A 56,313-nucleotide genomic window follows, 5' to 3' on the forward strand; every position below is an offset into this window, starting at 1 on the left:
ACCACCAGGGCGCGGCATGAACTGGGTACGGTCGTTGGCCGGGGACGGCTGCCCTGCCGAATCGTCGAACGGATGCATCGCGACTTATCCTCGAATGGCCCAGAAGGCCAGGTTCAACCCCGGGAATTCCCCAGCGACGTGAAAGGCGAAGCCACCGGAATGAGCCAGTTGTTTCCAGTGTTCGCTACCACGGTCGAGTTCGTAGTAGGTGGAGCCCGCGTGGTACGGCAGTTGGCGCGGTGCCACCGGCAGTGGCAACAGGCCGATGCCCGGCAGTTGCAGGTTGACCAGGTCGCGGATGTGCTCCACCGAGCCCACCTTGCTCTGCTGGGCAAAGCGCCCGCGCAGGGTCTCGCCGGGCACGTCGGCGCGCACCACCAGGATGAAGCTGGCGTTTTCCAGCAAGGTCCGGTCGGCCAGCATCGCCACATGGACGCCGTAGGCCTTCTCGACGATCGGGATCGGCGTGGCCTTGCTGTCGATCAGCATCGACAGGGCCTCGCGCAGCGCCTGCATGACCGGGGCGTAGCTCAGGGCCAGCTCGTCGTGCTGGTACTGCGGGAAATCCAAGGGGCGTCGGCTGCTGTTGGAAAAGGTCGAGAACTCGCCAGCCAGGCTCACCAGCTCGCTATACAAGCGCTCCGGGTGCAGCGGGCTGATCTGGTTCAGGTGACTGATCAGCGGCTGCGCACGATTGACCAATTGCAGCAGCATGAAGTCGGCGATTTCCGAAGCGCCGCCCGCCCCCGAGGCCACCACGCGACCGGCCAGGGCTTCGCCCCGCTGGTGCAACAGCCCCAGCAGCTCGCTGCGAAAGGCGCTCAACGGCTTGGAAGCCGCGACATCCAGCAACGGCGGGATGTAGCTGTCATCGAGCACCAGGGCACGATCGGCACGCTTCTCCTTGACCCGCACCACACCGATGGCGGCGTAGTCGCTCAGGCCATCCTGGGCCGTAAGCAGGCGCAGGGCCCGGGAGCCAACGGCCACCGGCGCACGGTTTTCAAAGGGGGCATTATCGTCGCGCACCTCACGGACCTGGCTCAGGTAACGCGCACCCCCCAGCTCCTCGCCCTCGTCCACGGTATCCCGGGCCCCGGCGCGCTTGAGCGGCAGGGCCAGGTACACCAGGCCATCGCGCAGTTTGTCGTCGATGCTCAATGGGCTGGGCGCCAGGTCGTCATGGGGAATATTGAACGGCGTACCGTCGGGCAACAGGCCGCGAGCACTGATGATGGCCAGCTTGCCCTGGGCCAGCAGGCCCTGGTCGATGCGCAGTTCGGAGAAACCCCAGGCGCCGGCCGACAGCGGGCGGCTGCGAGCGTCGATTAGGTTTTCCAGGTAACGGTCGTGCTGCTGGAAGTGCTGGGTTCCAATGAACATGCCTTCCGACCAGACCACTCGATTGTTCCAGGACATGGTTGCTCCGATTGCCTATTGGGCGGGGCTGGATGGGGACGCCGCGAGTTCGGCGCTGACCGCGCGAAGATCGAGGCTGATCTGATATGCGTTGTTCAGGCGCGGCGCAGTGTTGACGCTGACCCGCCACAGGGCCCGGTCGATCTCGCGAAAGCCCACCAGCAGGCCGACCTGGCGAGTGGCCGGGTCCAGGGTGCGCTTGAGGGTGAACTGGTCGCCCGGCTGCACCAGCACTTCGTCCTGGTCGATCAGGTCGGGGCCCAGGGTGGCCGAGGCCCGCTCGGCCAGGGCGAAGTAGTCGGCGCGCATGAAGGCGGCCGGATTCTTCAATTCGAAGATCCGTACCCGCACAGGCGTACTACTGCCATCAGGGCTGGGATTGAGCCCGGGGTTGGCCTGGAAGTGCAGCTCCACCGAAGTGGCGCCGGGCCCTTCCTTGGCCGGCTCGGCGGCTGGCGGTGGGGTGTCCTTGGCACAAGCCGCCAGTACCAGCATGGCGACCAATGTCAGCAATCGTTGAATCATCCTGCGTCCTCAATGACGTATCAGCTGTCCGTGTATCCGTGTGTAGGGCTTCCAGGCCGCGCTCAGGAGCGGCGCAACCGATGGGTATGTTCTTCGTAGGCGCGGCTGAACTCGCGGCCGAAGAGGTCCTGGAAATCATCCTGGGCCTCACTGGAAATCTGCTTGTAGAGCGCGGTGAACTGCTGCCAGTTCTGGGCCTGGCGCGAGCCACTGAACAGGTTGCCCAAGCCACCGGGCTTGCTCATGCGCGCTTCCAGCTCGCTGGGTTCGAAACGTCCGAGCAGGTGCTTGATGGCCGCCTCCACCCCTGCCATGACCGCCAGCTGGTGGGCTCGCAAGTCGTCGAAACTGTCCTGAACCGCCTGGTCCGGGGCCATGAACGCCTGGTTGCTGTGGCGCAGCAGCAGGAGCATCGCTTCGTCGACATTGGGAGCGAACTTCAGCGGGTTGTTCTCTACCGGGCGGATCATCGTCTGCTGCATGCGGAACTCGCCCTTGAGGCTGCTGCGCGCGCGCAATACGTCGATCAACCCTTCGACCATCAGGCGGTAGCTGCGACCCAGGCTTTCCATCTGGGCCTGGGCCTGCTGCGGATCGATGCGCAACTGCTCAAGCCCGGCCCCACGCAGGAACGCCTGCAACAAATCGACGGACGGCGCTACCACGGGCTCTGCAACCGGCATCGGCGCCACCGGGGCGACAGGCGCTACCGGGGCAACGGGTGGCACTGGCTCTGGCGCAACAGCCACTTGCGGTTGCGGTTGCGGTTGCGGTTGCGGTTGCGGTTGCGGTTGCGGGGGTTGTGCGTCGAAGTCGCCAATACCGGCAAACGGCGCCACGACCGGCGGCGCCATTGGTACAGTTTCAGGCTGCGGCGCAGGCCGGGCCGGCGTGTCGGCGAACAGATCCCAGTCTTCCGGGATCATCGAGCCGCCCAGGGGCGCTGTTGGCTGCGGCTGTGCCTGGGGCACGGGCTGGGGCACCGCGGTCGGGGTCGGCGGGCGAAAGTCATGCTGTTCGGCAGGAACATGATCGGGCTGCGTAGCCGGAGGCGTGGCACTCGGCGCCAGGAAATCGAACAGGTCGGGAAAGGTGTCCTGGGCCGAGGCCCCCTGGAAGTGCGCCACCGGCGCCAGGGAGATCGGCTCGACAGGGGTTGGCGCCGCCGCTTGGCGCCCCATCAGCGCTTCGAAACTGTTGGCGTTGTCCCCGGAGAAGGCTTGCTCTTGAGCGCGATTGAGACCGAAGTCTATCCGTGCACTGATCTCGTAATCGCCAATACGAATAATCTCGCCGTCTTCCAGAAGCTCGCTGTTACCCCGACGCATACGAATACCGGCATGGACTAACTCCACACCATTAGTACTGTTATCGGTCAAATAATAGCGGCCATCCTTGTATTGGATGACGCAATGTCGCGCCGAGACTAAGCGCTCGGGATCAGGAAGTACCCAGTCATTATCGGAACTACGGCCAATTGCCATCATTCCCTGATCCATTAGTTTCTCAGGGCATTGACCAGGGGTAATCTTGTGATAACTAGTGATAGTCAAACACAGCGACATCGCGCCTCCTTGCTGTACTTCCGCGTGCGAACCGGCGGCGGGGAAAAAGTTCCATGAAAAGATGAAAAGCCCGCAAAAAATCCCTTAAACAGCGCCGTTCACAGCATGTTCGCTCAACTTAAACTACACAGATGACAAAAGCCTTTCTCCCCACCGTGATCTGACTCGCCGGTCAAGGAGCTAATAAGGCGACATAACACTGTCATGCAGGGCGAATAGCTTACCTTGACAAGCCACAACTACTACACCAAAAATGCACAACTTCTTGAACACGGATGATGGCTCACTAGTATCAGCGAGTCTATATAAACCAAGAAATGTGCGCGAGTTCACAATTAACTAGCGCATTAACTGCCTGACTGTCCTGCAGGCTGATAGGGAGATCAAACCAGGTGGATGTACCGATGTTGCTCGCCGCCATTTCAGCAACTTCGCCCTGCGGCGAAGATCTGGAATATGACGCGGATTTCTTGCATTTGGAGCGGGCCGCACAAGGCCAGCCCGAGCGCAGCATGGGCGACTCGATCCTCCCGGCCGAGCCGCCGGAGTGGCGCAGCATCCAGCAGCAGAGCCTGGACTTGCTGGCACGCAGCAAAGACCTGCGCATCACCCATTTCCTGGTGCAGAGCACCCTGGCCCTCGAAGGCCTTCCGGGCCTGGCCACCAGCCTCGAGCTGATCAACGGCCTGCTCCGGGACTACTGGGCAGACCTGCATCCACGCCTGGATGCCGACGACGACAACGACCCCACCGTACGTATCAACGCCCTGGCCGGCCTGGCATCCGACACCACCGTCGGCCTGCTGCGCGAGGCGATCCTCACGCGCTCCCGGACCTTCGGCCCGGTCAGCGTGCGGGCGGCACTCAATGCCGCCGGCTTGCAGCACTTCTCTGGCGAAAGCCTGGGTTCCGACCACTTGGCCGGCGCCCTGCAGGACAGCGACCCCGAGCACCTGGACGCCATTCGCACTGCCTTGAGCAACGCTCGCTCGGCAGCCGAATCCATCGAAAAGCAGGTCAGCGAACAAGTCGGTTCCGCCAGTGGCGTGGACCTCAGCGCTCTCAAGCAGCCACTGCGCCTGGCCCTTCAGGTGCTGGGCCAGCACGCGCCCCAAGGTGCGCAAGACCCCGTCGAAGAAACGAGCGAGGCTCCGGCCCAGGAGGGCTCCAGTGCCCCGGCGGCAGTGGCCCAGCCTCGGGTTTCCGGGGAGATCAACAGCCGTGACGACGTGCTGCGCAGCCTCGACCGCCTGCTGGCCTACTACAGCCGCCACGAGCCTTCGAGTCCGCTACCGGTATTGCTCAACCGAGCCAAGAACCTGGTCAACGCCGACTTCGCGGCCATCGTGCGCAATCTGATCCCCGACGGCATGTCCCAATTTGAAAACCTGCGCGGCCCCGAATCCGACTAACCCCGGGCGGACCGAGCAGTAACGTCAACGGCAATCACCGACCGACGCCAATACCGTCGCAGCAGCGACCAGGAGCACAACGTGGCGAAGCAAAGTTCTCAGAAGTTCATCGCGCGCAACCGCGCGCCCCGGGTACAGATCGAATACGACGTCGAACTCTACGGCGCCGAGAAAAAGGTCCAGCTGCCTTTCGTCATGGGCGTCATGGCCGACCTGGCCGGCAAGCCTGCCGAGCCCCTGGCTCCGGTGGCCGATCGCAAGTTCCTGGAAATCGATGTCGACAACTTCGACTCGCGCCTCAAGGCCATGCAGCCACGGGTGGCGTTCCACGTACCCAACGATCTGACCGGTGAAGGCAACCTGAGCCTGGACATCACCTTCGAGAGCATGGACGACTTCAGCCCGGCGGCAGTGGCGCGCAAGGTCGATTCGCTGAACCAGCTGCTGGAAGCCCGTACCCAGCTGGCCAACCTGCTGACCTACATGGACGGCAAGACCGGCGCCGAAGAAATCATCATGAAAGCCATCAAGGATCCGGCGTTGCTCCAGGCCCTGGCGAGCGCGCCAAAGCCTGTGGACTCCGAGCCGAACGCTTAATCAGGACCAACGATCATGACCGAATTGATGCGTGACAATCAGGCCCAACCCGGCGCCACCGAACAGGCCAGCGAATTTGCCTCGCTGCTGCTGCAAGAATTCAAGCCCAAGACCGAGCGCGCCCGCGAAGCCGTGGAAACCGCGGTCCGCACCCTGGCCGAACAAGCCCTGGCGCAAACCGACCTGGTGTCCAACGACGCGATCAAGTCGATCGAATCGATCATCGCCGCCATCGACGCCAAGCTCACCGCCCAGGTCAACCAGGTGATCCATCACCCGGAATTCCAGCAGCTGGAAAGCGCCTGGCGCGGCCTGCACTACCTGGTGAACAACACCGAGACCGACGAGCAACTGAAGATCCGCGTGCTCAACATCTCCAAGCCGGAGCTGCACAAGACCCTGAAGAAATTCAAGGGCACGGCCTGGGACCAGAGCCCGATGTTCAAGAAGATGTACGAAGAGGAATACGGCCAGTTCGGCGGCGAGCCTTATGGCTGCCTGGTGGGCGACTACTACTTCGACCAGTCGCCACCGGATGTCGAGCTCCTGGGCGAGCTGTCCAAGGTCTGCGCGGCCATGCACTCTCCGTTCATCTCCGCTGCTTCGCCGACGGTGATGGGCATGGGCTCGTGGCAGGAACTGTCCAACCCACGGGACCTGACCAAGATCTTCACCACCCCGGAATACGCCGGCTGGCGCTCCCTGCGTGAATCGGAAGACTCGCGCTATATCGGCCTGACCATGCCGCGTTTCCTGGCGCGCCTGCCCTACGGTGCCAAGACCGATCCGGTGGAGGCCTTCGCCTTCGAAGAGAACACCGACGGCGCCGACAGCTCCAAGTACACCTGGGCCAACGCGGCCTACGCCATGGCGGTGAACATCAACCGCTCATTCAAGCACTTCGGCTGGTGCTCGCGGATCCGCGGCGTGGAGTCCGGTGGCGAGGTGGAGAACCTGCCGGCGCACACCTTCCCCACCGACGACGGTGGCGTGGACATGAAGTGCCCGACCGAGATCGCCATCTCCGACCGTCGCGAGGCGGAACTGGCCAAGAACGGCTTCATGCCACTGCTGCACAAGAAGAACACCGACTTCGCGGCCTTCATCGGCGCCCAGTCGCTGCAGAAGCCGGCCGAATACGACGACCCGGACGCCACCGCCAACGCCAACCTGGCTGCGCGCCTGCCGTACCTGTTCGCCACCTGCCGCTTCGCCCATTACCTGAAGTGCATCGTGCGCGACAAGATCGGCTCCTTCAAAGAGAAGGACGAGATGCAGCGCTGGTTGCAGGACTGGATCCTCAACTACGTCGATGGCGACCCGGCGCACTCCACCGAAACCACCAAGGCCCAGCATCCTCTGGCCGCGGCGGAAGTGGTGGTCGAGGAAGTCGAAGGCAACCCTGGCTACTACAACTCCAAGTTCTTCCTGCGCCCGCACTACCAGCTCGAAGGACTGACCGTTTCGCTGCGCCTGGTATCCAAGCTGCCATCGGCAAAAGGCGCCTGACCCAACCTGTGGCCACCGCCCGCTCCGCGGCGGTGGCCACAAAGCTGAACAAACATCGTGGCAAGTGCCACACAGGGAGAAAACATGGCTGTTGATATTTTCATCAAGATCGGTGACATCAAGGGCGAGTCCATGGACAAAGCCCACAAGGACGAGATCGACGTGCTGAACTGGAGCTGGGGCATGTCCCAGTCCGGCAACATGCACGTAGGCGGTGGCGGCGGCGCGGGCAAGGTCAACATCCAGGACCTGTCGCTGACCAAGTACGTCGACAAGGCTTCGCCGAACCTGATGATGCACTGCTCCAGCGGCAAGCACATCGACAAGGTGCGCCTGACCGTGCGCAAGGCCGGTGGTGAAAGCCAGGTCGAGTACATGATCATCGACCTGGAAGAAGTGCTGATCACTTCCCTGAGCACCGGTGGTTCGGGCAGCGACGATCGCCTGACCGAGAACATCACCCTGAACTTCGCCCAGGTGGCGGTCGAGTACCAACCGCAGAAAGCCGACGGCACCAAGGACGGCGGCCCGATCAAGTACGGCTGGAACATCCGCTCGAACACCAAGCGCTGATCCATTGCGGTCGCGCCGCAGGCAATCCAAGGCCCGGGCAACGTCCCGGGTCTCGTCGCCTGCGGCAGCGGCTACAGGTTTGTGCGTTTTGAGGTTGTATCCATTTTCCTGACGTCCTGCCTGCGCAATCCGATCCTGGAGCGAACCCTTTGGTAACCGACATCGCCGCCCGCGATCGCTTGCAACCTTCCCTGCTGGATCGTCTGACCGACGACGAACCCGGCAACCTGAAAGAAAGCCCGGACAAGCGCGTACTGTCCCTGAGCCAGCTCAAGGCCTCGGTCCTGCGCGACCTCGCCTGGCTGCTCAATACCACCTCATTGCTGGAAGCCGATGCCACCCTGCATACCCCCGCCGGTACTTCGGTGGTCAACTACGGCCTGCCGGCCCTGGCCGGGTACAGCGCTTCGAACATCGACATCCCGGCCCTGGAGGCTCTGATCCACCAGGCCATCGCTACTTTCGAACCACGAATCCTGCGCAGCACCCTGCGGGTACGCGCACGTACCGCGCCCGGCGAAATGAACCACAACGCCCTGAGCTTCGAGATCGAAGGCGACCTGTGGGCCCAGCCGATGCCCCTGCGCCTGCTGCTGCAAACCGACATGGACCTGGAGTCCGGGCATGTCCGGGTGGTCCAGGGTGACTCCCGGAGGCGCCCATGAACCCGCGCCTGCTGGATCTGTACAACCAGGAGCTGCACCACGTGCGCGAGAGCGCCGCGGAGTTCGCCAAGGAATACCCGAAGATCGCCAGCCGCCTGACCCTGTCGGGCATGGACTGTGCCGACCCCTATGTCGAGCGCCTGCTGGAAGGCTTCGCCTACCTGGCGGCCCGGGTGCAGCTCAAGCTCGACGCCGAGTACCCGACCTTCACCCATAACCTGTTGGAGATCGCCTACCCGCACTACCTGGCACCGACCCCCTCGATGACCGTGGTGCAATTGCAGGCCGATCCCGATGAAGGCAGCCTGGGCAGCGGCTTCACCCTGGAGCGCGGCACCAGCCTGCGCGCCGCCCTGGGTCGCGATACCCAGACCTGCTGCGAGTACCGCACCGCCCACCCGGTGACCTTGTGGCCACTGCAAGTGACCCAGGCCGAGTATTTCGGCAACCCGACAGCGGTGCTCGGGCGCCTGGCCGCCAGCGAGCCCAAGGCCAAGGCCGGGCTGCGCCTGACCCTGCGCACCGGCGCCGAGCTGCCATTTTGCAGCCTGGCCCTGGACGAACTGCCGCTGTACCTGAACGGCAACGACGAGCTGCCGTTTCGCCTGTACGAACAACTGCTGGGCAACGCTTGCGCGATCTTCGCCCGGGCCCCGGGTGGCGACTGGGTCGAGCGCCTGCCCCAGGACGCCCTGCGTTCGCGCGGTTTCGACGATCGCGATGCGGCGCTGCCCGTGGTGCCCCAGGCGTTCCAGGGCTACCGCCTGCTGCAGGAATACTTCGCCCTGCCCAACCGCTTCCTGTTCGTCGAATTCGCCCAACTGGGCCGCGCCGTCCAGCGCTGTGCCGGCCAGGAGCTGGAGCTGATCGTGCTGTTCGAACGCTTCGAACAGAGCCTGGAAGGCAGCGTCGGCAGCAGCCAGTTCGTGCCCTTCTGCACCCCGGCCATCAACCTGTTCCCCAAGCGCCTGGACCGCATCCACCTGTCCGACCGGGTCAACGAGCACCATGTGATCGCCGACCGCACCCGGCCAATGGACTATGAAGTGCACTCGCTGAGCACCCTCAGCGGCCACGGCACCGGGCCGGAGCAGCCATTCCTGCCGTTCTATGCCGTGCGCGACCCGTCACGCTATGGCCGCGACCAGGCCTACTACATCCTGCGTCGCGAGCCCCGGGTACTGTCCAGTGACCAGCGGCGCAATGGCCCGCGCTCGACCTACATCGGCAGCGAATCCTTCGTCAGCCTGGTAGACAGCCAGCAGGCGCCCTATCGCCATGACCTGCGCCAGCTCGGGGTCAGTGCCCTGTGTACCAACCGCGACCTGCCGCTGTTCATGAACGCGGGCAGCGGCAAGACCGACTTCACCCTGGCCGACAGCGCCCCGGTGCAGGCCATCCGCTGCCTGGCCGGGCCAAGCCGGCCACGCGCCAGCCACGCCCATGACGGCAAGGCCTGGCGCCTGATCAGCCAACTGTCGCTGAACTACCTGTCGCTGAGCGAACAGGGCCAGGGCGCGGCGGCCTTGCGCGAACTGCTGCGCTTGTATGGCGACACCAACGATGCGGCCCTGCAGCTGCAGATCGAAGGCTTGCGCGAGGTCAGCAGCAAGGCGGTGACCCGGCGCCTGCCGATGCCCGGGCCGATCGTCTTCGGACGGGGCCTGGAGATCACCCTGGAGTTCGATGAAAACGCGTTTCGCGGCACCGGGGTGTTCCTGCTCGGGGCCGTATTCGAGCGCTTCCTGGCACGCTACGTGTCGATCAACAGTTTTACCGAGACGGTGATCCGTACCACCGAACGCGGCGAGATCATGCGATGGAAAGCCAAGCCCGGACGTCGTCCGACTCTTTGAATACGCTGGCGGCGATGCACGCCGAGCCCTGGGAGTACGACTTCTTCCAGGCCCTGCGGCGTATCGAATGCCTGTCGCCGCAACTGCCGCGCTTCGGTCACTCCCTGCGCCTGGCGGACGATCCGCTGCGCCTGGGCCAACAGGCCGATTGCACCTTCGCCCCAGCCACCCTGGCTTCGGTCACCCCCGGCAACGACGGGGCCAGCACCCGCCTGGAGCAGTTTTTCTTCGGCCTGGGCGGCCCCAACGGGCCGATGCCGCTGCACCTCACCGAATATGTACGCGAGCGCCAGCGCAACAACGCCGACAGCACCAGCAAACGCTTTCTGGACGTGTTCCACCATCGCCTGCTGAGCCTGTTCTATCGCGCCTGGGCCGAAGCCCGGCCAACGGTCAGCCACGATCGCCCGGACGACGACTACTGGTCGGCGCGCCTGGCCGCCCTGAGCGGCCGGGGCATGCCCAGCCTGCTCAAGCAGGGGTTGATCGCCGACACCGCCAAACTGCATTACAGCGGCCACCTCTCGGCCCAGACCCGCTACCCCGACGGCCTGCGGGCGATCATCGGCGAGTATTTCGGCCTGCCAGTGGCCATCGAGGAATACGTCGGCCAGTGGCTGGAGCTGCCCGAACGCAGCCGGCTCGGAGTCCAGGCCCACCAGCTGGGAGTGGACTTCTGCCTGGGCAGCCATGTCTGGGATCGCCAGCACAAATTCCGCATCCGCCTCGGCCCGCTGAAGCTGGACGACTACCTGGGGATGCTCCCCGACGGCCAGCAGTTCAAGGAACTGGTGGCCTGGGTCGCCGAATACCTGGGCCACGAACTGGACTGGGACCTGAACCTGGTCCTGCGCAAGGACGAAGTACCCAAACTGCAACTCAATGGCCGCCAGCGCCTGGGTTTCAACACCTGGCTCGGCCGTCCCGGCAGCGATGCCAAGGATCTCATTCTGGCCCGGCACTACGCCGATCAGGCCACTACCTCACAAACACCAAGGAGCACAGAGCATGGGTGAAATCAGTCGCGCGGCGCTGTTCGGCAAACTCAACAGCGTTGCCTACAAAGCCATCGAAGCCGCCACGGTCTTCTGCAAGTTGCGGGGCAACCCCTATGTGGAACTGGCCCACTGGTTCCACCAGTTGCTGCAGCTGCAGGACTCGGACCTGCATCGCATCATCCGCCAGTTCAACCTGGAGCCGGCACGCCTGGCCAAGGACCTGACCGAGGCCCTGGACCGCCTGCCCCGGGGCTCGACCTCGATCACCGACCTGTCGTCCCACGTCGAGGAAGCGGTGGAGCGCGGCTGGGTCTACGGCAGCCTGATGTTCGGCGAAAGCCAGGTACGCACCGGCTACCTGGTGATCGGCATCCTCAAGACCCCAAGCCTGCGCCATGCGTTGCTGGGGCTGTCCAAGGAGTTCGACAAGATCAAGGTCGAGACCCTGGCCGAACGCTTCGACGAATACATCGGCGACTCGCCGGAAAACGCCCTGGCCGCCAGCGATGGCTTCAATGCCGGCGCGGTACCCGGCGAAGCCAGCGGCGCCATGGCTCCCAGCGCCCTGGGCAAGCAGGAAGCCCTCAAGCGCTTCACCGTGGACCTGACCGAACAGGCCCGCAGCGGCAAGCTCGACCCCATCGTCGGCCGTGACGAAGAGATCCGCCAGTTGGTGGACATCCTCATGCGCCGCCGGCAGAACAACCCGATCCTCACCGGCGAGGCCGGGGTGGGCAAGACCGCCGTGGTCGAAGGTTTCGCCCTGCGCATCGTCGCCGGCGACGTACCACCGGCGCTCAAGGACGTCGAACTGCGTAGCCTCGACGTCGGCCTGCTGCAGGCTGGCGCCAGCATGAAGGGCGAATTCGAACAGCGCCTGCGCCAGGTCATCGAGGACGTCCAGGCCTCGCCCAAGCCGATCATCCTGTTCATCGACGAAGCCCACACCCTGGTCGGCGCCGGTGGCGCCGCCGGCACCGGCGACGCGGCCAACCTGCTCAAGCCGGCCCTGGCCCGCGGCACCCTGCGCACCGTGGCCGCCACCACCTGGGCCGAGTACAAGAAGCACATCGAGAAGGACCCGGCCCTGACCCGGCGCTTCCAGGTGGTGCAAGTGGCCGAGCCCTCGGAAGACAAGGCGCTGCTGATGATGCGCGGCGTGGCCTCGACCATGGAACAGCACCACCAGGTGCAGATCCTCGACGAAGCCCTGGAGGCGGCGGTCAAGCTGTCCCATCGCTACATCCCGGCGCGCCAGCTGCCGGACAAGTCGGTGAGCCTGCTGGACACCGCCTGCGCCCGGGTCGCCATCAGCCTGCATGCCGTGCCGGCCGAGGTGGACGACAGCCGCCGGCGTATCGAGGCCCTGGAAACCGAATTGCAGATCATCGCCCGGGAACAGGCGATCGGCGTCGCCATCGGCCAGCGCCAGGTCAACAGCGAGAACCTGCTGGCGGCCGAGCGCGAGCGCCTGGCCGAGCTGGAAAGCCGCTGGAACGAAGAAAAGACCCTGGTGGACGAGCTGCTGGCCACCCGTGCCCAACTGCGCGAGAACGTCGGCCTGGTGGACAGCGACGTGGGCGATGAAAGTCACGGCCTGCGCGAGAAGCTGGTGGACCTGCAACAACGCCTGAGCGCCCTGCAGGGCGAGAACCCGCTGATCCTGCCAACCGTGGACTACCAGGCCGTGGCTTCGGTGGTGGCCGACTGGACCGGGATCCCGGTGGGCCGCATGGCTCGCAACGAACTGGAGACCGTGCTCAACCTCGACCAGCACCTGAAGAAGCGCATCATCGGCCAGGACCATGCCCTGCAGATGATCGCCAAGCGCATCCAGACTTCCCGCGCGGGGCTGGACAACCCCAACAAGCCGATCGGCGTGTTCATGCTGGCCGGCACCTCCGGGGTGGGCAAGACCGAGACTGCCCTGGCCCTGGCCGAGGCCATGTACGGCGGTGAGCAGAACGTCATCACCATCAACATGAGCGAGTTCCAGGAAGCCCACACCGTCTCCACCCTCAAGGGCGCCCCGCCCGGCTACGTCGGCTACGGCGAAGGCGGCGTGCTGACCGAGGCCGTGCGGCGCAAGCCCTACAGCGTGGTGCTGCTGGATGAAGTGGAAAAGGCCCACTCGGACGTGCACGAGATGTTCTTCCAGGTATTCGACAAGGGCGTCATGGAAGACGGCGAAGGCCGCATGATCGACTTCAAGAACACCCTGATCCTGCTCACCACCAACGCCGGTACCGAGCTGATCGCCGATGTCTGCAAGAACCCGCAGGACGTGCCGGAGCCGGAAGAGATCGCCAAGGCCCTGCGCCAGCCGCTGCTGGAGATCTTCCCGCCGGCGCTGCTGGGCCGCCTGGTGACCATCCCCTACTACCCGCTGAGCGACGAGATGCTCAAGGCCATCACCCGCTTGCAACTGGGCCGGATCAAGAAGCGCGTGGAAAGCACCCACAAGGTGCCATTCGATTTCGACGATGCCGTCATCGACCTGATCGTCTCGCGTTGCACCGAGACCGAAAGCGGTGGCCGCATGATCGACGCCATCCTGACCAACAGCCTGCTGCCGGACATGAGCCGCGAGTTCCTCACGCGCATGCTCGAAGGCAAGGCCCTGGCCGGAGTGCGCATCAGCCAGCGGGACAACGAACTGCACTACGACTTCAGCGAGCCAAACTAAGAGTCAGCGGCAAGCGGCAAGCTCCAGGCTTGTAGCTAGCAACTTGCAGCTTGCCGCTGCTTTCCCCCTTCAACGAGACTGACGATGCTATTTCAGCAATCCACACGACTGGCGCAGGTCAACTGTCCCCTGGGACCGGATGTCCTGCTGCTCAAGAGCATGGGCGGCGGCGAGGAGCTGGGGCGCCTGTTCGACTACCAGCTGCAGCTGACTTCCAGCGACGCGGCCATTGACCTCAACCAACTGCTGGGCAAGCCCATGGGCTTGAGCGTGCAACTGGACGGCGGCGGCCAGCGGCATTTCCATGGCATCGTGGCGCGTTGCAGCCAGAACGTCGACACCGGCCAGTTCGCCAGCTACCAGGTGACACTGCGGCCCTGGTTGTGGTTGCTCAGCCGGACCTCCGATTGCCGGATTTTCCAGAACCTGAGCATTCCGCAGATCATCAAGCAGGTGTTCCGCGACCTGGGTTTCTCGGATTTCGAAGACACCCTCAGCCGTCCCTACCGCGAGTGGGAATACTGCGTGCAGTACCGCGAGAGCAGCTTCGACTTCGTCAGCCGGTTGATGGAGCAGGAAGGCATCTACTACTTCTTCCGCCACGAGAAGGACCGCCATGTGCTGGTGCTCGCCGATGCCTACGGCGCCCACAGCAGCGTGCCCGGCTACGCCTCGGTGCCCTACTACCCGCGTGATGAACAGCAGCGCGAGCGCGACCATATCTTCGACTGGCACCTGGCCCAGGAAGTCCAGCCTGGCTCCCTGGAGCTCAACGACTACGACTTCCAGCGCCCCAGCGCGCGGATCGACGTGCGCTCGGCCATGCCGCGCCCGCACACCGCGGGCGACTATCCGCTGTACGACTACCCCGGCACCTATGTGCAGAGCAGCGACGGCGAGCATTATGCGCAGACCCGCATCGAAGCTCTGCAGAGCCTGCATGAGCGCATCGAACTCAGCGGCAACGCCCGTGGCCTGGGAGTGGGCAACCTGTTCAGCCTCACCGGCTTCAGCCGCCAGGACCAGAACCGCGAGTACCTGATCGTCGGCATCCGCTACTACGTGGTCCAGGAAAGCCTGGAGAGCGGTGGCGGCGGCGGTGGTGCGCAGTTCGAAAGCCACCTGACCTGCATCGACGCGCAGCAGAGCTTCCGCCCCCTGGCCAGCACCCACAAGCCCATGGTGCAAGGCCCACAGACAGCCCGCGTGGTGGGGCCTTCCGGCGAAGAGATCTGGACCGACCAATACGGCCGGGTCAAGGTGCACTTCCACTGGGATCGCCACGACCAGTCCAACGAGAACAGCTCCTGCTGGATCCGCGTCTCCCAGGCCTGGGCCGGCAAGAACTGGGGCTCGATGCAGATCCCGCGGATCGGCCAGGAGGTCATCGTCAGCTTCCTCGAAGGCGATCCCGACCGCCCGATCATTACCGGCCGGGTGTACAACGCCGAGCAGACCGTGCCCTACGACCTGCCGGCCAATGCGACCCAGAGCGGCATGAAGAGCCGCTCGAGCAAGGGCGGCTCGCCAGCCAACTTCAACGAAATCCGCATGGAGGACAAGAAGGGCGCCGAGCAGCTGTACATCCATGCCGAGCGCAACCAGGACATCGTGGTCGAGGTCAACGAGAGCCACTCGGTGGGCAACAACCGCAACAAGAGCATCGGCCACGACGAGTTCGTGACCATCGGCAACAAGCGGGTGCGCATCGTCCAGCACGTGGATGAACTGTCGGTGGGCGAGAAGAAACTCGACAGCATCGGCCAGAGCTACGTGATCGAGGTCGGCGAGCGCCTGCGCCTGGTCTGCGGCGCCAGCATCCTGGAGCTCAACGCCAGCGGCCAGATCAACCTGTGCGGGGTCAACATCAGCGTCCACGCCTCCAGCGACGCGCAGATCAATACCGGCGGCGTATTGCACCTGAACAATGGCGGCGGCCCTGGCACCACCACTGAAGGCCAGGGCGTACAAGGCGCCATCACTGCCAAGGTCAGCGCGGTCTTCCCCGCCCCCAAGGGTTAATCAAAGGACACATGGGTCATGACCTATCGCCTCAACGAACTGCAATTCCAGCTGCCGGCCAGCGAGCTGCAGGATGCTTCGATCAATATCCTCAAGTTCCCTGAACTGGGCACTTCGCTGATCGTCAGCCGCAGCCTGCTGGCTGCGGACGAAACCCTGGAGAGCAACCTGGCCAGCCAGCTGCAACGCCTGGAGCAGCAAGTCCAGGAGCTACGCGTGCAGGCACCGCAGCCAGTGCTGGTGGGGCCGGCCAAGGAGATCCAGGCCATGGAGCTGCGCAGCCAGTTCAACAAGGGCAAGGAACAGGTATTCCAGTACCAGCTCGCGCTGGTCCTGCCTGGCACCCGACAGATGCTCGCCATGAGCTACGTCAAGGCCCAGAAGCTCGGCGACGCCGAAGCCGCGCATTGGCAGCAGATCAAGAACACCCTGGTCCTGGGCTGAGGTTCGCGCATGTCTGATGCACTCTGGGCCGCCCGCCTGGGCGACGGGCTGGAACACACCTCGATGATGGCCGACATCCTCGGCGGTGTACTGGAGGCAGCCGCCACCATTGCCATCGGCACCCTGGCCACCATGGCAGTGGCCGCGGCGGTGGGCGTCAGCCTGGCCACCGGCGGCCTCGGCGCCTGCGTCCTGGGGCTGGTGGTCAGCGTGGTGGTCGGCGTGGCCATGAGCAAAACCGGGGCCGACAAAGGCTTGAGTAGTTTATGCGAGGGCATAGGCAACGCGCTGTTCCCCCCCTCGATCCAGGCCAACATCGCCACCGGCTCGAAAAAGGTCCTGACCAACAACAAGCCGGCAGCTCGCGCAGCGGGTGTTGCACCACCGACGCAGATCAGCGGCGACGGCGCCGAAGAAAGCGAAGCCACCGACACGCCTTCGGCTACCCCGGAAGAAGAGCCTGGCTTTCTCGACATGGCCAAGGAATTTTTCTCGCAGATGTGGCGGCCCACCGTGGCCTCCCCTGCCCCTGGCTCCGAACCCAGGGACCAGGACCTGATCACCTGTACCAAGCACCCGCCCATGCCACCGCAGTACCTGGCCGAGGGTTCGGAGAAGGTCAGCATCGACGGCCAGCCGGCAGTGCGCAGCGGCGATCGCAGCACCTGCGACGCCAAGGTGGTATCGGCCGGCCCCATCTCCCCCGACGTGACCATCGGCGGAGGCTCGGTGGTGGTGCGCGAGATTCGCAGCGGCAAGACTCCGGGCGTGGGGCTGGCGGTCACCGTGCTGCTGATGCTCAAGGGCGGCAAGGGCAAGTTCCTCAGCAACCTGCCGTGCATGCTGATGTCGGGGGTTAACGCCTTTGTCGTGGGCCAGGCGACCAATGCCCTGACCCGAGCCATTTCCGGCTCACCGAACCCGGTGCACGCGGCCACCGGAGCCAAGGTGCTGGGTGACGATGACGACCTGGACTTCACGCTGCCCGGGCTGATCCCCCTCGAATGGCAGCGCCTCTACAACAGCCGCGACGAACGTCGGGACGGCTTGCTGGGGACTGGCTGGAGCCTGCCGTACGAGGTCAGCGTAGAGATCGAATCCCACCCCGAAGGCGGCGAGCGCTTGCTCTACATCGACGAGCAGGCCCGCCGGATCGATATGGGGGCGACTGCCTTGGGTGGCGCAGTCTTCAGCCCCGGTGAAGGCTTAGCCGTAAAACGCAATGGCAATGGGCAATTGCTGATCGAAAGCAGCGATGGTCTCTATCGCCTGTTCGAACCGTCGCCAAAACATCCTTCACGATTGCGTTTGGTGCAACTGGGAGATCGCAACGAAAACCGCCTTAACCTGGGCTATGACGAATCCGGGCGCCTCATCTCGCTGCGCGATACCTTCGAACAATTGCAAGTCGAGCTGATCTACCACACCAACTGGCCAGGACGGATCGCCAAGGTCGAGCGCCTGTTTACCGATCAGCAACGAGAGGTGCTGGTCAGCTACGACTACGATGGTGCGGGAAACCTGGCCCAGGTGCGCAATGCCGACAGCCAGGTCCAGCGCCGCTTCGCCTACGACGCCGGCCAGCGAATGATCGAGCACCAGCTGGCCACCGGCCTGCGCTGTTTCTATCAATGGGCACAACACCCGGACCAGCACTGGCGGGTCATGCGCCACTGGACCGACGAGGGCGACGCCTACCAATTCGAATACGATCTGGACGCGGGCATCACCCAGGTCACCGATAGCCTGCAACGCGTCAGTACCCGTCGCTGGAACAGCCAGCAGCAGATTGTCGAATACAGCGACAACCTTGGGCAGACCTGGGGCTTTGAATGGAATGACGAACGCCAGCTACTCAGTGCCACCGACCCATTGGGAGGGCGCTACGAATACAGCTACGACGAGGCCGGCAACTTGATCGCCGAGGTCGATCCGCTAGGACATAGCTACTCGACCTTGTGGCTGGAGCACTGGTCACTACCACAAGTACAGACCGATGCCGCCGGCAATAGCTGGCACATGCGCTACGACGCGCGGGGCAACTGCATCGCCGAGACCGACCCGCTGGGCCAGGTCACTCGCTATCGCCACAACGCCCAAGGCCAGGTCGTGGAAATCATCGATGCCACGGGCAAGACTAGGAAGCTGCGCTGGAACGCATTTGGCCAACTCATCGAACACCTGGATTGCTCAGGCTACTCGACTCGCTTCGACTATGATCGACGCGGCAATGTAGCAACCATCACCGACGCCCTTGGCGAGTACACGCGATTCCACTACGACGCCCAAGGTCGGTTACTGAGCAGCCAGCTGCCCGACGGTCGCACCGAACACTATCAGCGAGATAACAGCGGCCAGTTGCTGAGCCACACGGACCCTGCTGGCTATACCACGCTCTACCAGTACAACCGCCGAGGCCAGATGCGCCAGCGTACCGATGCCCATGGGCGGAACGTGCTGTTCAGCTACGATGCCTATGGGCGGTTGCAGGCGTTGACCAACGAAAATGGCGAGAGCTACCGCTTTGCCTGGGATGACAGCGATCGCCTGGCCGAGCAACACAATCTCGATGGCAGCAGCAAGCGCTACCGTTATGACCCACTGAGCAGCGTCGTCGAGCTCCAGACCCACCCAGCGCCCTTCGCCGCAGGATCGAGCCAGGTAGCTGCGGTACCTGACGCACCGATTGTTCACAGGTTCGAGCGTGACGCCGTGGGCCGGTTGCTGGCCAAGGTGACCGACGATGGCCGTACCCAATACGCGTTCGATGCCCTGGGCCAGTTGGTAGCCGTGACCTTCACCGACACGCTCGGTGGCCAGCAGGAACTAGGGTTCGCCTACGACGCTCTGGGCCAGCTGCTTGAGGAGCGCACTGCCGCCGGCAGCCTCAAACACCGGTATGACGAGCTGGGTAACCTGACGCAAACCCAGCTACCCGACGGACGTTGGCTGAATCGGCTGTACTACGGCAGTGGCTATCTGCATCAGATCAATCTCGATGGCCAGGTCGTCAGCGATTTCGAACGCGATCGCCTGCACCGCGAAGTGCTCCGGACCCAGGGCCAGGTCAGCATGCAAAGCGAGTACGACCGCGGTGGACGACTGCGGGCACGGCTGCGCCGCGCCAACGTGCAAGCCAATGCACAGGACAGGCACCTTGAGTACGACAGCAACGACAACCTGGTGGGCCTGATCGACCGGCATGCCAACGGACAGCATCGCCAGCTATTCCACTACGACGCCACAGGACGAATCATCGCCAGCCAGGACGGTCTCCAAGGTCAGAAGGAATCCTTCGCCTACGACGCCGCGGCCAACCTCCTGGAGACGCCGCCTCAGGGCGCAGGCCTGGTCAAGCACAACAAGTTGCTGACTTACCAGGACAAGCGCTACCGTTATGACGCCTTCGGCCGGATGGTAGAAAAACACAGTGCACGGCGTGGCATACAGCGCTTTGCCTACGATGCCGAACACCGCTTGATCGAGGTCCGCAACCAGGGGGCGGGAAGCCAGACCGTAGTCAGGATGGACTATGACGCCCTGGGCCGGCGGACCCGCAAGACCGAGCATGACAGCCAGGGCAATCTCCTGGGCGAGACCCGGTTCACCTGGGATGGCCTGCGATTGCTGCAGGAGCATCGCAATCAGCAAACCAGCCTCTACCTTTATGAAGATGAAGGCCATGTGCCCCTGGCGCGGGTCGATGGCCTCGGGGCGCAACAGAAGATCCGCTACTACCACAACGATCCCAATGGCCTGCCCCAGCAACTGTGCGAGGCTGATGGGCACACCGTATGGCAGGCTCGCTATCGGGTCTGGGGCAGTTCTATCGAAGAATTGCGCGAGCCTTACTATATCGAGGAACAGAACCTCAGGTTCCAGGGTCAGTATCTGGACCGCGAAACCGGGCTGCACTTCAACACTTTCCGCTTCTATGACCCGGACATCGGCCGGTTCACCACGCCGGACCCCATCGGCCTGGCTGGCGGGTTGAACCTCTACCAGTACGCAGTCAACCCGATCGGCTGGGTCGACCCACTGGGCTGGATCTGCAAATCGGCCTTCAGTGGCCGGCGGGGCACGATAAAAGCCAAGGCCGACCTGAAGAGGAACGGCTTTACGGTGGTCGGCGAGGAACTGACCATGAGGGTCAAGAACCCCACCACCAACAAGACCTATCGCATCAGGGCAGACATCGTCGCCAAGGACAAAGCCGGCAACTATCACATTTTCGAGGTCAAGAATGGCAGCGGCAAACTGACCAAGAACCAAGAGGGAACCGGGATGTTCGATATGAACAACCCAGCCAATACCAATGGTGGTCTGGGCGGTGGCCTGATCAGGCCTTCAGCCACCACCCAGGGTCAATTCGAAGTCGCGACCAAAGGCGCCAGAGGTGTCCCGTTCGGTGGAAACGGAGCACAACACACAGCAAACTTCTGGCTTCTTCGCTATTGAACGAGTAATCGAGAAATGAAAGAAAACATCAAGGAATTGCGAAGTCACTTTGAAAAGGCACTACAGGGCTTTCTCAAGAGTGAGCTTGCAGGTTATCCCGGCGTGAAAGTCACCAAGAACAAAATCGCGGTCAGCCATAAGGAGTCGGGGGCCGTGGCGAACCTGCATTTCGAATACCTGGCCAACAGCCGGGCCTACGAAACCATCATCTTGGTCGAGCATCCGACCCTGCAGGCAGAGCTCGATAGCATAGGCCCGCCCTATCCGTCGAACCTGCCAAACGCAAAGTTTGTCTACAGCATGTCGACCGTCAGCGAAGACGATGCCTGCCCACTACTGCCCGTCACCGAACAAGGCATCGAAAGCACCTGCCAGCGGCTGCTTCGCAGGCTCCAGGAGACCGACCTGCCGATCGTCTCCAACCTGCTCAACCTCGGCCCCGGCCTGGTGAACGATGTGATCGCCAGGCCAAAGTACTTCTCCTACCCGGTTCCACTTATCTTTATCGCCTTGCGCAGCAATGGCATGAAGCCGGATGCAGACACCCTGGCCAGAATCCTGAGCGAACAGACCCTTGGTTATACCAACCACCGGGAGCAGAAGGATTCGTTCAACAAGCAACTATTGGCCGCACTGGGCTGACGGCTGGCGCCGGGCAAGTCGCCACTCGGCGCTACGTGCCCGGGCCGATGATCAAACCTGGGCCAGGTGGTAGTGTCCAGGTTCACGCCAGGAGATCCGGGTGAACTTGCCGCTGAGGAGATTCATGTCGCGCAGGTACTCGAATACTTCCGCAGGGCACCACTCCTTGCCATCGGCGAAAGCCACGCCGAGGGTACGCAAAGCGTCGAAGAGCTGCGCCTTATGCCTGTCGTCCGCCACATCCAGGGTATAGACCCCTGGCTCGACCGCAGAGAAACCCAAGGCAGCCAAGGCCGAATCCAGTGTGGAATCGATAATTCGGACCCGCACCGTGTCGGTATCGGCTTTTTCCACATAGGCCTTCAATTCTTGATCAATCACTTACAAATACCTCAGTCAAGGTTGTAACCCCGTCCATGTCTTTGGTCGGGATCGATTCCACTACCATTTCCGGCGCACCTCCCGGTAGGTGCTTGCCTGGGCCGAGGAAGTACTGATTGCCCTCCATCGGGCTTCTTGGCATGCGCCCGGCGATGTCATCGACCTGGCGGATCTTGAAGCCATCTTGCAACGAGCCCTTCTCCAGACCGAAGGCATTTTCCAGCTTCGCGGCCTTCTCGGTGCTGATGGTAACTTTCGAGCGTCCCGAAAAGTCTCCGATGACGTCCGCAACTCCCCTTTTATCGGAAACATAGGTGCCATTGCGGCCGATGGTTGGGTACTTGTCCCATGCCACCGGGCTGATGTTGAACCCTCGGTTGTCCTTGAGCATCTGGGCCTGGCGTCGCTGGGCCATCAGGGTCCTTTGCGTCGCGTTCATCGGGGTCCGTGCCAGCTTGGGCCCCAGCCCCAACAAGGCCATGCCCGCCACCCCTTGGAACAGGTCTCGATAACCAGGCCCCAGGCGATCACCCAGGTCTCCCAGCAGCTCCATCCCCCCATACATCGCGCCACCGATCGCCAGGGCACCAAAAAACGCTCCAGCCCCGGCACAAGCCGCCAACACCAAGGCACCACCGGCTGCCAGCAGGCCCAGGGCCTCGAGCCCGGTATGCAACCAACCCTCGATATCCAGCACGAAGGCCACCTGCACCGTCGGTCCGCCAATGAAGGTGTTCTCGCTGCCCGTCTTGATATGGGCGCCACACACCATCTTGCTTTGCAGCCGGCCCGCCGGCTTGCCATTGATGGTGACCTTGGCGCTGCCTTCGGCGATCAATACCGGAAAGGGCCAGATGGGATGGTTCAGCGGCAGGCCGCTGCATGAGGACGAGTGGTCCTGCCCGGCGCGCATGGCGTTGCGCCGGTTGATATAGACATTGAAGCTGCCCTCCACCAGCACCCCCGTGCTGGGTTCGGGCAGGTTGAAGATGGTGCTCAGGCCCTTGACGATCTGGAACATCGACAAGCCGCCAGCGGCAATCGAACCGGCCATGATCGCCAGGGCCACACCACCGGTGGCCACGGTAGCGGCGACGACCGCAGCCCCGATCAAGGCTCCGACGACGGCTCCGGCCACCATTGCCGCGACACCAAAACCATGGGCGATCTCATCCCCCAGGCGTGCAGCTGCCAACATATCCATCGCGTACTACCTGGCCTTTGTCATCAGGCCACGGATGGCACGGGCTTGAGGCTCTGCATGGCCTGCTTCCAGGCGGGCTCGTGATGGGGCATATCGTTGACCGTGGTGGTCAGGGTAGTGATCAGTACCGCCGGCTTTCGCTCGATAAACACCTGGCGCAGCATCAGCTCGCGGCCTTCGCGCTTCCAGCTGTAGTCCAGCAGCACGGCGGCGTGGCCGTGCATGTCGAAGTCCCAGCGCTTGATCAGGTTGAACTCGGGCAACTGCTGCTCGGCACTGCTCAGTTGCCGTGCCACGTAGTCGCCGAAGGAGGCATCGCCCTGGCTCGGGTCGCGGCTGATGACGAAGCTGGCTTCCTGGGCTCCGCCGACGGCGGGCAGCTTGAAGATATTGATGCTCTGGTCCTGCCAGGCGTCAGGGATGTCGAGATCGGCTTCTTGAAGACGGTAAGAGGACAAGGGATTCGCGTTCCATGCTGAAAAGGGGGGAGTTGTACAACGGCAAATCTTCAAGCAATGCCCGGTAACAATCAAGGAACCCGTCGGCAACTTTGAACAAATGCATCATCGCTCGCACCCGTGGCCAGCCAGGGCTCAGCGTGCCTCGAGGCAGGCCGCATAGGCCTTGGCGAAGCGGTGATCGAACTTCAGGGCCTGGGGTTCCTCAGGGTCGATGGTGACGTTCCACAGGGCCTGTTGCACCACGTCATAATGGACCCAGCCGATGATCCCGCTACCGGACGTTTCATAGAACAGCTGCAGGCTCAACTGCTGGCCATCATCCCGATCGATCAGCAGCTTGAGCTTGTCCGGGGTGGTGAAGTCACGATAGGGAAAGTCACTGCTGCGCACCATTTCGGTGAGGTAGCCATAGCAGCCCTGGCCTGGGGCCGACTCATCGGCCTGGGCGGACAAGGTCGCGGCGGCCAGTAGGCCAAGGCCCGCAAGTTTCAGGTACCGCATGATTGCCCCTTGAGCCTCAGGGTCTCGACCTGATCGTTGATTTCGATACGGGCCAGCACCTGGCGATCGTGAGACTCCTGGTACTCGCTGAAATTGTTGCGCTTGAGAATGTCCAGGGTGATCCGGATACCCGCTCCGGGATTCTGGTACTCGCTGCGTTGCGGGCTTTGTACCGCGCCTGTGAGCTCCACCAGCTGGCCACCGGTCTTGAGGTAGAGAAAACGCTCCGCCACCTCCACCAGCAATCGCGGGGCCTTGGGCGCCACGCTGTAATCCTCGCGGGCCAGGGAGTAACCACAGATCCAGGCACCGGAGTTGTCGTACTTCTGGCTGTGAAACCAGTTCAGGGCCTCGCGATAGCCAATCGGCTCCAGGCGCGGCTGGCTGCTGGCCAAAGCCGACGGCAGACTCAGGAGACTGGCGACGCAGGCAGGGACGAACAGACGGCGCAGCAGGACGGTCAATACAGGGGAATTGCTGATCGGGCGGGTCATCCTTGGCCTTGGGTCGCAACGCAAACAGGCGGGCATCCTAGCTACGCCTGCCAGCCTTCGCAAGCCAGGCCTATGGTTTGCGACCGGCAAAAAAAATAGGCACCCGATGCGCTCGGCGTGCCTATTTTTCCCCTGCGTGCGCCCTATCGCGGGAGCCCGCTCAATGCTTATGGATTGACGCTGTCTTTCAACGATTTGCCGGGCTTGAATGCCACGGTGTTGCTGGCCTTGATCTTCACCGGCTCGCCGGTCTGCGGGTTCTTACCGGTGCGGGCGCCACGGTGGCGTTGCAAGAAAGTGCCAAAACCGACCAGGGTGACGCTGTCTTTGCGGTGCAGGGCCCCGGTAATTTCTTCAAGAATGGCGTTGAGCACACGGCTGGCTTGCTCTTTGGTCAGGTCCGCTTTTTCAGCAATGGCTGCGGCGAGTTCTGGTTTACGCATAGTGTGAAGCCTCTTTGACGGTTTTTTGTTGTTATGTCCGTGCTGTTCACGGGAACAGCGCCCAAGGCGCCGCAGGCTCTACACTGCGGCAGACGGGTGTGAGGATGGCACGCGCTGGAGAGTGGCGCCAGTCTCCTGGCGACCTTTGTGGGGGCAAAATCCCGGTTATTCCGACAGAACGACCCGTATTCAGGCCAGCAGTGCCGGGAGCTCCTTGTTCAGGGCCAGTTTTTCCATCACTGCGGCCCCGGTCAGGGCGTAGCCCAGCAGCTGGCCGCTGGCGTCGCGGCACAGGGCCTTGATGTCGGCACCCTGCCCTTCGGCAGTCCAGACGCCTTCCATGCCCCGTGGCGGTGGCGAGACCACCAACGGGCAGACCGGCGTCTTGACGGTGATTGGCATCGGCCCGTAGCTGACCGCCGTCGGCTTGCCGGCCAGGGTCTGCGCCAGGGCCCGGGCGCAGCTCATCAGCGGCAACACGTACAGCAGGTTCAGGCCATCGACCTCGGCGCAATCGCCCAGGGCATAGATATTGGCATGGGAGGTCTTGAGCTCGCGGTCCACCACCACCCCACGATTGACCATCAGCCCGGCCGCGGCGGCCAGGTCGATGCGCGGGCGCAGGCCGATGGCCGAGACCACCAGGTCACAGAGGATCACCTGGCCATCGGACAGGTGGGCCTCCAGGGCCTCGCCATTGCGTTGCAAACGGTTGAGCACCTGCCCCAGGTGGAAGCGCGCGCCCAGGCTTTCCAGGCCGGCCTGGACCGCAGCTGCAGCGGCCGGATGCAGCAAGGTCGGCATGACCTGCTCGCACGGCGCCACCAGGTCCACCTCATAGCCGCCGACGATCAGGTCGTTGGCGAACTCGCAGCCGATCAACCCGGCCCCAAGCAGCAGCACCCGGCGCTTGCCGGCGGCGGCGGCGCGAAAGCGCGCATAGTCTTCAAGGTCGTTGATGGGGAAGATCAGGTCCGATGCATCGCCCTGCACTGGAACGCGTACGGTTTCCGCACCCCAGGCCAGGATCAGGTCGCGATAGACCACCGCCTCCTCGCCGATCCACAGGCGCTTGTGGCCCGGATCGATACCGCTGATCCGGGTATGGGTACGGACCTCGGCCTTGAGCTGCTCGGCCATGGCGCCGGGCTCGGCCATGCTCAAGCCATCGGCGTCCTTGTTCTTGCCAAAGCCGGTGGAGAGCATTGGCTTGGAGTAGGAACGACCGTCATCGGCGGTGATCAGCAGCAGCGGCGTATCGCCGTCGAGCTTGCGAAATTCCCGGGCCAGGTTGTACCCCGCCAGGCCCGTACCTACGATCACTACCGGTGCGCTCATGCCTTGCTCCTTGTTACTGGTCATTGCCTGCAAAAATCGATCAAGCGATCTCGATCATTTCGAAGTCGGTCTTGCTCACGCCGCAGTCCGGGCAGAGCCAGTCTTCAGGCACGTCTTCCCAACGGGTACCCGGCGCAATACCGTCATCCGGCCAACCTTCCGCTTCGTTGTAGATCAAGCCACAGACCACACACTGCCACTTCTTCATCGATGCATTTCCTCGAGCATTCAGGCGTAGCCGGCGGGGCGGTCGATGGGTCGACTCTGGACAATCCCCACGCTGATCAGCATCCGGCACTGGGGTTTTTTACTGGTCGCTACCGGCAGATGCAAGCACGTTCGTGCCACCAGGCGGCCATGATCAATCAAAACCCCAGGTTGTCATGCTAAGCTCGCCACCTCATTTGCTGCCAATAACGACCCACCGTGCCGCACTCAATGCCCCCCACGCCGAGCCCGAACTGGCTGGCGCAAAGCCGTCTGTCCCCCTTTCCTGGCGCACTGGTCGCCAACTGGCTTTTCGATGAAGGGTCGCTGACCCGACGCCTGACCCGGCTCTCCAACAATGGCTTCAGCGTCACGCCGCTGGTGGAGCAATGGCAAACCCTGCGCAGCGACGAATGCCTGGCCCTGGATATTGCAGAGCACAGCCAGGGTTGGGTGCGCGAGGTGTATCTGCGAGGGCACGGCGAGGCCTGGGTGTTCGCCCGTAGCGTTGCCGCGCGCAGCGCCCTGGAGGAAGGCGGGCTGGACATCGACGAACTGGGCAGCCGCTCCCTGGGCGAGCTGCTGTTCTGCGACGAGGCCTTTACCCGCCGTCCCATCGAAGTCTGTCGTTACCCACGGGAATGGCTGCCCGAAGCCGTCGCCAACAACGGCCTGTGGGGACGCCGCTCGCGCTTCGATCGCGGGCCGCTGAGCCTGCTGGTGGCCGAAGTCTTCCTGCCCAGCCTGTGGTGCGCCGTAGACGCCCAACCGGAGGCCTGCTGATGTACCTGCGCCTGCTTCAGTCCCTGAACCGCCTGCATCCACGGACCTGGGACTTCCTGCAACTGACCCGCATGGACAAACCCATCGGCATCTACCTGCTGCTATGGCCGACCCTCAGCGCCCTGTGGATCGCCGCCAAGGGTGCGCCGTCCCTGGGCCATGTGTTGATCTTCGGCCTCGGCGTGGTCCTGACTCGGGCCGGCGGCTGCGCGATCAACGACTTCGCCGACCGCAAGGTCGACGGCCAGGTCAAGCGCACCGAACAGAGGCCCCTGGCCACTGGCAAGGTCAGCGCCAAGGAAGCCCTGGCGTTGTTCGCGGTACTCATGGGCACAGCCTTCCTGCTGGTGCTGTGCACCAACGCCACCACGGTCTGGCTGTCGTTCGGCGCCCTGGCGCTGGCCGCCTGCTACCCCTTCATGAAGCGCTACACCTATTACCCACAAGTGGTGCTGGGGGCCGCGTACTCCTGGGGCATCCTGATGACCTTCACCGCCCAGGACGGCCAGTTGCCGGCGACGGCGTGGCTGCTGTACATCGCCAACCTGCTGTGGACCGTGGGCTACGACACCTACTACGCCATGACCGACCGCGACGACGACTTGAAGATCGGGGTGAAATCCACGGCGATCCTGTTCGCCGAAGCCGACCGGGTAATCATCCTGACCTTGCAGGGCCTGTCCCTGGGCTGCCTGCTGCTGGCAGGCGCGCGATTCGACCTGGGAGGCTGGTTCCACCTGGGGCTGGCGGTGGCCGCGGCATGCTTCGCCTGGGAGTTCTGGTACACCCGGGACCGCGACCGGCTCAAATGCTTCAAGGCCTTCCTGCACAACCACTGGGCAGGCATGGCGATCTTCATTGGCGTGGTACTGGACTACGCCCTGCGCTAGCTCTGTGCAGCCGCTGCCGAAGGCTCGGGCCGCGTTCGGACGTGGGCCTGAAAGAACGCAGCGGGCTTGAGGCCGCTAGAAGTTCGACGGGACGCCCTGCGGGCCTTTGCGCAGCTTAGCGGGCTCAGCAGCGGCTACAGGACTTGTAGCCGCCACAGGTGGGGTTACTGCTTGGCGACCTTCCAGGCGCCGTCCATCTTGCCTTCGCCGGTCATGTCGCCGGCCTTCTTGTCCATGACGAAACCGTACAGCGGCTTGCCGTCATAGGCCCACTGCATCTTGCCGTCGTCACGCTTGATCATCGTCCATTTGCCCTCGGCCTTGTCGCTGGCCCCGGCCATCAGTGGTGGCCAATTGGCCGCACATTTGTCGTTGCACATGGACTTGCCATCAGCGTCCTTGGCGAAGGTATAGAGGGTCATGCCCTTGTGATCCACCAACATGCCGTCCTTGCTCATCGCCGGCTCGGCAGCCAGGGCCAGGGTCGGCAGGGCCAGGGCAGCGCCTACCAGCAGGACTTTCAGGGAGTGCTTGAACACAGTCATGGAAACCTTCTTTTGTGGTTGTCAGGAATCGGACCCCAAGCTTAGTCGAGGAAGCTGCACCTCGCCCCGCGACCTGAAATACTGTCACACGACTGCAATAATTCCGTTATCTAATGCGGCGCAAGACAGTTAAATGACAAGAGGTTCAAGCATGGTTGGCAGAAGCATTCTGATCGTTGACGACGAAGCGCCTATTCGCGAAATGATCGCCGTTGCGTTGGAAATGGCCGGCTATGACTGCATGGAGGCAGAGAACTCTCAGCAGGCACATGCCATCATCGTCGACCGCAAGCCGGACCTGATCCTGCTGGACTGGATGCTCCCCGGAACCTCCGGTATCGAGCTGGCGCGACGCCTCAAGCGTGACGAGCTGACCGGTGACATCCCGATCATCATGCTCACCGCCAAGGGCGAAGAGGACAACAAGATCCAGGGCCTGGAAGTCGGCGCCGACGACTACATCACCAAGCCGTTCTCCCCCCGTGAGCTGGTGGCCCGGCTCAAGGCCGTGCTGCGCCGTGCCGGCCCATCCGATGGCGAGGCCCCCATCGAAGTCGGCGGCCTGCTCCTGGACCCCATCAGCCACCGGGTGACCATCGACGGCAGGCCCGCGGAGATGGGACCCACCGAATATCGCCTGCTGCAGTTCTTCATGACCCACCAGGAGCGCGCCTACACACGTGGCCAACTGCTGGATCAGGTCTGGGGCGGCAACGTGTACGTCGAGGAGCGCACCGTGGACGTGCATATCCGTCGACTGCGCAAGGCCCTGGGGGATGCCTACGAAAATCTGGTACAAACCGTGCGCGGCACCGGGTATCGGTTTTCAACCAAAGGTTGAAAGCAGTTGCAGGCTGTCAGCTAAAAGCGGCAAGTAGAAGCCGGTCTGCTTTGACTTGAAGCTTGCAACTTGAAACTTTTCACCGTCCGAAGGACCGATTGTGAATCAAAACTGGCATGGCACCCTGATTCGCCACATGTTGCTGTTGGTCACCGGCTGCCTGCTGGTGGGGCTGGTCAGCGGCTACTACGGCTGGAGCCTGGCCGCCGGCCTGGGGATCTACCTGGCCTGGACCCTCAAGCAGCTGCTGCGCCTGCATGAATGGCTGCGCCTGCACCAGCCCGATGAGGCGCCACCCGATGGCTACGGCCTGTGGGGCGAGGTGTTCGACAGCATCTACCACCTGCAACGTCGCGACCAGCGGGTCCGCGGGCGCCTGCAAGCGGTGATCGACCGCGTCCAGGAGTCCACCGCGGCCCTGAAGGATGCAGTGATCATGCTCGACAGCGACGGCAACCTGGAGTGGTGGAACCGCGCCGCCGAGACCCTGCTGGGCCTCAAGACACCCCAGGACAGCGGCCAGCCGGTGACCAACCTGGTGCGTCATCCGCGCTTCAAGGAATACTTCGAACAGGACAGCTACGCCGAACCGCTGGAGATCCCCTCCCCGGCCAACGACCGCGTGCGCATCCAGCTCTACATCACCCGCTACGGCAACAACGAGCATCTGATGCTGGTGCGCGACGTGACCCGCATCCACCAGCTGGAACAGATGCGCAAGGACTTCATCGCCAATGTGTCCCACGAGCTGCGCACGCCGCTGACGGTGATCTGCGGCTACCTGGAGACCCTGCTGGACAACGTCGAAGAGGTGAACCCGCGCTGGAACCGCGCCCTGCAGCAGATGCAGCAGCAAGGCGGGCGTATGCAGACGCTGCTCAACGACCTGTTGCTGCTGGCCAAGCTGGAGGCCACCGACTACCCCTCGGACAACCACCCGGTGCCCATCGACACCCTGCTGCAATCGATCAAGAGCGATGCCCAGGCACTGTCCGGCGAGCGCAACCAGCGCATCACCCTGGAGGCCGACGCCTCGGTACAGCTCAAGGGCAGCGAGGCGGAACTGCGCAGCGCGTTCTCCAACCTGGTGTTCAACGCGGTGAAGTACACCCCGGCCGAAGGCAACATCCGCATCCGCTGGTGGGGCGACGAACAAGGCGCACACCTGAGCGTGCAGGACTCCGGGATCGGCATCGACAGCAAGCACCTGCCGCGCCTGACGGAGCGCTTCTACCGGGTCGACTCCAGCCGCAACTCCAACACCGGCGGCACCGGCCTGGGCCTGGCCATCGTCAAGCACGTACTGCTGCGCCACCGTGCCCGCCTGGAGATCAGCAGCGTGCTGGGCCATGGCAGCACCTTCACCTGCCATTTCGCCCCGGCCCAGGTGAAGAAAAACCGCCTCGCCAGCCTGACCGACCAGCGCTGACAGCGGCCTGCCCCTAGGCAACCGCCCTGTCAGCCGCTACATTGCGTAGCTTGTGCCTGCCCTCCAGGCACCGTATCGCCCTCTTTTCGAATACATGGAATCCGCAAAACCCCATCATGGACCCTTCCCCTGGTTTTACCCTCGCGTCTCTGTTCGCCGACTTCGGCATGATTCTTTTTGCTCTGATCCTGGTCCTGCTCAACGGCTTCTTCGTGGCCGCCGAGTTCGCCATGGTCAAGCTGCGCTCGACCCGGGTCGAGGCCATCGCCCACAAGAACGGCTGGCGCGGGCAAATCCTGCGCACCGTGCACAGCCAGCTGGACGCCTACCTGTCGGCCTGCCAACTGGGCATCACCCTGGCTTCCCTGGGCCTTGGCTGGGTCGGCGAGCCGGCTTTCGCCCACCTGCTCGAACCCCTGCTGGGCGCCGTGGGCGTGAGCTCTGCGGAAGTGATCCGCGGGGTGTCGTTCTTCACGGCGTTCTTCATCATTTCCTACCTGCATATCGTGGTCGGCGAACTGGCGCCCAAGTCCTGGGCGATTCGTAAACCCGAACTGCTGTCCCTCTGGACCGCAGTGCCGCTGTACCTGTTCTACTGGCTGATGTACCCGGCCATCTACCTGCTCAACGCCAGCGCCAACACCATCCTGCGCATCGCCGGCCAAGGCGAGCCCGGCCCACACCACGAGCACCACTACAGCCGCGAAGAACTCAAGCTGATCCTGCACTCCAGCCGGGGCCAGGACCCCAGCGACCAGGGCATGCGGGTACTGGCCTCGGCGGTGGAAATGGGCGAGCTGGAAGTGGTGGACTGGGCCAACTCCCGGGAAGACCTGATCAGCATCGAGTCCACAGCGCCGCTCAAGGCCGTGCTGGCGCTGTTCCGTCGCCACAAGTTCAGCCGCTACCCGGTGTACGACAGCGAACGCAACGAGTTCGTCGGCCTGCTGCACATCAAGGACCTGCTGCTGGAACTGGCGGCCCTGGACCATATCCCCGAGTCGTTCAACCTGGACGAACTGACCCGCCCCCTGGAACGCGTGTCGCGGCACATGCCGTTGTCCCAGTTGCTGGAACAGTTCCGCAAGGGCGGCTCGCACTTCGCCCTGGTGGAGGAAGCCGACGGCAAGGTCATCGGCTACCTGACCATGGAAGACGTGCTGGAAGTGCTGGTGGGCGACATCCAGGACGAACACCGCAAGACCGAGCGCGGCATCCTCGCCTACCAGCCGGGCAAGCTGCTGGTGCGCGGCGACACCCCGCTGTTCAAGGTCGAGCGCCTGCTGGGCATCGATCTGGACCATATCGAGGCCGAAACCCTCGCGGGCCTGGTGTACGAGACCCTGAAACGGGTGCCTGAAGAGGAAGAAGTGCTGGAAGTCGAAGGCCTGCGCATCATCATCAAGAAGATGAAGGGTCCGAAGATCATCCTGGCCAAGGTCCTGATGCTCGACTGATCGACCCCGCACCGGTCGGCTCCTGTGCGAGCCGGCTGGTCACTCCCGCCCTATTTATTGCCCAGGGCGAAGTTCGGCAAGCCCCCCAGGGGCTGGTCGAACTGGTAGGGAATCGACACCAGCCCCAACCCGGTATTGCGTTGCACCACGAAGTGCAGGTGCGGCCCGCTGCTGTTGCCGGTATTGCCCGACAGCCCCAACGGGCTGCCCACCGCCACGCGCTGGCCCTCGCGCACGCTCACCGATCCTTGCTTGAGGTGCAGGTACACGCCCATGGTGCCGTCGTCGTGCAGTACCCGGACGAAATTGCCGGCCGGGTTGTCGCCCCGGCCGCTCTGGGCGTTCTCGGTCTTGACCACCACCCCGCCACGCGCCGCGATGATCGGCGTGCCCACCGGCATGGCGATGTCCATCGCATAACGGCTCTTGGGGCTGGAATGGCTGTACTGGCCGTTCGCACCCTGGGTCAGGCGGAATGGCCCGCCCCGCCAGGGCAAGGGGTAGCGATAGGCCTGGGTAGCGCCTGCCGGGTCGCCCAGGGAATAACGAAACCTTGGGGTATAGCTCAAGGGCCGGTCGGTCCGGGTTGCCGTCAGGAGCGCCAGGCGCTGCCTGCTGCGGGCCGGCAGCACCCGGCGGATCGGCTGCCCGGGTGCGCCGCTGACGTTGTTCAGGCCGGCAAAGCCCAACTCCACCTCCACCGGCGCGTACAGGTCGTTACGCACGTACAGCGCGTCCACGCCCCTGTGCTTCTGGATATCGAGGCGCACCTGGTGTTCCAGGTGCTCGTCCATGCGATCGCGGAACACGAACGCCTGCGCTCCCGGCGAAGGCCGGTCGCTGTAGGACACCACGCCGTCGGCGTCGACGGACTTGTAGACCGTCATTGCCGCCAGCGAGCTGGCAACCATGGACAAGCCGCAGAGGAACAGCAGGCGTACGAACATTGAGCAGCTTCTTGGCAGGAGAGGAACCATGCTAGCAGCCTGATATGGAGCTTGTATGAATCAGGCGGGCGCCAGGGGCCGATTGCCGCCAACGTCGAAGCGGATCTCCACCCCCAGCTGCGCGGCCTCGCATAGGTTGACCAGCGCATCGAGGGAGAACTTGTTGATCCTGCCGCTAAGCACATCGTTGAGCCGGGGCTGGGTGATGTTGAGACGCTTGGCCGCCTCCTTCTGCGACAGCCCCCAGGCCTGCACGGTCTTGCCCAGCTCCAGCATCAGCTTGGCCCGCAGGCGCATGTTGGCGGCCTCCTGGGGGGTGGCTTCAAGGGCATCCCAGACGCTGGCAAAGCGCGGGTTGATCTGTTGGTCAGTCATGGCGTGAACCTGCTTGCTGAAATCTGGCACGAGCCAGCTCGATATCCCGCGCTTCGGTCTTGCGGGTAGTCTTGCGCACCGCGTGCAGCACATAGATGGCTGCAGGCCGCCTGACCACATAAAACACCCGAAACGCCCCTGAATCTTCATGAATCCTGATTTCGAAGACACTCGGGCCGATGGTTTTCACCGGTCTGCAATCGTAGGGCTGCTCGCCCTGCTGCAGCAGATCCAGCTGAAACCCGGCAGCCCGACGGGCATCTTCAGGGAATGCCCTGAGATCCCGCAGCGCGCTCCCGACAAACACCACATCCTTGTGCCTGGGCATCGAACTTCTCCTGTCAGTGACCAGGAACAAGGCTAATCAAGACTGCCAGGGCTGGCCGCACGGGGTTGTTTCAACGCATGGCTGCAAAGGGTGAATCAGGTAGAGCGCTTCCGGAAATTTATATCCAAATGGATATAAATCAAGTGTAGGACAGTTAATCAGACGTACGGCGGAAGGTGGCGGGAGGAACGGCCAAGCCCCTGTGGCCTGGGGTTACAGCCGAAGGTGCGGGTTATTGGCGGGATTGGGGATAACGCAGCCACCGGCCTGGATGGCTGGCCGAAAGCCGGCGGGGAAAAGTGTTTTCAGCAGATTTGCGCTTCGCTGTAGGAGCGGGCTTGGCAGTTCCTACAGCGAAGGGCCGGCGAGGATCAGCCCGCGCCTGGAACGAAGTGCTTCTGCGCAGTGCCGCGGGCGATCAGGCGCGAGATGTAGTCCAGCTTCTGCGCATCCTGATCGACGAAACGGAAGGTCAGCTGCAGCCACTCGCTGTCGGGCTTCGGCTCGTGCGCCACCACCGCATGCAGGTAGCCATTGAGCCGCGCCACTTCGGCGTTCTCGCCCTGCTCCAGGTCCAGTACTGCGCTGTCCAGCACCTGCGGCAGGTTCTCGGTGCGCTTCACCACCAACAGCGCTTCCTTGATGCTCAGGGCCTTGATCACGCAAGGCTGGGTACCGCCAGGCAAGCGCAGTTGGCCCTGGCCACGGCCACCACTGGCGGCAGCGGCGGCGGCAGGCGCCTTGACCGGTGGGCTATTGAGCAGGCCACGGGATGGCGCCGCAGCCGGGGCTGGTGCAGCGGCTGCCGGAGCGGCTGGAGCAGCTGGCCGGGCTGCCGGGGCGACCACCTCGGCCTTGCCACCGGTCAGGGCGCTCAGGGAGTCATTGCCAAAGGCGGAGTTCATCTTGGTCGGCGCGCTGTTCATCAGGGTGTCGAGCTTGCCGACCTTGTTCAGCGCCTGCTTGACCTTGGTCAGCAGCTGTTCGTTGGTGAAGGGCTTGCTGACATAGCCGGAAACCCCGGCCTGGATTGCCTGCACCACGTTTTCCTTGTCGCCCCGGCTGGTCACCATGACGAACGGCATGGCCTTGAGCGCTTCCTGGCCACGGCACCAGGTCAACAGCTCCAGACCGGACATTTCCGGCATTTCCCAGTCGCACAGGACCAGGTCGAAGGCTTCGCGGGCGAGCATCGCCTGGGCCTTCTTGCCGTTGACCGCGTCTTCGATCTTGATGCCCGGGAAGTAGTTGCGCAGGCACTTCTTCACCAGGTCACGAATGAACGACGCGTCGTCCACCACCAACACACTTACCTTACTCATCGACCACCCCTCTAAAAATCCCGGCAAGCATAACGCTGGCTGATGGCACTTTGCCAAAACTCTTCAGTCACGCCGGGACTTTTCGTTCGCGGGTGCTGCTTTTCGAATTCAAGGACCGCAAACAAAAACGCCCGGCCAAAAGGCCGGGCGCTCTTCTCGGGCAATCTTAATTATCGTCAGCTTCACCCGGAACATTAGCCGAATCGCCAGCCGGTCCTTCAACTTCTTCCTTCATGCGCTTGAGGCCCAGGTGGCGCACATCGGTGCCACGCACCAGGTAGATCACCAGCGCGGAGATGTTGCGCGCGTGGTCGCCGATCCGCTCCAGCGAGCGCAAAACCCAGATGATGCTCAAAACCCGCGAGATAGAGCGCGGGTCTTCCATCATGTAGGTGGCCAGCTCGCGCAGCGCGGTCTTGTACTCGCGGTCGATGATCTTGTCGTACTGGGCTACCGACAGGGCCAGTTCGGCGTCGAAGCGAGCGAAGGCGTCCAGCGCGTCACGCACCATGTTGCGCACCTGGTCGCCGATATGCCGCACTTCGACGTAGCCACGCGGGGCCTCGCCCTCCTCGCACAGCTGGATGGCCCGGCGGGCGATCTTGGTGGCTTCGTCGCCGATGCGCTCCAGGTCGATCACCGACTTGGAGATGCTGATGATCAGGCGCAGGTCGGAAGCCGCAGGCTGGCGCCGAGCGAGGATGCGCAGGCACTCCTCGTCGATATTGCGTTCCATCTGGTTGATCTGTTCGTCGATCTCGCGCACTTGCTGGGCCAGCCCGGAGTCGGCCTCGATCAGCGCGGTGACGGCGTCATTGACTTGTTTCTCCACCAGCCCGCCCATGGCCAGCAGGTGGCTACGCACCTCTTCCAGCTCGGCATTGAACTGCTGAGAGATGTGATGGGTTAAGCCTTCCTTCGAAATCATGGTTCGCTCCGCGAAAGTTGCAAGCTTCAAGCCGCAAGCTTCAAGCAGTTAAATATTGATCCGGATATCGCCTACCGCTTCTGTCTTGCCGCTTGAAGCTTGCGGCTTGCAGCTGTTCCTAGCCATAGCGCCCGGTGATGTAGTCTTCGGTCTGCTTCTTGGCCGGGTTGGTGAACAGGGTGTCGGTATCGCCGAATTCCACCAGTTTGCCCATGTACATGAACGCGGTGTAGTCCGAGACCCGCGCCGCCTGCTGCATGTTGTGGGTCACGATGACGATGGTGAACTTGGACTTGAGCTCGTAGATCAGCTCCTCGACCTTCAGGGTCGAGATTGGGTCCAGGGCCGAGCAGGGTTCGTCCAGCAGCAGCACTTCCGGCTCCACGGCGATGGTGCGGGCGATCACCAGGCGCTGCTGCTGACCACCGGACAGGCCCAGGGCCGAGTCGTGCAGGCGGTCCTTGACCTCATCCCACAGGGCCGCACCCTTGAGCGCCCACTCCACGGCTTCGTCGAGCACGCGCTTCTTGTTGATGCCCTGGATGCGCAGGCCATAGACCACGTTCTCGTAGATGGTCTTGGGAAACGGGTTGGGCTTCTGGAACACCATGCCCACCCGGCGGCGCAGCTCGGCCACATCCTCGCCCTTACGGTAGATGTTGTTGCCGTACAGGTTGATGGCGCCTTCCACACGGCAACCGTCCACCAGGTCGTTCATGCGGTTGAAGGTGCGCAGCAAGGTCGACTTGCCGCAGCCGGACGGGCCGATGAAGGCGGTCACGCGCTGCTTGGGAATGTTCATGCTGACGTCGAACAGCGCTTGCTTCTCGCCGTAGAACAGGCTCAAGCCGGGCACTTCGATCGCCACGGTTTCCTGCTCCAGGCTCAGGCTCTGCTTGTCGCGACCCAGGGCGGACATGTTGATGCCGTGGGTATGGGTTTCGTGTTGCATGGGTCTCACTCCGTTCGTAGCTGCAAGCTTCTAGCTGCAAGCCGCAAGTTTTGAGCAAAAGCGGCTTGTAGCTTGCCGCTTGTGGCTAATGGCTTTAGCTGTCCAGCGCCTTGTACTTCTCGCGCAGGTGGTTACGGATCCATACCGCCGACAGGTTGAGCACGGCGATCACCAGCACCAGCAGCAACGCGGTGGCGTACACCAGCGGCCGCGCGGCCTCGACGTTAGGGCTCTGGAAGCCGACGTCGTAGATATGGAAGCCCAGGTGCATGATCTTCTGGTCCAGGTGCAGGTACGGGTAGTTGCCATCCACCGGCAGCGACGGCGCCAGCTTCACCACACCCACCAGCATCAGCGGCGCCACTTCGCCGGCGGCACGGGCCACGGCGAGGATCATGCCGGTCATCATCGCCGGGCTGGCCATGGGCAGGACGATCTTCCACAGGGTCTCGGCCTTGGTCGCGCCCAGGGCCAGGGAGCCTTCGCGCACGGTCCGCGGGATCCGCGCCAGGCCTTCCTCGGTGGCCACGATCACCACCGGTACCGCCAGCAGCGCCAGGGTCAGGGACGCCCAGAGCAGGCCCGGGGTACCGAAGGTCGGCGCTGGCAGTGCCTCAGGGAAGAACAGGCGGTCCAGGGAACCGCCCAGCACGTAGACGAAGAAGCCCAGGCCGAACACGCCGTAGACGATGGCCGGTACGCCCGCCAGGTTGTTCACAGCGATGCGGATCACCCGGGTCAGGGCGTTCTGCTTGGCGTATTCACGCAGGTAGACCGCCGCCAGCACGCCGAACGGCGTGACGATCATGGCCATGATCAGGGTCATCATCACGGTGCCGAAGATGGCCGGGAAGATCCCGCCCTCGGTGTTGGCTTCCCGCGGGTCGTCGCTGAGGAATTCCCAGACCTTGCTGAAGTAGAAGCCAACCTTAGTGAAGGTGCCCATGGCGTTCGGCTGGTAGGCATGCACCACCTTGCCCAGGCCGATCTCCACTTCCTTGCCGTTGGCATCGCGGGCGGTCAGGCTGTCGCGGTTGAACTGGGTATGCAGCTCGCTCAGGCGGGCCTCGATGTCCTGGTAGCGGGCGTTGAGTTCGGCGCGCTCGGCATCCATGTCGGCCTGGGCGGCGGCGTCCAGCTTGCCAGCCAGCTCCAGCTTGCGACCGTGCAGGCGGATGCGCTCCAGGCCGGCGTTGATCGCACCGATGTCGGACTTCTCCAGGGTCTTGAGCTGGGTCGCCAGCTTGTTCACCCGGTCGATCCGCGCCTGCAGCTCGGGCCAGGCGGCTTCGCCCTCGGCGACCACCTTGCCGTTTTCCTTGACGTTGACCAGGTAGCCGTAGAAGTTGCCCCACTCACGGCGCTCGATGGCCATCAGTTCCTTGGGGTAGCTCTGGTTGGTCAGCCACTCGCCGACGATCCAGGTGAAGTCGCTGCCGTTCAGGTCGCGGTTGCCCACCTTGAGCAACTCGCGGGTCATGAACTCAGGGCCCTGGTCGGGCACCGGCAAGCCGGCACTCTTCAGGCGCGCCCGGGGCACTTCTTCCTTTTGCACCACTTCACCGACGACCAGGTGATTGGCCTGGCCGGGCACGTCGTAGCTGGCATGCACCAGGTCCGCCGGCCAGAAGTGGCCCAGGCCGCGCACGGCGATCACCGCCAGCAGGCCGATGGTCATGATGACCGCGATGGACACTGCGCCACCGCTGATCCAGACGCCGGGGGCGCCGCTCTTGAACCAGTCTTTGAGGGAGTTCTGTTTCACAGACTTCTACCTTTCTTAAAGCGACGAGTATTTCTTGCGCAGACGCTGACGGATCAGCTCGGCGAGGGTGTTCATGATGAAGGTGAACAACAGCAGTACCAGCGCCGAGAGGAACAGCACGCGGTAGTGGCTGCCGCCGACTTCCGATTCCGGCATTTCCACCGCGACGTTGGCCGCCAGGGTGCGCAAGCCTTCGAACAGGTTCATCTCCATGACCGGGGTGTTGCCGGTGGCCATCAGCACGATCATGGTCTCGCCCACGGCGCGGCCCATGCCGATCATCAGGGCCGAGAAGATGCCCGGGCTGGCGGTGAGGATCACCACGCGGGTCATGGTCTGCCATGGGGTGGCGCCCAGGGCCAGGGAGCCCAGGGTCAGGCCACGGGGCACGCTGAACACGGCGTCTTCGGCGATGGAGTAGATGTTCGGGATCACCGCGAAGCCCATGGCCAGGCCCACCACCAGGGCGTTGCGCTGGTCGTAGGTGATCCCTAAGTCGTGGGAGATCCACATGCGCATGTCGCCGCCGAAGAACCAGTTCTCCATGAAAGGGCTCAGGTACAGCGAGAGGAAGCCGACCAGGATGATCACCGGGATCAGGATCGCGCTCTCCCAACCGTCCGGCACCTTCAGGCGCAGGGACTCGGGCAGGCGGCTCCAGGTGAAGCCGGCCACCAGGATGCCGATCGGCAGCAGCACCAGCAGGCTGAAGATGCCCGGCAGGTGGCCTTCGACATAGGGCGCCAGGAACAGGCCGGCGAAGAAGCCGAGGATCACCGTCGGCATCGCCTCCATCAGCTCGATCACCGGCTTGACCTTACGGCGCATGCCGGGGGCCATGAAGTAGGCGGTGTAGATCGCCGCGGCCACGGCCAGCGGGGCCGCCAGCAGCATGGCGTAGAAGGCGGCCTTCAAGGTGCCGAAGGTCAGCGGCGACAGGCTCAGCTTGGGTTCGAAGTCAGTGTTGGCCGCCGTGGACTGCCAGACGTACTTGGGCTCGTCGTAGTTCTCGTACCAGACCTTGCTCCACAGCGCGCTCCAGGACACTTCCGGGTGCGGGTTGTCCAGCACCAGGGGTTGCAGCTTGCCACCGGCCTCGACGATCACCCGGTTGGCGCGAGGCGACAGGCCGAACAGGCCCTGGCCATCCACCACCTGGTCCACCAACAGGGTGCGGTGGGCGGTACTGTGGAAGACCCCGAGCTTGCCGGCGGCGTCCAGGGCGACGAAGCCCTTGCGGCGCTCTTCGGCGGTGATCTCGACGATGGGCGCGGTGCCCATCTGGAAGGTGCGGATCTGCTTCAGGCGCAGCTCGCCGTCCGGGTCACGGGCCATGAACCACTGGGCCAGGCCACCCTTGGAAGTACCGATGATCAACGAGATGCCGCCCACCAACTGGGCGCTGGCGGTGACTTCGGTATTGGCGTCCTCCAGCAGTTTGTAGCGGCCGTTGAGGCTCTTGTCCCGCAGGCTGAAGACATCAGCCTGGGCACGGCCGTTGATCACGTACAGCCACTGCTGGCGTGGGTCGATGTACATGGCCTTGACCGGTTCGGTCATCTGCGGCAGGTCGATGGCGCTCTGCTCGCTGCTGACCTCGCCGGTCATCATGTTTTCTTCGCGCGAGAGCTTCAGCACATGCAGCTGCGAACCGGTGGAGCCGGCCAGCACCAGCGTGGTATCGCTGGCGTTGAGGTTGACGTGCTCCAGCGCGCCGCCTTCTGCATTGAGGGTGATCGGGGCTTCGCCGTAGGGGTATTCGATCGCCGGAGAGATGGTCTTCTTGCCATCCGGGTAGCTGACTTTATAGGTGTGGCGGAACACCAGGGCCTGGCCGTTGGACAAGCCGACCACCACCATGGGGATACCTGGCTGGTCCTTGCCGATGGAGGTGACGCGGGTGCCCGCCGGGATCGGCAGGTCGACCTTGCGCAGCTCGGCGCCGTTATCGATATCGAAGAACAGCGCCTGGCCCTTGTCGGAAACGCGCATGCCGACCTGGTTCTGCTCTTCCAGGGAGAACATCAGGGGCTTGCCGGCGTCTTGCATCCAGGCGGGCGTCAGGGGGTCCTTGGAGGTCAGCTCGGCGCCCTGGAACAGCGGGGCGACGACGTAGGCCAGGAAGAAGAAGATCAGGGTGATCGCCGCCAGGACGGCCAGGCCGCCGACGAGGACGTACCAACGGGTCAGGCGGTCCTTGAGCGCCCGGATGCGGCGCTTGCGTTGCAGTTCAGGCGTATTGAAGTCAATGCGCTTGGGGGGAGAAGTCGTAGTCATGGTGGAATTGGCCAGATCATTCATGCGCACACCCTAGCGATCCTGTATGACAGAAAGATGACAATGCAGTGACGCAACAAATCCGCCGCGTGGCTGGGCCTGCAGCGGACAGAAAATGGAGGTGGCAGGAGCCGGCCGGGGTGGTTGACCCAAAGGCCGGCTGCTGCGAAAAGGTCCGGCCGGGCCGGACCTTTGGCGGCGGTTTATGCGCCTTCTTTCAGACCCAGGTCAGCCAGGGCCTTGGCGGCGACTTTGGCTGGCAGTGGGATGTAACCGTCCTTCACGACCACTTCCTGACCCTGCTTGGACAGAACCAGTTTCACGAACTCGGCTTCCAGCGGGGCCAGAGGCTTGTTCGGGGCCTTGTTGACGTAGACGTACAGGAAGCGCGACAGCGGGTACTTGCCGTTCAGGGCGTTTTCTTCGGTGTCTTCGATGAAGTCGCTGCTGCCTTTCTTGGCCAGGGCCACGGTCTTCACGCTGGCGGTCTTGTAGCCGATGCCCGAATAGCCGATGCCGTTCAGCGAGGAGCTGATGGACTGCACGACCGAAGCCGAACCTGGCTGCTCGTTGACGTTAGGCTTGTAGTCGCCTTTGCACAGGGCTTCTTCCTTGAAGTAGCCGTAGGTGCCGGATACCGAGTTGCGACCGAACAGCTGCACTGGCTTGTTGGCCAGGTCGCCCTTCACGCCCAGGTCGCCCCAGGTCTTCACTTCTTCCTTGGCACCGCACAGGCGGGTCGAGGAGAAGATCGCGTCGACCTGTTCCATGGTCAGGTGCTGGATCGGGTTGTCCTTGTGCACGAATACGGCCAGGGCGTCCACGGCAACCGGGATGGCGGTTGGCTTGTAGCCGTACTTCTGTTCGAAGGCCGCCAGCTCGGTGTCCTTCATCTTGCGGCTCATAGGGCCCAGGTTGGAGGTGCCCTCGGTCAGCGCGGGTGGCGCGGTGGCGGAGCCAGCGGCCTGAATCTGGATGTTTACGTTCGGATATTCTTTCTTGTAGTGCTCGGCCCACAGGGTCATCAGGTTGGCCAGGGTATCGGAACCGACGCTGGACAGGTTGCCCGACACACCAGTGGTCTTGGTGTAGCTCGGGATAGCAGGGTCGACAGCGGCAACCGCGTGGGCAGTCGCAACGCCAGCGGCGACGAAGGTCATTGCCGCCATCAAACGCTTCAGTTTCATGCCTTACTCCTAGCAGATAGGGTGTGTTAAGTCGGGGCCAAGTATCTGTAGGCCGTGTGAACACTCTATGTCCGGAATATGACAATTAGATGAAAGGCCAGCATCGCGAGACTCGCGAGCTGGCCTTTTTTTCACAAGCGCCGCAGAGCGCCGTTCATGCAGGTGTCGCAGCAGGTTTCAGCGACCCTTCTTCCACAGGTACAGCCCCGAGAGCAGGCCGATGCCACAGATGATCGCCACGTAGTAGGCCGGGGCCATGGGGCTGCTCTTGAGCATCCAGGTCACCACCATCGGCGTCAGCCCGCCAAAGATTGCGTAGGCCAGGTTGTAGGAGAACGACAGGCCGCTGAAGCGCACCGCCGCCGGGAAGGCGCGGACCATCACGTAAGGCACCGCGCCGACGAGGCCGACGCACAGGCCGGTCAGGGCGTAGAGCGGGAACAGCAGGTGCGGGTTGTCCTGCAGCACGTGGTAGAAGACCCAGGACGAAGCCAGCAACAGCAGGCTGCCGAAGACGAACACCCGCCCGGCACCGAAACGGTCGGCCAGGCTGCCGAACAGCACGCAGCCCAGGCTCAGGAACACGATGGCCAGGCTGTTGGCCTCAAGGGCGGTGATGGCCGAGAACTTGTAGACCGTCTGCAGCACGGTGGGGGTCATCAGGATCACCACGATGATCCCGGCCGACAGCAGCCAGGTCAGCAACATGGAGATCAGGATCGCGCCGCGATGGTCACGCAGCACCGCCCGCAGCGGCAGCTCCTCGGCCAGGGCCTTGCGCAGTTGCAGCTCGGCGAACACCGGGGTCTCGTGGAGCAGGCGGCGCAGGTACACCGAGAACAGGCCGAACACCCCGCCCAGCAGGAACGGCACGCGCCAGGCATAGGCCGCCACTTCTTCCGGGGTATAGATGCTGTTAATGGCCGTGGCCACCAGCGAACCCAGGAGAATGCCGGCGGTCAGTCCCGAGGTCAGGGTGCCGCAGGCGTAGCCGATGTGCCGCGCCGGCACGTGCTCGGAAACGAACACCCAGGCCCCGGGCACTTCGCCACCGATGGCTGCGCCCTGGATCACCCGCATCAGCAACAGCAGCACCGGTGCCCACAGGCCGATCTGCTCATAGGTGGGCAACAGGCCCATGATCAGGGTCGGTACCGCCATCATGAAGATGCTCAGGGTGAACATCTTCTTGCGCCCCAGCAGGTCGCCGAAGTGGGCCATGACGATCCCGCCCAGGGGACGGGCCAGGTAGCCGGCGGCAAAGATGCCGAAGGTCTGCATCAAGCGCAGCCATTCGGGCATGTCCGCCGGGAAGAACAGCTTGCCCACCACAGTGGCGAAGAACACGAAGATGATGAAGTCATAGAACTCCAGCGCGCCGCCCAGGGCGGACAGCGACAGGGTCTTATAGTCACTACGAGTCAAGGGACGGGCGGGAGGCGCTGATTGCGCGGCGCTCGAGGGCACTGTGGTCATGGCAAGGGGCTTCTCTTATTAGTTGGTTCTGGAAGCCGCAACAGCTCTGGTTGGGGCCTGGCAGGTTCGGCACGATAGCAAATTGTTCGAACACCTACACAGCGACGCACAAATGACGCACAAAATTGCGAACCAGACGGGTCGTCGCGGAGTCTACCGACCGATATACTCGCAGGGCCCGGCGCGCAGAGCCGCTCCCGGCAAGGGTTGTTGTGCGAAAACGCCGTTGTATTCATGACCGCCGGGAACCTCCCGACGCAAGCAAGACAAGGCCGGAACACCATTGCATGCCCCACCCACAGTGCCCGGCGCGCAATGCTTCCCCTGTGCATGAACAGCCGGTTTCGCAGAGTTTCCCTTTAGCACGCCTTAGAAAGAACGTGACGAACGTAGTATGTTCGGGCTGAATCGTTTTTCCTGAAGACGGCTATTCACCTGAAGTACCCATGAAGCGTCACGGGTCAGAGGCCCCTCGGCATGATAGAGCTCGAACAAGAAGATCCAATCCCGCAAGGCGACCTGGCCCTGCAAATCACCGCCCTGCCGCGCGAAACCAACGGCTTTGGCGATATTTTCGGCGGTTGGCTGGTGGCCCAGATGGACCTGGCGGGCACCGCCATGGCCAGCCGCGTCGCCGGTGGCCGGGTGGCTACCGTGGCCATCGATCGCATGGCGTTCCTGGTGCCGGTGGCCGTCGGCGCGCAACTGTCGTTCTATACCCAGACCCTGGAGATCGGCCGCAGCTCGATCCAGATGATGGTCGAAGTGTGGAGCGACGATCCGCTGTCCAGCGAATGGCGCAAGGTCACCGAGGCGGTGTTCGTGTTCGTCGCCATCGACGGTAGCGGCCGCACCCGTTCGGTCCCGCCCAGGGCACGTTAAACCCGCGCGGCTGCCATGCGGTCCATGGCAGCCCAGCCTTTCGCACGAGAACCACGATGCCTACGCCCCACGTTGAAACGGTGAAACTGGACGAACTGAACTGCTGGCGGATCCGCCACGGCGATGCCGAACTACTGGTGGCCCAGCAGGGCGCGCACATTCTTAGCTACCAGCTGGCCGGGCAACCGCCGCTGATCTGGCTGAACGAAGAAGCCCGGTTCAAGGCTGGCAAGAGTATCCGCGCCGGCGTCCCCGTATGCTGGCCGTGGTTCGGCAACTTCGCGCGCAATCCACAGAGCGTCCAGGCCATGCGCCAGGGCAGCGATGCGGCGCCGGCCCACGGTCTGGTCCGCGCCACCGACTGGGAACTGCAAGGCATCGAGAGCGAAGGCGAGAGCCTGCTGGTGCGCTTGCGCCTGCCCTGCCCCGAAGGCGGCTTTCCTGGTTGGCCGCACCAGGTGGAGCCCAGCCTGCTGATCCGCCTCGACCAGCAATTGCACATCAGCCTGACCAGCCATAACCAGGGCAGCCAGAGCGTCAGCATCAGCCAGGCGCTACACAGCTACTTCGCGGTCAGTGATGTACGCCAGGTCCATGTCGAAGGCGTGGACGGCCTGGACTACATCGAGACACTGGAGGACTGGGCGACCAAGCGCCAGGACGGCGACCTGCATTTCACCGGGGAAACCGACCGCATCTACCTGGATGCGCCGGCGCAACTGGATATCGTCGATCCGCACTGGCAGCGTCGCATCCGCCTGGCCAGCCAGGGCTCGCGCACCGCGGTGATCTGGAACCCGTGGATCGACCGCGCCGCGCAGTTCAGCGACATGGCCGACGATGGCTGGCAACGCATGCTGTGCATCGAGACCGCCAACGTGATGGACGACATCGTGACCCTGGCTCCCGGCGCCAGCCACACCTTGAGCGTCAGCATCGACAGCATCGCGCTCTGACTGCAGGCCATGGGGAAGGAGTCGCTCCTTCCCCGCAGCCAACCCTCCTGTCGGCTACAAATCCGACTCCTGCACCACCCGCACCTTCGCCGCATCCAGGGCATAGGCCGCATCCGCCAGGTCATTGCTGACCTTCTCGATCTTCAAGGCACCTGTCACCCATAGCGGCGTGTAGATGTCGTCGAGCTTCACGCCCTTGGGAAAGCGCACCAGCACCAGCTGGTTGGGCGGCGGTGGCGGCACATGGATGCAGGCCCCTGGGTAAGGCACCAGGAAGAACAGCGTGCTGCGTCCCTTGGCATCAGCCTCCAAAGGCACCGGATAACCACCAATGCGGATCTGCTTGCCGTTCATGGCCGCCACGGTCTTGGTGGAATACATCACTGCCGGCAAGCCCTTGCTCTGCTTCAAGCCACCCTTCTGGGTAAAGGTGCCGTTGGCTTCGGGCGAGTTGTGGTCGATTTCCGGCATCTGCTCCAGGGCTTTCTGATCGGACTTGGGCATCAGCTCCAGCCAATCGGTTTCCGGCAGCTCGCCGGCCTGGGCCAGGCCGCAGCCCAGCAGAACGAGGGTCAATAAGAGACGACGCATGAGGGTGGTGCTCGGTCAAAAAGAAAGGACGGACAAACGCGGGCATTCTAGTGCCCAAACCATCGGCTGCGTTGAAGTTTCAGATGAAGAAAATCGCACCCCTCCGCCCGAGCGGCGAAGGGGGCTTGTGCACCGGCTCAGCTCTTCTTGATGAAGCCGTAGATCACCAGCAGGATGATCGCGCCCACCACTGCACCGATGAAGCCTGCGCCCTGGCCAGCCTGGTAGATGCCCAGTGCCTGGCCACCGTAGGTAGCCGCCAGCGAGCCGCCGATACCCAGCAGGATGGTCATGATCCAACCCATGCTGTCGTCTCCCGGCTTGAGGAAACGCGCGAGCAGACCAACGATCAAGCCGATGAAAATGGTTCCGATAATGCCCATGGCTGTTCCTCTGTAGGAGTGGGTAAACCAAAGCCTAGTCAGCGCCTTGGCATCCTGCTATCAGAGAACGGCGGGAAACGAAGGTTCCCGCCAGCCGGTGCATTTGTTATTCGGCGACCAGCGCCTGGACCTTGAGGATCTGCGCCTGCAGGGTCGCCTGGTCGGCACAGCGCAGGTTGGCATGGCCGACCTTGCGCCCGACCTTGAAAGCCTTGCCGTAGTGATGCAGATGGCAGTCGTCGATGCTGATGACCTTGTCCACCGGCGGTACTTCACCGATGAAGTTGATCATGGCGCTCTCGCCCACCTTGGCAGTGGAACCCAGCGGCAGGCCGGCCACCGCCCGCAGGTGGTTTTCGAACTGGCTGCACTGGCTGCCTTCGGTGGTCCAGTGCCCGGAGTTGTGTACCCGCGGGGCGATTTCGTTGGCCTTCAGGCCCCCGTCCACCTCGAAGAACTCGAACGCCATCACGCCCACGTAGTCCAGTTGCTTGAGCACGCGGCTGGAGTAATCCTCGGCCAGCGCCTGCAACGGGTGATCGCTGCTGGCCACCGACAGGCGCAGGATGCCGCTGTCGTGGGTGTTGTGCACCAACGGGTAGAACCGGGTCTCGCCATCGCGGGCACGCACGGCGATCAGCGACACTTCGCCAGTGAACGGCACGAAGCCTTCCAGCAGGCACGGCACGCTGCCCAGCTCGGCGAAGGTACCCTCGACATCGGCGGCGCTGCGCAGGACCTTCTGGCCCTTGCCGTCGTAGCCCAGGGTCCGGGTCTTGAGCACGGCCGGCAAGCCGATGCGCGCCACCGCGGCGTCCAGGTCGGCCTGGGACTGGATGTCGGCGAACTCGGGGGTGGGAATCCCCAGGTCCTTGAACATGCTCTTCTCGAACCAGCGGTCACGAGCGATGCGCAGTGCCTCGGCGCTCGGGTAGACCGGCACGAATTGCGACAGGAAGGCCACGGTCTCGGCCGGCACGCTCTCGAATTCGAAGGTCACCAGGTCCACCTCGTCGGCCAACTGGCGCAGGTGGTCCTGGTCGCCGTAATCGGCCCGCAGGTGTTCGCCCAGGGCGGCTGCGCAGGCATCCGGCGCCGGGTCGAGGAAAGCGAAGTTCATTCCCAGCGGGGTTCCCGCCAGGGCCAACATGCGGCCCAGCTGGCCGCCACCGATTACACCGATCTTCATCGTCAACGACCTCAGGCGACGCGCGGGTCTGGATTGTCCAGGACGCTGTCTGTCTGTTCAGCACGGAATTTTTTCAGCACCGCATGGAACTGCGGATGCTTGGCGCCCAGGATGCTCGCCGAGAGCAGGGCGGCGTTGATCGCACCGGCCTTGCCGATGGCCAGGGTCGCCACCGGGATGCCGGCGGGCATCTGCACGATCGACAGCAGCGAATCCACGCCCGAGAGCATCGAGGACTGCACCGGCACGCCCAGCACCGGCAGGTGGGTCTTGGCCGCACACATGCCTGGCAGGTGGGCCGCGCCACCGGCACCGGCGATGATCACCTCGATGCCACGCGATTCGGCCTCTTCGGCGTACTGGAACAGCAGGTCCGGGGTGCGGTGTGCGGAAACCACCTTCACCTCGTAGGGGATGCCGAGTTTATCCAGCATATCGGCGGTGTGGCTAAGGGTGGACCAATCGGACTTGGAGCCCATGATCACGCCAACCAGTGCACTCATCGTCGTGCCTCTTTCTCTCTGGGCGCCCGCAGGCGCGTCAAAAAACAACAAGCCACGCAAAATGGCGTGGCTTGTTGTACGAATTCTGGCCAGGTAAACCGGCCGGAGGCCGCGCAGTATACCCAAAAAAATGTCCGCGACACACGTTCACCGACCACCTGCGACACACTGGCCTTCTTTGCCCAAAGGCCCGGTTTTATTGACTTTGAAGTCAGCCGCCCCACATTGGAAATCCCTGCGGCCCTGCCGGTTTCCTGTAGCCGCGGCCACAGGCGACGCACGGGCGCACAACGGCCGCAGAAAAGGTCCAGTCGGCCACGCACCCGAGGGCCCGGCGGGCCTTGTCGCAGCCTCACCGGCGGCTACAGGGTCATGGGTTGCTCGCACCCTGCGCCGCGGCGCCCTCGAGCTTGCGCCACAGCAGGCGCACGTTGGCCTTGCGCACCAGGGCACAGCGGTACAGGCGGATCTCCAGCGGCACATGCCATTGCGCGCCACCGCACACCACCAGCTCGCCCCGGGCCAGCTCGGCGCGCACGCTCAATTGCGGCACCCAGGCAATACCCAGGCCTTCCAGGGCCATGCTCTTGAGGCTATCGGCCATGGCGGTCTCATAGACGGTCGTGAAACGCAGGTTGCGCTGGCGCAGCAGCAGATTGACCGATCGCCCGAGGAAGGCCCCGGCGCTGTAGGCCAGCAACGGCACGCTGGCTTCGCCTTCCAGGTCGAACAGCGGCTTGCCCTGGGCATCGGCGGCGCAGACCGGAAGCATCTCGGTGTGCCCCAGGTGCAGCGAGGGGAAGATTTCCGAGTCCATCTGCAAGGCCGCGTCCGGGTCATAGAAAGCCAGCATCAGGTCACAACCGCCCTCGCGCAGGGCGTGTACCGCATCGCCGACGTTGGTCGCCACCAACCGGGTGGCAATGTTCAGGCCCTCGTTGCGCAGTTGTGCGATCCAGCGTGGAAAGAACCCCAGGGCCAGGGAGTGGGCCGCCGCCACCTGCATCACCTCGCCCTGCCCCCCTTCCAGATGGTGCAGGTGGCGCACCACTTCGCCGAGCTGCTCGACCACAGTGCGCGCCGTCACCAGGAACAGCTGCCCGGCCGCCGTCAGCTCCACCGGCGTGCGCGAACGGTTGACCAAGGTCAGGCCCAGGGCGGCCTCCAGGCTGCGGATGCGTCGGCTGAACGCTGGCTGGGTCACGAAGCGACGCTCGGCGGCCTGCGAGAAGCTACGGGTGGCGGCCAGGGCACTGAAGTCCTCGAGCCATTTGCTTTCCAGATTCATCACGTCCTCCCGGACACGCACCATTTTAGGTCACACGCTCGCCGGCAAAGCGGCGTCACATGGGCATTATGCCGAATATGCATAGGCCAGTGTTTAACAGCATTGGCTCTAAATTACCCTTAGCCCTAGGATTCGCAGCGTTCCCGGCACAGACCGGGTCCCTACCGAGATGATTTCCGTCATGTCCTCCGCTGCATCTTTCCGTACAGAAAAAGATCTGCTTGGCGTACTCGAAGTACCGGCTCAAGCGTATTACGGCATCCAGACCCTGCGAGCGGTAAACAACTTCCGCCTCTCGGGCGTTCCGATTTCGCATTACCCAAAACTGGTCGTGGCCCTGGCGATGGTCAAGCAGGCAGCTGCTGACGCCAACCGCGAACTGGGTCACCTGAGCGAAGCCAAGCATGCGGCCATCAGCGAGGCCTGTGCCCGCCTGATCCGCGGCGACTTCCACGAAGAGTTCGTGGTGGACATGATTCAAGGCGGCGCTGGCACTTCGACCAACATGAATGCCAACGAAGTCATCGCCAACATCGCGCTGGAGGCCATGGGCCACAGCAAGGGCGAATATCAGTACCTGCACCCGAACAACGACGTGAACATGGCGCAGTCGACCAACGACGCCTACCCGACCGCGATCCGCCTGGGTCTGCTGCTGGGTCACGACGCACTGCTGGCCAGCCTCGATAGCCTGATCCAGTCGTTCGCCGCCAAGGGTGAAGAGTTCAGCCACGTCCTGAAGATGGGCCGTACCCAGCTGCAAGACGCCGTGCCGATGACCCTCGGCCAGGAGTTCCACGCCTTCGCCACCACCCTGGGTGAAGACCTGGCCCGCCTGAAGACCCTGGCGCCGGAAGTACTGACCGAAGTCAACCTGGGCGGCACCGCCATCGGCACCGGCATCAACGCCGACCCGCGCTACCAGAACCTGGCCGTGCAACGCCTGGCCACCATCAGCGGCCAGCCGCTGGTCCCGGCGGCCGACCTGATCGAAGCCACCTCCGACATGGGTGCCTTCGTGCTGTTCTCCGGCATGCTCAAGCGCACCGCGGTCAAGCTGTCGAAGATCTGCAACGACCTGCGCCTGCTGTCCAGCGGCCCGCGTACCGGCATCAACGAGATCAACCTGCCAGCGCGTCAGCCCGGCAGCTCGATCATGCCCGGCAAGGTCAACCCGGTTATCCCGGAAGCGGTCAACCAGGTGGCGTTCCAGATCATCGGCAACGACCTGGCCCTGACCATCGCGGCCGAAGGCGGCCAGCTGCAACTGAACGTGATGGAGCCGCTGATCGCCTTCAAGATCTTCGACTCGATCCGCCTGCTGCAACGCGCCATGGACATGCTGCGCGAGCACTGCATCACCGGCATCACCGCCAACGAAACCCGTTGCCGCGAGCTGGTTGAGCACTCCATTGGCCTGGTCACCGCGCTGAACCCGTACATCGGCTACGAGAACGCCACCCGTATCGCTCGCATCGCCCTGGAAAGCGGCCGCGGCGTGCTGGAACTGGTTCGCGAAGAAGGCCTGCTGGACGACGCCATGCTCGACGACATCCTGCGTCCGGAAAACATGATTGCCCCGCGCCTGGTTCCGCTGAAAGCGTAACCGCCGCGACACCGAAACATGCAACACCGCTCACCAGGTTGAGGGACTAGACACCTCTCACCTTTTGAGGGCCTGGAGACTCGTCTCCAGGCCCTTTTTTTTGCCTGGGATTTTTCCCTGCCACTGCAATTGCCACCCCCACCTCACCCCAACCCCGTAGCCGCTGCCGAGCCCGCGAGGCTGCGAACGGCACCGCAGGGGCCGTCGATACCGGCACATCCGCTATGTGCCTGGTGCAGTGCTTTCGCCCTGAAATCGCTGCACCCGCCTCGTCGGAGTGCCGCCCAGCTCGTTCACAGCCGGCGGCAGCGGCTACAGGTTTTGTTCGGGGCAGTGGATAATCAGCCTCCCGCCACAGCCGGCAATGACTACCAAGGCACTCCGTCGATGGACCCGACATCCACCCAGGCCCTGCAACAGCTACGCGCCCTGCTCCCCATCGGCCTGCGTCACGCCCAAGCCCTGCTCGCCCGCTGCGCAGGCAACCCTCAACAAGCCGCCGAGCTCTACAAGTCCGAGCTGTTGCAGGTGCTGGTAGACAAATCCGGCCTGCCCTCCGAGCAAGCCAGGGAACAGCTGCTCAACGCCGGTTACGACCTCAACCGCGCCCTGCACGCTATAGAAGAAGCGCGCTTCACCCTGACCCAGCGCATCCTGCGCAAGCATCATCGGGACCCGGGCCAGGCCCTGGACCTGATTGCCCAGGCCATCGAAACCGCCGAGCAACTGCCACGCCAGTACTGGCTGGATTTCGCGCGACTGGAGCAACTGGCCCCGGCCCCACGCTGCTTCATGATCCTGCACGAATGGCTGGCCTATGAGGGCTGGGAAGGTTTCGACAGCGCCCTGCACTTTCACCTGCCCCAGGCCATCGCTCAGTTCAGGCTCCTGCAACTCGACACCCTGGCGGACACCCTGGAACAGGCCGATCAGCGCCAGCAGCAGGTGCGGGCCGCCCATGCCGAGCACGAATGCCCCATCGAGCTGGCCATGCGGATCAACCAGGACCCGCTCTTCAACCGCCGCCAGGACCACTTCAACCAGCAGAGGCCACTACTGGATGAATGCCTGTACCAGTGGGTGGAGCGACATATAGAACAGTTTCCAACCTGAGCGGCGAGCCGGCGTTCCCGTGCAAACCGCCGCTACCGGCCCCCAGAAATCGGTAAACTGCCGCCCTCACCGAACACGGACCTCGGATTCAGCCGCCATGGAATTGCAGTACCGCCTCACCCCGGCCCACACCGAAGCCCGGCTTGCCGAAACACTGCCGCAGGCGCTGCTTGAGCATGACCAATTGCAGACGCGGATCTCCAGCGTCACCTCACGTTGGCAAGGGCGCCTGCTCGGCCCGCTGATCCTGCTGCTGAGCCTGATCGCCGCGCCCCTGGCGCTGTATTTCCCGGAACGGCGCTTTACTCCGGAAAAAATCATCGCCCTGGTGCTCTGCGCGCTGATTTTCATCCCGCTCTGGTGGCGCTTTTCCGGGCGCTGGGTTCAGCGCCTACAAGCCCGAACTCGTAACCGCACGCCGCTACGCAGCCTGAATCACCGCCTGATCGAAGCCCGCCTGCGGGCGCCGTTGAAGGCTATCGAGGGCGTTTACCACCTGACCTTCGACGACCAGGGCTTCTCCCTGAGCAAACCTCCCAGAGCCAAGAGCAGCCTGACCTGGGGGCAGATCGTGTTCCTGCGCGAAGCGGCCAATTTCTACGACGTGGCCGATGCCCAGATGCAGCGCAAAGGCCAGGCCTGCCGCATCGCCAAACACAGTGAACTGATGGACGCCGAGGAATATCAGCAAGGGCTGCAAGCTTTTCTGAGCCACTGCCCGGTGGCGCCAAGCGCCAACTGATCACCTCCCCCGACGCCCCACCAACGGAATTTGCATGCACACATCAGCGTCCTCCCCCCGCCCTGCCCGCGCGCTGGCCATCCTCGGCACTGGCCATGCCCTGCCGCAGCAGGTGGTCACCAGCGCTGAACTGGACCGCCAGCTCGGCCTGGAAGCCGGTAGCGTGGCGCGCATCAGCGGAGTGCAGCAGCGCCATGTCGCCGCCCCTGCGGACACCGCCGCCAGCCTCGGCGCCAGCGCCGCGCACCGGGCCCTGGACGCAGCAGGCCTGGCGCTGGACCAGCTGGACCTGATCGTCTGCGCCAGCGGCACCCTGGACCAAGGCATGCCCTGCAACGCCGCGCTGCTGCAACGGGAGCTGGGCCTGGGGCAGTCGGGTATCCCGGCCATGGACATCAACGCCAGCTGCCTGGGCTTTATCGCCGCTCTGGACACCCTGTCCTGGCCGATCCAGGCCGAGCACTACCGACGTGTCCTGCTGGTGTGCGCCGATATCGCCTCCTGCGGCCTGGACTGGCAGCAGGTGGAAGTCAGCGGCATCTTCGGCGACGGTGCGGCGGCAGTGGTGCTGGGGGTGGGCGACGGTGGCCAGAAGATCCTCGCCTCGCGCCTCAAGACCTACGCCGAAGGCGCCGCGCTGTGTCAGATCCCCGCTGGCGGTTCACGCTTTCACCCGCGGCGCATCGACGTGCCGTTCGAGCCCCTGACCAGCTTCGCCATGCAGGGCAAGGGCGTGTTCCGCCTGGCGGCCAAGCACCTGCCCGACCTGATGGACGACCTGCTCCAGCAAGCCGCGCTGCCCCTGGCGCAGGTCGACTGGATCATCCCCCACCAGGCCAGCCAGCAGGCCATGGCGCATGCGACCAGACGCCTGAGCCTGGGGCCGGAGAAAGTCATCGATATCTTTGCCCGGCACGGCAATCAGGTGGCGGCGTCGCTGCCCACCGCGCTGGACATCGCGGTGCGCGACGGACGTATTCAACGCGGGCAGACCCTGATGCTGATCGGCACCGGCGCGGGCCTGTCCCTGGGCGGCCTGATTCTGGAGTTCTGATGAAAATCCTGGTCACTGGTGGAACCGGTTTTATCGGTCGGCATCTGGTGTGGAAGCTGGCCGCCGAGGGCTGCGAAGTGCAGTTCAGCGGACGCAACCCCGAGGCGGCGGCCCAAGTCATTGTCCACAGCCCGGCGCCTGTACGCTGGCTACCCCTGGAACACGGCAGCCGACAGGCCAAGCGCCTGCTGGCCGACGCCACCCGAGGGCATGACGCCATCGTCCATTGCGCGGCGCTGTCCTCGCCCTGGGGTTCGCCCCAGGCTTTCGCCCGAGCCAACCTCGACTCCACCGCCGAGGTGATCCACGCCTGCCGGGACAACCGCATCCCACGGCTGGTGCATATCTCCACTCCCAGCCTGTACTTCAACTTCAGCGACCGCCTGGGCATCCGCGAAGACCAGCCACTGCCACCACCGGTGAATGACTACGCCCGCAGCAAGGCCCAGGCCGAAACCCTGCTGGGTGAAGCCGGCCTGCCCGAATGCGTGATCCTGCGGCCACGGGCGGTGTTCGGCCCCTGGGATGCAACCTTGATGCCCCGCCTGTTGCGCGTGATGCAACGCGGAGCGATTCCATTGATGCGCGGCGGCCTGGCACAGCTGGACCTGACCTGCGTCGACAATCTGGTGCACGCGGTGTGGCTGGCCCTGACCCGCCCCCTGCCGCGCCCGCTGTGCGTGTACAACCTGAGCAACGCCACACCGCTGGCGTTCAAGGACCTGCTGCAACAGATGGCCGAGCACTTCCAGTTGCCGCTGCGTACCCGCCGCCTGCCCTGGCCCCTGGTGCACGGCGTGGCACACCTGCTGGAGCTCAAGGCGCGCCTGGGCAACGGCGCCGAACCCTTGATCACCCGCTACGGCGCAGGCGTCCTGGCCTTCAGCCAGACCCTGGACATCAGCGCCATCCAGCACGAGCTGGGCTATCGCCCGGTCATCACCCAGGAGCAAGGCATCGCCCAGCACGCAAAATGGTGGCTGGCACAGCAGGAGCAACGACCATGAGCCGCTGCGTCAGCTTGAAGATCCTGCGGGCCGGCTGGTGCCAGCACCTGGAATGCATGGCCGACCGTGGCGGGCGCCTGGCGCCGGTGCAGTTTCCGGCCTTGTGCGGGCTGATCCAGCACCCGGACCACGGCTGGATCCTCTACGACACCGGCTACGCCGAGCACTTCTTCCAGGCCACCCGCGCCCTGCCCGAGCGCCTGTACCGCAGCGCGGTGCCGGTGCAGTTGCCGGTGGCGGAACAGCTGGGGGCCCAGCTGCATGAACTGGGCATCGGCCCAGCGGATATCCGCTACGTGATCATTTCCCACTTCCACGCCGACCATATCGCCGGCCTGCGGGATTTTGCCAATGCCCGTTTCATCGCCCTGGAAGCCGATTACCGACATATCGACAGCCTGCGCGACCAGCGTTGGCGGGCCACCCTTGGCGGCCATTTGCCGGGTTTGCTGCCGGACGATTTCAGCGCCCGCCTGAACCTGGCCGAAGCCAGCCCCAGCTACGCGCTGCCGGGCTGGATGGCGCCCTTCGAGCAGGGCCTGGACCTGTTCGGCGATGGCAGCCTGATCGGCGTGCCGCTGCCGGGGCACAGCGAAGGCCAGTTGGGCCTGTTCATCCCCAATGCCCAAGGCCGGCCAGTGTTCCTGGTAGCCGATGCCTGCTGGTCGGTGCCGGCCTGCCGCGCCGAGCGCCTGCCGGCCGCCCCGGCGCTGTGGTTTGCCAGCGCCGACCGCAGGCAATACGTGCGCACCTACAGCGGCCTGGGCCAGTTGATTCGCCGCGAACCGGCGGTGGCGGTGCTGCCGTCCCATTGCACCCAGGCCTGGGAGGCTTTCGCCAATGAACAGTGAGCACCTGCTGGGCACGCTGCGCACCATCGGTTCCTTCGTGTTCAGCCGCTACGCCCTGCGCTTTCGTCGCCGCGAGCGGCTGGAAGCCTGGCAGGCAAGGCGCCTGAGGTACTTCATTGCCCGGGTCATACCCCGTAGCGAACGCTTCAAGGCGCTGGCAAACGACGGCCTGCACCGCCTGCCGATCATGGACAAGGCCAGCCTGATGAGTGATTTCGCCGGCTTCAATACCCGCGCCCTGAGCCT

The 56,313-nt window shown here is 63.8% G+C and carries 54 protein-coding genes (2 of these 54 only partly in view); 26 read left to right on the top strand and 28 right to left on the bottom strand.

What is annotated here, in order from left to right; translation table 11 throughout:
• The 4 genes from ATY02_RS00260 to tagH all read right to left on the bottom strand — a co-directional run.
• Positions 1 to 78, bottom strand: partial view of a DotU family type VI secretion system protein gene (locus tag ATY02_RS00260; RefSeq protein ID WP_068577635.1) — the start only. The gene continues 1,248 nt to the left of window position 1, outside the view; only the first 78 of its 1,326 coding nucleotides appear in the window; the start codon lies at positions 76 to 78; the stop codon falls past the left edge of the window.
• Positions 79 to 84: 6 nt separating this feature from the next.
• A complete protein-coding gene (gene tssK / locus ATY02_RS00265; RefSeq protein WP_068577633.1) occupies positions 85 to 1,419 on the bottom strand; it encodes a type VI secretion system baseplate subunit TssK in 1,335 nt (444 codons plus the stop codon).
• Positions 1,420 to 1,434: 15 nt separating this feature from the next.
• Positions 1,435 to 1,944: a type VI secretion system lipoprotein TssJ gene (gene tssJ, locus ATY02_RS00270; RefSeq protein ID WP_068577631.1), complete on the bottom strand. Its 510-nt coding sequence runs from the start codon at positions 1,942 to 1,944 to the stop codon at positions 1,435 to 1,437.
• Positions 1,945 to 2,006: 62 nt separating this feature from the next.
• Positions 2,007 to 3,509 (bottom strand): type VI secretion system-associated FHA domain protein TagH, encoded by a 1,503-nt coding sequence (gene tagH / locus ATY02_RS00275; protein ID WP_068577630.1) that lies wholly within the window; start codon positions 3,507 to 3,509, stop codon positions 2,007 to 2,009.
• 392 nt (positions 3,510 to 3,901) lie between these two features.
• Between tagH and tssA the strand changes: the two genes are divergently transcribed.
• From tssA to ATY02_RS00335, 12 genes are all read left to right on the top strand, one after another.
• The gene (gene tssA / locus ATY02_RS00280) at positions 3,902 to 4,921 is read left to right on the top strand and encodes a type VI secretion system protein TssA (RefSeq protein WP_068577628.1); all 1,020 of its coding nucleotides are present in this window, start codon (positions 3,902 to 3,904) and stop codon (positions 4,919 to 4,921) included.
• Positions 4,922 to 5,002: 81 nt separating this feature from the next.
• Positions 5,003 to 5,518 carry a type VI secretion system contractile sheath small subunit gene (gene tssB, locus ATY02_RS00285; RefSeq protein ID WP_068577626.1) on the top strand — a complete coding sequence of 172 codons (516 nt, stop codon included), beginning with the start codon at positions 5,003 to 5,005 and terminating at the stop codon, positions 5,516 to 5,518.
• Positions 5,519 to 5,533: 15 nt separating this feature from the next.
• A complete protein-coding gene (tssC, locus tag ATY02_RS00290; protein ID WP_068577625.1) occupies positions 5,534 to 7,027 on the top strand; it encodes a type VI secretion system contractile sheath large subunit in 1,494 nt (497 codons plus the stop codon).
• An 84-nt stretch (positions 7,028 to 7,111) separates the two neighbouring features.
• On the top strand, positions 7,112 to 7,600 hold the full coding sequence (locus tag ATY02_RS00295; RefSeq protein ID WP_022641870.1) for an Hcp family type VI secretion system effector: 489 nt from the start codon (positions 7,112 to 7,114) through the stop codon (positions 7,598 to 7,600).
• A 149-nt stretch (positions 7,601 to 7,749) separates the two neighbouring features.
• Positions 7,750 to 8,265, top strand: coding sequence for a type VI secretion system baseplate subunit TssE (gene tssE / locus ATY02_RS00300; RefSeq protein ID WP_068577622.1), 516 nt, complete (start codon positions 7,750 to 7,752; stop codon positions 8,263 to 8,265).
• Positions 8,262 to 10,121 (top strand): type VI secretion system baseplate subunit TssF, encoded by a 1,860-nt coding sequence (gene tssF / locus ATY02_RS00305; RefSeq protein WP_068577617.1) that lies wholly within the window; start codon positions 8,262 to 8,264, stop codon positions 10,119 to 10,121. The genes tssE and tssF overlap by 4 nt, the downstream gene beginning before the upstream one ends.
• Positions 10,085 to 11,137 carry a type VI secretion system baseplate subunit TssG gene (gene tssG / locus ATY02_RS00310; protein ID WP_068577614.1) on the top strand — a complete coding sequence of 351 codons (1,053 nt, stop codon included), beginning with the start codon at positions 10,085 to 10,087 and terminating at the stop codon, positions 11,135 to 11,137. Before tssF ends, tssG begins: the two co-directional genes overlap by 37 nt.
• Positions 11,130 to 13,805, top strand: coding sequence for a type VI secretion system ATPase TssH (gene tssH, locus ATY02_RS00315; protein WP_068577613.1), 2,676 nt, complete (start codon positions 11,130 to 11,132; stop codon positions 13,803 to 13,805). Before tssG ends, tssH begins: the two co-directional genes overlap by 8 nt.
• Positions 13,806 to 13,889: 84 nt before the next feature.
• On the top strand, positions 13,890 to 15,827 hold the full coding sequence (locus tag ATY02_RS00320) for a type VI secretion system Vgr family protein (RefSeq protein WP_068577612.1): 1,938 nt from the start codon (positions 13,890 to 13,892) through the stop codon (positions 15,825 to 15,827).
• Between the two features lie 18 nt (positions 15,828 to 15,845).
• Positions 15,846 to 16,271: a DcrB-related protein gene (locus ATY02_RS00325; protein ID WP_068577611.1), complete on the top strand. Its 426-nt coding sequence runs from the start codon at positions 15,846 to 15,848 to the stop codon at positions 16,269 to 16,271.
• A gap of 9 nt (positions 16,272 to 16,280) precedes the next feature.
• Positions 16,281 to 20,729 carry an RHS repeat-associated core domain-containing protein gene (locus tag ATY02_RS00330; protein WP_068577610.1) on the top strand — a complete coding sequence of 1,483 codons (4,449 nt, stop codon included), beginning with the start codon at positions 16,281 to 16,283 and terminating at the stop codon, positions 20,727 to 20,729.
• A gap of 15 nt (positions 20,730 to 20,744) precedes the next feature.
• Entirely contained in the window at positions 20,745 to 21,371 is a 627-nt protein-coding gene (locus ATY02_RS00335) for a hypothetical protein (RefSeq protein ID WP_068577608.1), read from the top strand.
• Positions 21,372 to 21,422: 51 nt separating this feature from the next.
• Here ATY02_RS00335 and ATY02_RS00340 read toward each other — a convergent pair whose 3' ends face one another.
• From ATY02_RS00340 to ATY02_RS00375, 8 genes are all read right to left on the bottom strand, one after another.
• The gene (locus ATY02_RS00340) at positions 21,423 to 21,752 is read right to left on the bottom strand and encodes a hypothetical protein (RefSeq protein WP_068577607.1); all 330 of its coding nucleotides are present in this window, start codon (positions 21,750 to 21,752) and stop codon (positions 21,423 to 21,425) included.
• A complete protein-coding gene (locus tag ATY02_RS36405) occupies positions 21,745 to 22,956 on the bottom strand; it encodes a PAAR domain-containing protein (RefSeq protein WP_083235617.1) in 1,212 nt (403 codons plus the stop codon). Before ATY02_RS36405 ends, ATY02_RS00340 begins: the two co-directional genes overlap by 8 nt.
• Before the next feature lie 23 nt (positions 22,957 to 22,979).
• Entirely contained in the window at positions 22,980 to 23,414 is a 435-nt protein-coding gene (locus tag ATY02_RS00350) for a DcrB-related protein (RefSeq protein WP_068577606.1), read from the bottom strand.
• 135 nt (positions 23,415 to 23,549) lie between these two features.
• The gene (locus ATY02_RS00355; protein ID WP_068577604.1) at positions 23,550 to 23,918 is read right to left on the bottom strand and encodes a hypothetical protein; all 369 of its coding nucleotides are present in this window, start codon (positions 23,916 to 23,918) and stop codon (positions 23,550 to 23,552) included.
• Positions 23,906 to 24,412, bottom strand: coding sequence for a hypothetical protein (locus tag ATY02_RS00360; RefSeq protein WP_068577603.1), 507 nt, complete (start codon positions 24,410 to 24,412; stop codon positions 23,906 to 23,908). The genes ATY02_RS00355 and ATY02_RS00360 overlap by 13 nt, the downstream gene beginning before the upstream one ends.
• Positions 24,413 to 24,579: 167 nt before the next feature.
• Entirely contained in the window at positions 24,580 to 24,855 is a 276-nt protein-coding gene (locus ATY02_RS00365; protein WP_068577601.1) for an HU family DNA-binding protein, read from the bottom strand.
• A 189-nt stretch (positions 24,856 to 25,044) separates the two neighbouring features.
• On the bottom strand, positions 25,045 to 26,193 hold the full coding sequence (locus ATY02_RS00370; protein ID WP_068577599.1) for an NAD(P)/FAD-dependent oxidoreductase: 1,149 nt from the start codon (positions 26,191 to 26,193) through the stop codon (positions 25,045 to 25,047).
• A gap of 40 nt (positions 26,194 to 26,233) precedes the next feature.
• A complete protein-coding gene (locus ATY02_RS00375) occupies positions 26,234 to 26,401 on the bottom strand; it encodes a rubredoxin (protein WP_022641880.1) in 168 nt (55 codons plus the stop codon).
• A 218-nt stretch (positions 26,402 to 26,619) separates the two neighbouring features.
• Here ATY02_RS00375 and ATY02_RS00380 point away from each other — a divergent pair, with 218 nt between their 5' ends.
• Together ATY02_RS00380 and ubiA are read left to right on the top strand one after the other, a co-directional pair.
• Entirely contained in the window at positions 26,620 to 27,183 is a 564-nt protein-coding gene (locus ATY02_RS00380; protein WP_068577596.1) for a chorismate--pyruvate lyase family protein, read from the top strand.
• Positions 27,183 to 28,073, top strand: coding sequence for a 4-hydroxybenzoate octaprenyltransferase (gene ubiA / locus ATY02_RS00385; RefSeq protein ID WP_068577594.1), 891 nt, complete (start codon positions 27,183 to 27,185; stop codon positions 28,071 to 28,073). Before ATY02_RS00380 ends, ubiA begins: the two co-directional genes overlap by 1 nt.
• 164 nt (positions 28,074 to 28,237) lie before the next feature.
• On the opposite strand, the gene ATY02_RS00390 is transcribed toward ubiA, so the two are convergent.
• Positions 28,238 to 28,618, bottom strand: a complete 381-nt coding sequence (locus ATY02_RS00390) for a hypothetical protein (protein ID WP_068577593.1) — start codon at positions 28,616 to 28,618, stop codon at positions 28,238 to 28,240.
• Between the two features lie 151 nt (positions 28,619 to 28,769).
• Between ATY02_RS00390 and phoB the strand changes: the two genes are divergently transcribed.
• From phoB to ATY02_RS00405, 3 genes are all read left to right on the top strand, one after another.
• Positions 28,770 to 29,459 carry a phosphate regulon transcriptional regulator PhoB gene (gene phoB / locus ATY02_RS00395; RefSeq protein WP_068577591.1) on the top strand — a complete coding sequence of 230 codons (690 nt, stop codon included), beginning with the start codon at positions 28,770 to 28,772 and terminating at the stop codon, positions 29,457 to 29,459.
• Positions 29,460 to 29,595: 136 nt separating this feature from the next.
• Positions 29,596 to 30,888 carry a phosphate regulon sensor histidine kinase PhoR gene (phoR, locus tag ATY02_RS00400; protein WP_241526798.1) on the top strand — a complete coding sequence of 431 codons (1,293 nt, stop codon included), beginning with the start codon at positions 29,596 to 29,598 and terminating at the stop codon, positions 30,886 to 30,888.
• Between the two features lie 116 nt (positions 30,889 to 31,004).
• Positions 31,005 to 32,345 carry a hemolysin family protein gene (locus tag ATY02_RS00405; RefSeq protein ID WP_068577584.1) on the top strand — a complete coding sequence of 447 codons (1,341 nt, stop codon included), beginning with the start codon at positions 31,005 to 31,007 and terminating at the stop codon, positions 32,343 to 32,345.
• A 50-nt stretch (positions 32,346 to 32,395) separates the two neighbouring features.
• On the opposite strand, the gene ATY02_RS00410 is transcribed toward ATY02_RS00405, so the two are convergent.
• The 10 genes from ATY02_RS00410 to ATY02_RS00455 form a co-directional block, all read right to left on the bottom strand.
• Positions 32,396 to 33,292 carry a peptidoglycan DD-metalloendopeptidase family protein gene (locus tag ATY02_RS00410; protein WP_068577582.1) on the bottom strand — a complete coding sequence of 299 codons (897 nt, stop codon included), beginning with the start codon at positions 33,290 to 33,292 and terminating at the stop codon, positions 32,396 to 32,398.
• 60 nt (positions 33,293 to 33,352) lie between these two features.
• Positions 33,353 to 33,667: a helix-turn-helix domain-containing protein gene (locus ATY02_RS00415; protein WP_068577579.1), complete on the bottom strand. Its 315-nt coding sequence runs from the start codon at positions 33,665 to 33,667 to the stop codon at positions 33,353 to 33,355.
• Entirely contained in the window at positions 33,660 to 33,995 is a 336-nt protein-coding gene (locus ATY02_RS00420) for a type II toxin-antitoxin system RelE/ParE family toxin (protein ID WP_068577578.1), read from the bottom strand. Before ATY02_RS00420 ends, ATY02_RS00415 begins: the two co-directional genes overlap by 8 nt.
• Before the next feature lie 371 nt (positions 33,996 to 34,366).
• Positions 34,367 to 35,317, bottom strand: a complete 951-nt coding sequence (locus ATY02_RS00425) for a response regulator (RefSeq protein ID WP_068577576.1) — start codon at positions 35,315 to 35,317, stop codon at positions 34,367 to 34,369.
• A 166-nt stretch (positions 35,318 to 35,483) separates the two neighbouring features.
• Entirely contained in the window at positions 35,484 to 36,245 is a 762-nt protein-coding gene (phoU, locus tag ATY02_RS00430; RefSeq protein WP_022641892.1) for a phosphate signaling complex protein PhoU, read from the bottom strand.
• A gap of 118 nt (positions 36,246 to 36,363) precedes the next feature.
• Positions 36,364 to 37,197: a phosphate ABC transporter ATP-binding protein PstB gene (gene pstB / locus ATY02_RS00435; protein WP_016964959.1), complete on the bottom strand. Its 834-nt coding sequence runs from the start codon at positions 37,195 to 37,197 to the stop codon at positions 36,364 to 36,366.
• A 94-nt stretch (positions 37,198 to 37,291) separates the two neighbouring features.
• On the bottom strand, positions 37,292 to 38,962 hold the full coding sequence (gene pstA / locus ATY02_RS00440) for a phosphate ABC transporter permease PstA (RefSeq protein ID WP_022641893.1): 1,671 nt from the start codon (positions 38,960 to 38,962) through the stop codon (positions 37,292 to 37,294).
• A 15-nt stretch (positions 38,963 to 38,977) separates the two neighbouring features.
• Positions 38,978 to 41,263, bottom strand: a complete 2,286-nt coding sequence (locus ATY02_RS00445) for an ABC transporter permease subunit (protein WP_068577575.1) — start codon at positions 41,261 to 41,263, stop codon at positions 38,978 to 38,980.
• 179 nt (positions 41,264 to 41,442) lie between these two features.
• Entirely contained in the window at positions 41,443 to 42,426 is a 984-nt protein-coding gene (locus tag ATY02_RS00450; RefSeq protein ID WP_022641895.1) for a phosphate ABC transporter substrate-binding protein PstS, read from the bottom strand.
• Between the two features lie 177 nt (positions 42,427 to 42,603).
• Positions 42,604 to 43,893, bottom strand: coding sequence for an MFS transporter (locus tag ATY02_RS00455; protein ID WP_176719716.1), 1,290 nt, complete (start codon positions 43,891 to 43,893; stop codon positions 42,604 to 42,606).
• A gap of 486 nt (positions 43,894 to 44,379) precedes the next feature.
• Between ATY02_RS00455 and ATY02_RS00460 the strand changes: the two genes are divergently transcribed.
• Both ATY02_RS00460 and ATY02_RS00465 read left to right on the top strand, forming a co-directional pair.
• Complete coding sequence (locus ATY02_RS00460) at positions 44,380 to 44,784, top strand: acyl-CoA thioesterase (RefSeq protein ID WP_003229628.1); 405 nt, start codon at positions 44,380 to 44,382, stop codon at positions 44,782 to 44,784.
• A gap of 56 nt (positions 44,785 to 44,840) precedes the next feature.
• The gene (locus ATY02_RS00465) at positions 44,841 to 45,740 is read left to right on the top strand and encodes a D-hexose-6-phosphate mutarotase (protein ID WP_068577571.1); all 900 of its coding nucleotides are present in this window, start codon (positions 44,841 to 44,843) and stop codon (positions 45,738 to 45,740) included.
• Positions 45,741 to 45,794: 54 nt separating this feature from the next.
• Here ATY02_RS00465 and ATY02_RS00470 read toward each other — a convergent pair whose 3' ends face one another.
• The 5 genes from ATY02_RS00470 to ATY02_RS00490 all read right to left on the bottom strand — a co-directional run bounded on the left by ATY02_RS00470 (position 45,795) and on the right by ATY02_RS00490 (position 49,694).
• Complete coding sequence (locus ATY02_RS00470; RefSeq protein WP_068577569.1) at positions 45,795 to 46,331, bottom strand: DUF3299 domain-containing protein; 537 nt, start codon at positions 46,329 to 46,331, stop codon at positions 45,795 to 45,797.
• A gap of 137 nt (positions 46,332 to 46,468) precedes the next feature.
• Complete coding sequence (locus ATY02_RS00475) at positions 46,469 to 46,714, bottom strand: GlsB/YeaQ/YmgE family stress response membrane protein (protein WP_068577567.1); 246 nt, start codon at positions 46,712 to 46,714, stop codon at positions 46,469 to 46,471.
• 106 nt (positions 46,715 to 46,820) lie between these two features.
• Positions 46,821 to 47,903: a 5-(carboxyamino)imidazole ribonucleotide synthase gene (locus ATY02_RS00480; protein ID WP_068578456.1), complete on the bottom strand. Its 1,083-nt coding sequence runs from the start codon at positions 47,901 to 47,903 to the stop codon at positions 46,821 to 46,823.
• Between the two features lie 11 nt (positions 47,904 to 47,914).
• On the bottom strand, positions 47,915 to 48,406 hold the full coding sequence (purE, locus tag ATY02_RS00485; protein WP_022641919.1) for a 5-(carboxyamino)imidazole ribonucleotide mutase: 492 nt from the start codon (positions 48,404 to 48,406) through the stop codon (positions 47,915 to 47,917).
• Positions 48,407 to 48,776: 370 nt separating this feature from the next.
• On the bottom strand, positions 48,777 to 49,694 hold the full coding sequence (locus tag ATY02_RS00490) for a LysR substrate-binding domain-containing protein (RefSeq protein ID WP_068578455.1): 918 nt from the start codon (positions 49,692 to 49,694) through the stop codon (positions 48,777 to 48,779).
• Positions 49,695 to 49,875: 181 nt separating this feature from the next.
• Here ATY02_RS00490 and aspA point away from each other — a divergent pair, with 181 nt between their 5' ends.
• The 7 genes from aspA to ATY02_RS00525 all read left to right on the top strand — a co-directional run.
• A complete protein-coding gene (aspA, locus tag ATY02_RS00495; RefSeq protein WP_068578453.1) occupies positions 49,876 to 51,300 on the top strand; it encodes an aspartate ammonia-lyase in 1,425 nt (474 codons plus the stop codon).
• Positions 51,301 to 51,687: 387 nt separating this feature from the next.
• Complete coding sequence (locus ATY02_RS00500; RefSeq protein WP_068578451.1) at positions 51,688 to 52,413, top strand: hypothetical protein; 726 nt, start codon at positions 51,688 to 51,690, stop codon at positions 52,411 to 52,413.
• Between the two features lie 97 nt (positions 52,414 to 52,510).
• Positions 52,511 to 53,155: a hypothetical protein gene (locus tag ATY02_RS00505; RefSeq protein WP_068578449.1), complete on the top strand. Its 645-nt coding sequence runs from the start codon at positions 52,511 to 52,513 to the stop codon at positions 53,153 to 53,155.
• 34 nt (positions 53,156 to 53,189) lie between these two features.
• Positions 53,190 to 54,209: a beta-ketoacyl-ACP synthase 3 gene (locus tag ATY02_RS00510; RefSeq protein ID WP_068578447.1), complete on the top strand. Its 1,020-nt coding sequence runs from the start codon at positions 53,190 to 53,192 to the stop codon at positions 54,207 to 54,209.
• The gene (locus ATY02_RS00515) at positions 54,209 to 55,216 is read left to right on the top strand and encodes an NAD-dependent epimerase/dehydratase family protein (protein ID WP_068578445.1); all 1,008 of its coding nucleotides are present in this window, start codon (positions 54,209 to 54,211) and stop codon (positions 55,214 to 55,216) included. The genes ATY02_RS00510 and ATY02_RS00515 overlap by 1 nt, the downstream gene beginning before the upstream one ends.
• On the top strand, positions 55,213 to 56,067 hold the full coding sequence (locus ATY02_RS00520) for an MBL fold metallo-hydrolase (protein WP_068578443.1): 855 nt from the start codon (positions 55,213 to 55,215) through the stop codon (positions 56,065 to 56,067). Before ATY02_RS00515 ends, ATY02_RS00520 begins: the two co-directional genes overlap by 4 nt.
• Positions 56,057 to 56,313: the 5' portion of a F390 synthetase-related protein gene (locus ATY02_RS00525; protein WP_068578441.1), read on the top strand. The gene runs 1,102 nt beyond the window's last position; the window shows 257 of its 1,359 coding nt (coding positions 1-257); its start codon is at positions 56,057 to 56,059; its stop codon lies beyond the right edge, outside the window. The genes ATY02_RS00520 and ATY02_RS00525 overlap by 11 nt, the downstream gene beginning before the upstream one ends.

It is taken from the genome of Pseudomonas sp. BIOMIG1BAC (assembly GCF_001705995.2).
GTDB classification, from domain to species: Bacteria; Pseudomonadota; Gammaproteobacteria; order Pseudomonadales; family Pseudomonadaceae; genus Aquipseudomonas; species Aquipseudomonas sessilinigenes.

What these genes read in the sequence shown, in the direction of transcription:
- tssK (WP_068577633.1), bottom strand. Translation starts at nt 1,419, where the DNA reads ATGTCCTGGAACAATCGAGTGGTCTGGTCGGAAGGCATGTTCATTGGA.
- tssJ (WP_068577631.1), bottom strand. Translation starts at nt 1,944, where the DNA reads ATGATTCAACGATTGCTGACATTGGTCGCCATGCTGGTACTGGCGGCT.
- tagH (WP_068577630.1), bottom strand. Translation starts at nt 3,509, where the DNA reads ATGTCGCTGTGTTTGACTATCACTAGTTATCACAAGATTACCCCTGGT.
- tssC (WP_068577625.1), top strand. Translation starts at nt 5,534, where the DNA reads ATGACCGAATTGATGCGTGACAATCAGGCCCAACCCGGCGCCACCGAA.
- ATY02_RS00295 (WP_022641870.1), top strand. Translation starts at nt 7,112, where the DNA reads ATGGCTGTTGATATTTTCATCAAGATCGGTGACATCAAGGGCGAGTCC.
- tssF (WP_068577617.1), top strand. Translation starts at nt 8,262, where the DNA reads ATGAACCCGCGCCTGCTGGATCTGTACAACCAGGAGCTGCACCACGTG.
- tssG (WP_068577614.1), top strand. Translation starts at nt 10,085, where the DNA reads ATGGAAAGCCAAGCCCGGACGTCGTCCGACTCTTTGAATACGCTGGCG.
- tssH (WP_068577613.1), top strand. Translation starts at nt 11,130, where the DNA reads ATGGGTGAAATCAGTCGCGCGGCGCTGTTCGGCAAACTCAACAGCGTT.
- ATY02_RS00320 (WP_068577612.1), top strand. Translation starts at nt 13,890, where the DNA reads ATGCTATTTCAGCAATCCACACGACTGGCGCAGGTCAACTGTCCCCTG.
- ATY02_RS00325 (WP_068577611.1), top strand. Translation starts at nt 15,846, where the DNA reads ATGACCTATCGCCTCAACGAACTGCAATTCCAGCTGCCGGCCAGCGAG.
- ATY02_RS00330 (WP_068577610.1), top strand. Translation starts at nt 16,281, where the DNA reads ATGTCTGATGCACTCTGGGCCGCCCGCCTGGGCGACGGGCTGGAACAC.
- ATY02_RS00335 (WP_068577608.1), top strand. Translation starts at nt 20,745, where the DNA reads ATGAAAGAAAACATCAAGGAATTGCGAAGTCACTTTGAAAAGGCACTA.
- ATY02_RS36405 (WP_083235617.1), bottom strand. Translation starts at nt 22,956, where the DNA reads ATGGATATGTTGGCAGCTGCACGCCTGGGGGATGAGATCGCCCATGGT.
- ATY02_RS00355 (WP_068577604.1), bottom strand. Translation starts at nt 23,918, where the DNA reads ATGCGGTACCTGAAACTTGCGGGCCTTGGCCTACTGGCCGCCGCGACC.
- ATY02_RS00360 (WP_068577603.1), bottom strand. Translation starts at nt 24,412, where the DNA reads ATGACCCGCCCGATCAGCAATTCCCCTGTATTGACCGTCCTGCTGCGC.
- ATY02_RS00365 (WP_068577601.1), bottom strand. Translation starts at nt 24,855, where the DNA reads ATGCGTAAACCAGAACTCGCCGCAGCCATTGCTGAAAAAGCGGACCTG.
- ATY02_RS00370 (WP_068577599.1), bottom strand. Translation starts at nt 26,193, where the DNA reads ATGAGCGCACCGGTAGTGATCGTAGGTACGGGCCTGGCGGGGTACAAC.
- ATY02_RS00375 (WP_022641880.1), bottom strand. Translation starts at nt 26,401, where the DNA reads ATGAAGAAGTGGCAGTGTGTGGTCTGTGGCTTGATCTACAACGAAGCG.
- ubiA (WP_068577594.1), top strand. Translation starts at nt 27,183, where the DNA reads ATGTACCTGCGCCTGCTTCAGTCCCTGAACCGCCTGCATCCACGGACC.
- ATY02_RS00390 (WP_068577593.1), bottom strand. Translation starts at nt 28,618, where the DNA reads ATGACTGTGTTCAAGCACTCCCTGAAAGTCCTGCTGGTAGGCGCTGCC.
- phoB (WP_068577591.1), top strand. Translation starts at nt 28,770, where the DNA reads ATGGTTGGCAGAAGCATTCTGATCGTTGACGACGAAGCGCCTATTCGC.
- phoR (WP_241526798.1), top strand. Translation starts at nt 29,596, where the DNA reads ATGTTGCTGTTGGTCACCGGCTGCCTGCTGGTGGGGCTGGTCAGCGGC.
- ATY02_RS00405 (WP_068577584.1), top strand. Translation starts at nt 31,005, where the DNA reads ATGGACCCTTCCCCTGGTTTTACCCTCGCGTCTCTGTTCGCCGACTTC.
- ATY02_RS00410 (WP_068577582.1), bottom strand. Translation starts at nt 33,292, where the DNA reads ATGTTCGTACGCCTGCTGTTCCTCTGCGGCTTGTCCATGGTTGCCAGC.
- ATY02_RS00415 (WP_068577579.1), bottom strand. Translation starts at nt 33,667, where the DNA reads ATGACTGACCAACAGATCAACCCGCGCTTTGCCAGCGTCTGGGATGCC.
- ATY02_RS00420 (WP_068577578.1), bottom strand. Translation starts at nt 33,995, where the DNA reads ATGCCCAGGCACAAGGATGTGGTGTTTGTCGGGAGCGCGCTGCGGGAT.
- ATY02_RS00425 (WP_068577576.1), bottom strand. Translation starts at nt 35,317, where the DNA reads ATGAGTAAGGTAAGTGTGTTGGTGGTGGACGACGCGTCGTTCATTCGT.
- phoU (WP_022641892.1), bottom strand. Translation starts at nt 36,245, where the DNA reads ATGATTTCGAAGGAAGGCTTAACCCATCACATCTCTCAGCAGTTCAAT.
- pstB (WP_016964959.1), bottom strand. Translation starts at nt 37,197, where the DNA reads ATGCAACACGAAACCCATACCCACGGCATCAACATGTCCGCCCTGGGT.
- ATY02_RS00445 (WP_068577575.1), bottom strand. Translation starts at nt 41,263, where the DNA reads ATGAATGATCTGGCCAATTCCACCATGACTACGACTTCTCCCCCCAAG.
- ATY02_RS00450 (WP_022641895.1), bottom strand. Translation starts at nt 42,426, where the DNA reads ATGAAACTGAAGCGTTTGATGGCGGCAATGACCTTCGTCGCCGCTGGC.
- ATY02_RS00460 (WP_003229628.1), top strand. Translation starts at nt 44,380, where the DNA reads ATGATAGAGCTCGAACAAGAAGATCCAATCCCGCAAGGCGACCTGGCC.
- ATY02_RS00465 (WP_068577571.1), top strand. Translation starts at nt 44,841, where the DNA reads ATGCCTACGCCCCACGTTGAAACGGTGAAACTGGACGAACTGAACTGC.
- ATY02_RS00470 (WP_068577569.1), bottom strand. Translation starts at nt 46,331, where the DNA reads ATGCGTCGTCTCTTATTGACCCTCGTTCTGCTGGGCTGCGGCCTGGCC.
- ATY02_RS00475 (WP_068577567.1), bottom strand. Translation starts at nt 46,714, where the DNA reads ATGGGCATTATCGGAACCATTTTCATCGGCTTGATCGTTGGTCTGCTC.
- ATY02_RS00480 (WP_068578456.1), bottom strand. Translation starts at nt 47,903, where the DNA reads ATGAAGATCGGTGTAATCGGTGGCGGCCAGCTGGGCCGCATGTTGGCC.
- purE (WP_022641919.1), bottom strand. Translation starts at nt 48,406, where the DNA reads ATGAGTGCACTGGTTGGCGTGATCATGGGCTCCAAGTCCGATTGGTCC.
- ATY02_RS00490 (WP_068578455.1), bottom strand. Translation starts at nt 49,694, where the DNA reads ATGAATCTGGAAAGCAAATGGCTCGAGGACTTCAGTGCCCTGGCCGCC.
- aspA (WP_068578453.1), top strand. Translation starts at nt 49,876, where the DNA reads ATGTCCTCCGCTGCATCTTTCCGTACAGAAAAAGATCTGCTTGGCGTA.
- ATY02_RS00500 (WP_068578451.1), top strand. Translation starts at nt 51,688, where the DNA reads ATGGACCCGACATCCACCCAGGCCCTGCAACAGCTACGCGCCCTGCTC.
- ATY02_RS00505 (WP_068578449.1), top strand. Translation starts at nt 52,511, where the DNA reads ATGGAATTGCAGTACCGCCTCACCCCGGCCCACACCGAAGCCCGGCTT.
- ATY02_RS00510 (WP_068578447.1), top strand. Translation starts at nt 53,190, where the DNA reads ATGCACACATCAGCGTCCTCCCCCCGCCCTGCCCGCGCGCTGGCCATC.
- ATY02_RS00515 (WP_068578445.1), top strand. Translation starts at nt 54,209, where the DNA reads ATGAAAATCCTGGTCACTGGTGGAACCGGTTTTATCGGTCGGCATCTG.
- ATY02_RS00520 (WP_068578443.1), top strand. Translation starts at nt 55,213, where the DNA reads ATGAGCCGCTGCGTCAGCTTGAAGATCCTGCGGGCCGGCTGGTGCCAG.